The 56,257-nt window shown below is 59.4% G+C and carries 56 protein-coding genes, 1 tRNA gene and 1 pseudogene (2 of these 58 cut by a window edge); 22 read left to right on the top strand and 36 right to left on the bottom strand.

What is annotated here, in order from left to right; translation table 11 throughout:
* A protein-coding gene (locus ACIGHL_RS00795; protein WP_128118967.1) for an ABC transporter ATP-binding protein crosses the window boundary here: on the top strand, nt 1-923 show its 3' portion. Its footprint begins 187 nt before the window's first position; only the last 923 of its 1,110 coding nucleotides appear in the window; its start codon lies beyond the left edge, outside the window; it ends in the stop codon at nt 921-923.
* A 13-nt stretch (nt 924-936) separates the two neighbouring features.
* Here ACIGHL_RS00795 and tadA read toward each other — a convergent pair whose 3' ends face one another.
* Nucleotides 937-1,455: a tRNA adenosine(34) deaminase TadA gene (gene tadA / locus ACIGHL_RS00790; protein WP_216706752.1), complete on the bottom strand. Its 519-nt coding sequence runs from the start codon at nt 1,453-1,455 to the stop codon at nt 937-939.
* A 25-nt stretch (nt 1,456-1,480) separates the two neighbouring features.
* The gene (locus ACIGHL_RS00785; protein WP_128118965.1) at nt 1,481-2,851 is read right to left on the bottom strand and encodes a multicopper oxidase family protein; all 1,371 of its coding nucleotides are present in this window, start codon (nt 2,849-2,851) and stop codon (nt 1,481-1,483) included.
* A gap of 201 nt (nt 2,852-3,052) precedes the next feature.
* Here ACIGHL_RS00785 and ACIGHL_RS00780 point away from each other — a divergent pair, with 201 nt between their 5' ends.
* Together ACIGHL_RS00780 and ACIGHL_RS00775 are read left to right on the top strand one after the other, a co-directional pair.
* Nucleotides 3,053-3,883 carry a DUF1206 domain-containing protein gene (locus ACIGHL_RS00780; RefSeq protein ID WP_128118964.1) on the top strand — a complete coding sequence of 277 codons (831 nt, stop codon included), beginning with the start codon at nt 3,053-3,055 and terminating at the stop codon, nt 3,881-3,883.
* Nucleotides 3,884-4,518: 635 nt separating this feature from the next.
* Complete coding sequence (locus ACIGHL_RS00775) at nt 4,519-5,571, top strand: GGDEF domain-containing protein (RefSeq protein WP_128118963.1); 1,053 nt, start codon at nt 4,519-4,521, stop codon at nt 5,569-5,571.
* Nucleotides 5,572-5,651: 80 nt separating this feature from the next.
* Here ACIGHL_RS00775 and guaA read toward each other — a convergent pair whose 3' ends face one another.
* From guaA to ACIGHL_RS00760, 3 genes are all read right to left on the bottom strand, one after another.
* Nucleotides 5,652-7,232 carry a glutamine-hydrolyzing GMP synthase gene (gene guaA, locus ACIGHL_RS00770; RefSeq protein ID WP_045431660.1) on the bottom strand — a complete coding sequence of 527 codons (1,581 nt, stop codon included), beginning with the start codon at nt 7,230-7,232 and terminating at the stop codon, nt 5,652-5,654.
* A 100-nt stretch (nt 7,233-7,332) separates the two neighbouring features.
* Complete coding sequence (guaB, locus tag ACIGHL_RS00765) at nt 7,333-8,802, bottom strand: IMP dehydrogenase (RefSeq protein WP_045425305.1); 1,470 nt, start codon at nt 8,800-8,802, stop codon at nt 7,333-7,335.
* Between the two features lie 132 nt (nt 8,803-8,934).
* Nucleotides 8,935-9,480 (bottom strand): sugar ABC transporter ATPase, encoded by a 546-nt coding sequence (locus ACIGHL_RS00760; protein WP_128118869.1) that lies wholly within the window; start codon nt 9,478-9,480, stop codon nt 8,935-8,937.
* Nucleotides 9,481-9,616: 136 nt separating this feature from the next.
* On the opposite strand from ACIGHL_RS00760, the gene xseA reads away from it, so the two are divergent.
* Genes xseA through ACIGHL_RS00740 form a run of 4 tightly spaced genes read left to right on the top strand, consistent with a single transcriptional unit; the run spans nt 9,617 to nt 13,778 of the window.
* Entirely contained in the window at nt 9,617-10,996 is a 1,380-nt protein-coding gene (gene xseA, locus ACIGHL_RS00755) for an exodeoxyribonuclease VII large subunit (RefSeq protein ID WP_128118868.1), read from the top strand.
* Nucleotides 10,997-11,019: 23 nt separating this feature from the next.
* Entirely contained in the window at nt 11,020-11,838 is an 819-nt protein-coding gene (locus tag ACIGHL_RS00750; RefSeq protein WP_216706751.1) for a peptidoglycan DD-metalloendopeptidase family protein, read from the top strand.
* Between the two features lie 19 nt (nt 11,839-11,857).
* On the top strand, nt 11,858-12,400 hold the full coding sequence (locus tag ACIGHL_RS00745; RefSeq protein WP_128118867.1) for a hydrolase: 543 nt from the start codon (nt 11,858-11,860) through the stop codon (nt 12,398-12,400).
* A 55-nt stretch (nt 12,401-12,455) separates the two neighbouring features.
* On the top strand, nt 12,456-13,778 hold the full coding sequence (locus ACIGHL_RS00740; RefSeq protein WP_128118866.1) for a mechanosensitive ion channel family protein: 1,323 nt from the start codon (nt 12,456-12,458) through the stop codon (nt 13,776-13,778).
* Between the two features lie 41 nt (nt 13,779-13,819).
* Here ACIGHL_RS00740 and ACIGHL_RS00735 read toward each other — a convergent pair whose 3' ends face one another.
* A complete protein-coding gene (locus tag ACIGHL_RS00735; RefSeq protein ID WP_216706750.1) occupies nt 13,820-16,009 on the bottom strand; it encodes a TonB-dependent copper receptor in 2,190 nt (729 codons plus the stop codon).
* Nucleotides 16,010-16,063: 54 nt separating this feature from the next.
* Complete coding sequence (locus tag ACIGHL_RS00730) at nt 16,064-16,465, bottom strand: DUF2946 domain-containing protein (RefSeq protein WP_128118865.1); 402 nt, start codon at nt 16,463-16,465, stop codon at nt 16,064-16,066.
* A 297-nt stretch (nt 16,466-16,762) separates the two neighbouring features.
* Here ACIGHL_RS00730 and leuA point away from each other — a divergent pair, with 297 nt between their 5' ends.
* The 6 genes from leuA to ACIGHL_RS00700 all read left to right on the top strand — a co-directional run bounded on the left by leuA (nt 16,763) and on the right by ACIGHL_RS00700 (nt 22,731).
* Nucleotides 16,763-18,433 (top strand): 2-isopropylmalate synthase, encoded by a 1,671-nt coding sequence (leuA, locus tag ACIGHL_RS00725; RefSeq protein ID WP_128118864.1) that lies wholly within the window; start codon nt 16,763-16,765, stop codon nt 18,431-18,433.
* 318 nt (nt 18,434-18,751) lie between these two features.
* Nucleotides 18,752-19,810 carry an NAD(P)-dependent alcohol dehydrogenase gene (locus ACIGHL_RS00720; RefSeq protein ID WP_216706749.1) on the top strand — a complete coding sequence of 353 codons (1,059 nt, stop codon included), beginning with the start codon at nt 18,752-18,754 and terminating at the stop codon, nt 19,808-19,810.
* 120 nt (nt 19,811-19,930) lie between these two features.
* Complete coding sequence (locus tag ACIGHL_RS00715; RefSeq protein WP_128118863.1) at nt 19,931-20,788, top strand: carboxylate/amino acid/amine transporter; 858 nt, start codon at nt 19,931-19,933, stop codon at nt 20,786-20,788.
* Nucleotides 20,789-20,886: 98 nt separating this feature from the next.
* Nucleotides 20,887-21,618, top strand: coding sequence for an endonuclease (locus ACIGHL_RS00710; protein WP_128118862.1), 732 nt, complete (start codon nt 20,887-20,889; stop codon nt 21,616-21,618).
* Nucleotides 21,619-21,720: 102 nt separating this feature from the next.
* Nucleotides 21,721-22,347, top strand: coding sequence for a DUF2238 domain-containing protein (locus tag ACIGHL_RS00705; RefSeq protein ID WP_241508952.1), 627 nt, complete (start codon nt 21,721-21,723; stop codon nt 22,345-22,347).
* A 3-nt stretch (nt 22,348-22,350) separates the two neighbouring features.
* The gene (locus tag ACIGHL_RS00700; RefSeq protein WP_128118860.1) at nt 22,351-22,731 is read left to right on the top strand and encodes a DUF2784 domain-containing protein; all 381 of its coding nucleotides are present in this window, start codon (nt 22,351-22,353) and stop codon (nt 22,729-22,731) included.
* A gap of 50 nt (nt 22,732-22,781) precedes the next feature.
* Here the strand turns inward: ACIGHL_RS00700 and ACIGHL_RS00695 are convergent, their stop codons facing one another.
* A complete protein-coding gene (locus tag ACIGHL_RS00695) occupies nt 22,782-23,576 on the bottom strand; it encodes an amidohydrolase (RefSeq protein WP_128118859.1) in 795 nt (264 codons plus the stop codon).
* Nucleotides 23,564-24,712, bottom strand: a complete 1,149-nt coding sequence (locus tag ACIGHL_RS00690) for a pyridoxal phosphate-dependent aminotransferase (protein WP_128118858.1) — start codon at nt 24,710-24,712, stop codon at nt 23,564-23,566. Before ACIGHL_RS00690 ends, ACIGHL_RS00695 begins: the two co-directional genes overlap by 13 nt.
* Before the next feature lie 111 nt (nt 24,713-24,823).
* Between ACIGHL_RS00690 and ACIGHL_RS00685 the strand changes: the two are divergent.
* A pseudogene (locus ACIGHL_RS00685) lies at nt 24,824-25,067 on the top strand (serine O-acetyltransferase); the annotation flags it as partial.
* A 4-nt stretch (nt 25,068-25,071) separates the two neighbouring features.
* On the opposite strand, the gene der reads toward ACIGHL_RS00685, so the two are convergent.
* From der to trmJ, 19 genes are all read right to left on the bottom strand, one after another.
* The gene (der, locus tag ACIGHL_RS00680) at nt 25,072-26,550 is read right to left on the bottom strand and encodes a ribosome biogenesis GTPase Der (protein WP_128118857.1); all 1,479 of its coding nucleotides are present in this window, start codon (nt 26,548-26,550) and stop codon (nt 25,072-25,074) included.
* A gap of 106 nt (nt 26,551-26,656) precedes the next feature.
* Nucleotides 26,657-27,805 (bottom strand): outer membrane protein assembly factor BamB, encoded by a 1,149-nt coding sequence (bamB, locus tag ACIGHL_RS00675; RefSeq protein WP_128118856.1) that lies wholly within the window; start codon nt 27,803-27,805, stop codon nt 26,657-26,659.
* 4 nt (nt 27,806-27,809) lie between these two features.
* A complete protein-coding gene (locus ACIGHL_RS00670) occupies nt 27,810-28,451 on the bottom strand; it encodes a YfgM family protein (RefSeq protein ID WP_128118855.1) in 642 nt (213 codons plus the stop codon).
* Nucleotides 28,452-28,491: 40 nt separating this feature from the next.
* Nucleotides 28,492-29,775, bottom strand: coding sequence for a histidine--tRNA ligase (gene hisS / locus ACIGHL_RS00665; protein ID WP_128118854.1), 1,284 nt, complete (start codon nt 29,773-29,775; stop codon nt 28,492-28,494).
* A 14-nt stretch (nt 29,776-29,789) separates the two neighbouring features.
* Nucleotides 29,790-30,902, bottom strand: coding sequence for a flavodoxin-dependent (E)-4-hydroxy-3-methylbut-2-enyl-diphosphate synthase (gene ispG / locus ACIGHL_RS00660; RefSeq protein WP_128118853.1), 1,113 nt, complete (start codon nt 30,900-30,902; stop codon nt 29,790-29,792).
* A gap of 2 nt (nt 30,903-30,904) precedes the next feature.
* The gene (locus ACIGHL_RS00655; RefSeq protein ID WP_128118852.1) at nt 30,905-31,894 is read right to left on the bottom strand and encodes a RodZ domain-containing protein; all 990 of its coding nucleotides are present in this window, start codon (nt 31,892-31,894) and stop codon (nt 30,905-30,907) included.
* A complete protein-coding gene (pilW, locus tag ACIGHL_RS00650) occupies nt 31,891-32,649 on the bottom strand; it encodes a type IV pilus biogenesis/stability protein PilW (protein WP_128118851.1) in 759 nt (252 codons plus the stop codon). The genes ACIGHL_RS00655 and pilW overlap by 4 nt, the downstream gene beginning before the upstream one ends.
* 11 nt (nt 32,650-32,660) lie before the next feature.
* Complete coding sequence (gene rlmN, locus ACIGHL_RS00645; protein ID WP_128118850.1) at nt 32,661-33,809, bottom strand: dual-specificity RNA methyltransferase RlmN; 1,149 nt, start codon at nt 33,807-33,809, stop codon at nt 32,661-32,663.
* A gap of 20 nt (nt 33,810-33,829) precedes the next feature.
* Nucleotides 33,830-34,261: a nucleoside-diphosphate kinase gene (ndk, locus tag ACIGHL_RS00640; protein WP_021209485.1), complete on the bottom strand. Its 432-nt coding sequence runs from the start codon at nt 34,259-34,261 to the stop codon at nt 33,830-33,832.
* 162 nt (nt 34,262-34,423) lie between these two features.
* Nucleotides 34,424-34,621, bottom strand: a complete 198-nt coding sequence (iscX, locus tag ACIGHL_RS00635; RefSeq protein WP_045425251.1) for a Fe-S cluster assembly protein IscX — start codon at nt 34,619-34,621, stop codon at nt 34,424-34,426.
* Nucleotides 34,622-34,624: 3 nt separating this feature from the next.
* Entirely contained in the window at nt 34,625-34,963 is a 339-nt protein-coding gene (gene fdx, locus ACIGHL_RS00630; RefSeq protein WP_128118849.1) for an ISC system 2Fe-2S type ferredoxin, read from the bottom strand.
* Between the two features lie 5 nt (nt 34,964-34,968).
* The gene (gene hscA / locus ACIGHL_RS00625; RefSeq protein ID WP_128118848.1) at nt 34,969-36,831 is read right to left on the bottom strand and encodes a Fe-S protein assembly chaperone HscA; all 1,863 of its coding nucleotides are present in this window, start codon (nt 36,829-36,831) and stop codon (nt 34,969-34,971) included.
* A gap of 41 nt (nt 36,832-36,872) precedes the next feature.
* Entirely contained in the window at nt 36,873-37,394 is a 522-nt protein-coding gene (gene hscB / locus ACIGHL_RS00620; RefSeq protein WP_128118847.1) for a co-chaperone HscB, read from the bottom strand.
* Between the two features lie 7 nt (nt 37,395-37,401).
* Complete coding sequence (iscA, locus tag ACIGHL_RS00615) at nt 37,402-37,725, bottom strand: iron-sulfur cluster assembly protein IscA (protein ID WP_045425245.1); 324 nt, start codon at nt 37,723-37,725, stop codon at nt 37,402-37,404.
* A 10-nt stretch (nt 37,726-37,735) separates the two neighbouring features.
* On the bottom strand, nt 37,736-38,128 hold the full coding sequence (iscU, locus tag ACIGHL_RS00610; protein ID WP_045425243.1) for a Fe-S cluster assembly scaffold IscU: 393 nt from the start codon (nt 38,126-38,128) through the stop codon (nt 37,736-37,738).
* A 47-nt stretch (nt 38,129-38,175) separates the two neighbouring features.
* Complete coding sequence (locus ACIGHL_RS00605; protein WP_128118846.1) at nt 38,176-39,390, bottom strand: IscS subfamily cysteine desulfurase; 1,215 nt, start codon at nt 39,388-39,390, stop codon at nt 38,176-38,178.
* Nucleotides 39,391-39,420: 30 nt separating this feature from the next.
* Nucleotides 39,421-39,912 (bottom strand): Fe-S cluster assembly transcriptional regulator IscR, encoded by a 492-nt coding sequence (gene iscR, locus ACIGHL_RS00600; RefSeq protein ID WP_019341070.1) that lies wholly within the window; start codon nt 39,910-39,912, stop codon nt 39,421-39,423.
* A gap of 183 nt (nt 39,913-40,095) precedes the next feature.
* On the bottom strand, nt 40,096-40,872 hold the full coding sequence (cysE, locus tag ACIGHL_RS00595) for a serine O-acetyltransferase (RefSeq protein WP_128118845.1): 777 nt from the start codon (nt 40,870-40,872) through the stop codon (nt 40,096-40,098).
* Nucleotides 40,872-41,648 carry a tRNA (cytosine(32)/uridine(32)-2'-O)-methyltransferase TrmJ gene (trmJ, locus tag ACIGHL_RS00590; RefSeq protein WP_216706748.1) on the bottom strand — a complete coding sequence of 259 codons (777 nt, stop codon included), beginning with the start codon at nt 41,646-41,648 and terminating at the stop codon, nt 40,872-40,874. Before trmJ ends, cysE begins: the two co-directional genes overlap by 1 nt.
* 152 nt (nt 41,649-41,800) lie before the next feature.
* Between trmJ and suhB the strand changes: the two genes are divergently transcribed.
* A complete protein-coding gene (gene suhB, locus ACIGHL_RS00585) occupies nt 41,801-42,616 on the top strand; it encodes a type III secretion system regulator SuhB (protein ID WP_045425233.1) in 816 nt (271 codons plus the stop codon).
* A gap of 50 nt (nt 42,617-42,666) precedes the next feature.
* Here suhB and ACIGHL_RS00580 read toward each other — a convergent pair whose 3' ends face one another.
* From ACIGHL_RS00580 to queA, 6 genes are all read right to left on the bottom strand, one after another.
* Nucleotides 42,667-43,200: a glycine zipper 2TM domain-containing protein gene (locus tag ACIGHL_RS00580; protein WP_216706747.1), complete on the bottom strand. Its 534-nt coding sequence runs from the start codon at nt 43,198-43,200 to the stop codon at nt 42,667-42,669.
* A gap of 72 nt (nt 43,201-43,272) precedes the next feature.
* Nucleotides 43,273-44,181, bottom strand: coding sequence for a protein translocase subunit SecF (gene secF / locus ACIGHL_RS00575; RefSeq protein WP_216707239.1), 909 nt, complete (start codon nt 44,179-44,181; stop codon nt 43,273-43,275).
* A gap of 12 nt (nt 44,182-44,193) precedes the next feature.
* The gene (gene secD, locus ACIGHL_RS00570; RefSeq protein WP_216707238.1) at nt 44,194-46,062 is read right to left on the bottom strand and encodes a protein translocase subunit SecD; all 1,869 of its coding nucleotides are present in this window, start codon (nt 46,060-46,062) and stop codon (nt 44,194-44,196) included.
* Nucleotides 46,063-46,129: 67 nt separating this feature from the next.
* The gene (gene yajC, locus ACIGHL_RS00565) at nt 46,130-46,459 is read right to left on the bottom strand and encodes a preprotein translocase subunit YajC (RefSeq protein ID WP_021209500.1); all 330 of its coding nucleotides are present in this window, start codon (nt 46,457-46,459) and stop codon (nt 46,130-46,132) included.
* A 41-nt stretch (nt 46,460-46,500) separates the two neighbouring features.
* The gene (gene tgt / locus ACIGHL_RS00560; RefSeq protein WP_177327078.1) at nt 46,501-47,616 is read right to left on the bottom strand and encodes a tRNA guanosine(34) transglycosylase Tgt; all 1,116 of its coding nucleotides are present in this window, start codon (nt 47,614-47,616) and stop codon (nt 46,501-46,503) included.
* 14 nt (nt 47,617-47,630) lie between these two features.
* Nucleotides 47,631-48,680, bottom strand: coding sequence for a tRNA preQ1(34) S-adenosylmethionine ribosyltransferase-isomerase QueA (queA, locus tag ACIGHL_RS00555; RefSeq protein ID WP_128118840.1), 1,050 nt, complete (start codon nt 48,678-48,680; stop codon nt 47,631-47,633).
* A 114-nt stretch (nt 48,681-48,794) separates the two neighbouring features.
* Between queA and ACIGHL_RS00550 the strand changes: the two genes are divergently transcribed.
* The 3 genes from ACIGHL_RS00550 to ACIGHL_RS00540 all read left to right on the top strand — a co-directional run bounded on the left by ACIGHL_RS00550 (nt 48,795) and on the right by ACIGHL_RS00540 (nt 50,127).
* Nucleotides 48,795-48,881, top strand: a tRNA-Leu gene (locus tag ACIGHL_RS00550).
* Nucleotides 48,882-49,318: 437 nt separating this feature from the next.
* A complete protein-coding gene (locus ACIGHL_RS00545; protein ID WP_003284681.1) occupies nt 49,319-49,531 on the top strand; it encodes a cold-shock protein in 213 nt (70 codons plus the stop codon).
* A 98-nt stretch (nt 49,532-49,629) separates the two neighbouring features.
* On the top strand, nt 49,630-50,127 hold the full coding sequence (locus ACIGHL_RS00540; protein ID WP_128118839.1) for an RDD family protein: 498 nt from the start codon (nt 49,630-49,632) through the stop codon (nt 50,125-50,127).
* A gap of 76 nt (nt 50,128-50,203) precedes the next feature.
* Here ACIGHL_RS00540 and lptG read toward each other — a convergent pair whose 3' ends face one another.
* Both lptG and lptF read right to left on the bottom strand, forming a co-directional pair.
* A complete protein-coding gene (gene lptG, locus ACIGHL_RS00535) occupies nt 50,204-51,265 on the bottom strand; it encodes an LPS export ABC transporter permease LptG (protein WP_128118838.1) in 1,062 nt (353 codons plus the stop codon).
* A complete protein-coding gene (lptF, locus tag ACIGHL_RS00530) occupies nt 51,258-52,379 on the bottom strand; it encodes an LPS export ABC transporter permease LptF (RefSeq protein ID WP_128118837.1) in 1,122 nt (373 codons plus the stop codon). The genes lptG and lptF overlap by 8 nt, the downstream gene beginning before the upstream one ends.
* A 185-nt stretch (nt 52,380-52,564) precedes the next feature.
* Between lptF and ACIGHL_RS00525 the strand changes: the two genes are divergently transcribed.
* From ACIGHL_RS00525 to ACIGHL_RS00510, 4 genes are all read left to right on the top strand, one after another.
* Complete coding sequence (locus ACIGHL_RS00525; RefSeq protein ID WP_128118836.1) at nt 52,565-54,058, top strand: leucyl aminopeptidase; 1,494 nt, start codon at nt 52,565-52,567, stop codon at nt 54,056-54,058.
* Between the two features lie 22 nt (nt 54,059-54,080).
* Nucleotides 54,081-54,500, top strand: coding sequence for a DNA polymerase III subunit chi (locus ACIGHL_RS00520; RefSeq protein ID WP_128118835.1), 420 nt, complete (start codon nt 54,081-54,083; stop codon nt 54,498-54,500).
* Between the two features lie 125 nt (nt 54,501-54,625).
* On the top strand, nt 54,626-54,991 hold the full coding sequence (locus ACIGHL_RS00515) for a hypothetical protein (RefSeq protein ID WP_045425204.1): 366 nt from the start codon (nt 54,626-54,628) through the stop codon (nt 54,989-54,991).
* Between the two features lie 158 nt (nt 54,992-55,149).
* On the top strand, nt 55,150-56,257 hold the 5' end (the start) of the coding sequence (locus ACIGHL_RS00510) for a valine--tRNA ligase (RefSeq protein ID WP_128118834.1). Its footprint extends 1,727 nt past the window's final position; the window shows 1,108 of its 2,835 coding nt (coding positions 1-1,108); its start codon is at nt 55,150-55,152; its stop codon lies beyond the right edge, outside the window.

Raw genomic sequence — 56,257 nt, 5'->3', positions numbered from 1 at the left:
TCCAGCTCGGCGACGCTGTGCTTTCGCGCCGTGGTTTCACCCTGGCGCCCGAGAAGCGCAGGGTCGGCATGGTGTTTCAGGACTATGCTCTGTTCCCGCATCTGACCGTGACGGAAAACATTGGCTTCGGCATCCGCAAGCATCCGCAATCGCAACGCATCGTGCGAGAAATGCTTGACCTGGTGCACCTGTCGCCGCTCGGCAAGCGCTATCCGCACGAGCTTTCCGGCGGCCAGCAACAACGTGTTGCGCTCGCCCGAGCCCTTGCGCCCGAGCCGGAACTGCTATTACTAGACGAGCCCTTCTCCAACCTCGATGGCGATCTGCGCCGACGTCTGAGCCACGAGGTTCGCGAAATTCTCAAGGCGCGTGGCACCAGCGCCATTCTCGTCACCCACGATCAGGAAGAAGCCTTCGCTGTCAGCGATCAGGTCGGTGTGTTCAAGGATGGTCGGCTGGAACAGTGGGACACGCCGTTCAACCTCTACCATGAGCCGCTTACACCCTTCGTGGCGAGTTTCATAGGCCAGGGGTATTTCATCCGCGGCCAGCTGATTGACCCGGAGACAGTCCAGACCGAACTGGGCGTCATTCGCGGCAACCGCGCCTACACCATGCCGGCTGGCAGCTCGGTGGACGTCCTGCTGCGTCCGGATGACATCGTCTATTCGCCGGAAAGCAGACTCAAGGCGCTCATTGTCGGCAAGACATTTCTTGGCGCCTCGACGCTGTATCGCCTGCAGCTGCCTACCGGTAATCAGCTGGAGGGGATATTTCCCAGCCACGCGGACTACCCGACAGGCCAGGAAGTCGGTATTGCCATTGCTGCCGACCATTTGGTGGTGTTTCCCGCGCAGGGCAGCGTTGCCGCCCACGAAAAGCTGCCAGACGCGGGCGTGCGCCGCTACAGCAGCAACGTCTGATTGCTGCTACGCCTTAGCCCTCCAACGATCCTTGCGCCGCCTCGCCACCTCGTGTCTTGAGGCGGCGCCCCTTGAAGAATTCACTCAGCACTTGGCTGCACGCCTCCGCGCTCACCCCGCCTTCGATCAGCACGCGGTGGTTGAGGAACTGCTGCGAAAAGAATTCTCCGCGACTGACCGCAACGCCAGCCTTGGGCTCCGTGGCGCCATACACCACCCGCTGAATACGCGAGTGGACGATCAATCCTGCGCACATGCTGCAAGGCTCAAGCGTCACGTACAGCGTGCTGCCCGGCAACCGATAGTTTTCCAGGCTCACCGCTGCATCGCGAATAGCGACCATCTCAGCGTGAGCACTGGGGTCGTGAGTGGAGATCGGACAATTGAAACCGCGGCCGATAACCTTGCCATCCTGTACGACCACCGCACCGACCGGCACCTCTCCTAGTCTTGCGCCTTCGGCCGCAAGCAACAACGCCTCGCGCATGAACTCATCATCGCGGGAACGATCAATGATCATCGGCTTCCTCATCTATTCCACCCGATTGTCGCTTCCATCAAACCACTTCAATCGCAGCCATCAGCCCGGTTTCCATGTGATCGATCACATGACAGTGGAACATCCAGACGCCTGGATTATCCGCCACCAGCGCGATTCGGGCCGTCTCGTTCTTGCCGAGCAAGTAGGTGTCGGTATACCAGGGATCGATTCGTTTGCGGTTGGACGAGATGACCTTGAAGGTCATGCCGTGTAGATGAATCGGGTGCTGATATTGGCTGAGGTTGCGCAGCTCGAATATGTAATGACCGTTTTTCTTCAAGGTGGCAATGGGCCGATCCGCACAGGTCTTGTCATTGATGTCCCAAGCCTGACCATTGATCTGCCAGAACGTGAACGCGTCGCCCTGCCCCGCATCGCTGGACAACGTGCCGGCCCACTCGAAGTTGAAGCGCAGCGTTTCGGCCCGCTGCAGGTCCGGTTCAGCGATTGGGTTGGCTGGCAGCGGTGCCGGCCAGTTACCCTCGTCTTCTGTCGTGGCGATCGAAGAGAGGGTCGCCAGCCGCAATGGACCATTGCGCAAAGATAGCTGCTCGCCAGCAGGCGGCACTTTCAAGGCCAGGTCGATGCGCATGCCCGGCCCCAGCCAATAGGTTTTGCCTAGCGGCCGCGGCGCGATCGGGTTGCCATCGATCGCATAGATACGCGCATTACCGCCCGGCAGATTCACACGATAAGTGACAGTGTTGGTGAGATTGATGATGCGCAAACGCACCACTTGGCCCGCCGGCAGTTCAAGGGTCGGCGCGTGCTCGCCATTGATGGTCGACAACACGCCAGGTGTTCCTCCTCGGGCAGCTTCTCGCGGTACGCTGAAATCGGTGAAGTGTCCCTGCTTGTCGACATGCCAGTTCTTAAGGCTAAGCGTTCGCTCATGGCGAAACCCGCTCGGCTCGCGCTCTTCGACAATCAACGGCCCTACCAGGCCGCGCCCCAGCTGCTCGGCGCTCGACGTGTGTGGGTGATACCAGAAACTACCCGCGTCCGGCACTTGAAACAAATAATCGAACGACTCGCCGGGCAAGACAGGCAGCTGGGAAACATAAGGAACCCCATCCATATTCAGCGGCAGGCGGATGCCATGCCAATGGATAGTGGTGGGCTCCGGCAGGTGATTGGTGAAGCGCACCCGCAACCACTCCCCCTGTCTGGCGCGCAGTTCGACGCCCGGCGCCTGCCCACCGTAGCACCATGCTGGGGTCTTGGTGCCGGCGATCAACTCGATATCAGCTGGAGCTGCGATCAGCTCGTAATCATGTGTCACGGGATCAGCGGGACGCCCAAGCCAATAGCGTGCTCCGCCACCGGCAACGCCCAGCGCCGCTAGCCCAGCTAACCCGGACAGCACTTTCCTTCGGGTAAAAGTCATTTCATTCTCATCAAAACTGCACGAGCAGTGGCACAAACAACTAGATTGGAATCGCTCGCATTTGCATCATGCTACAGCTTCGTGCGCTCTGTCGCAGCATGCAAGCAATGCCCTTGCAAGCCCCTCAACTAATAACAGCGAACCCTAGCGCCTAATCCCGCGTCTACTTAAGGAGACATTCATCCATATCGAGGAGGCGCCATGCACCCCACTGCAGCCCAGGCCAAAGGCGAAGTCAGCCGAGGCATCACCTGGCTCGCTCGAAGCGGCTACGCCGCACGAGGCGTTGTCTATCTGATTGTCGGCATATTCGCCTTTATGGCCGGCATCGGCAGCGGAAACACCGTCGGTACCAAAGGCGCCATTCAACAATTGTTAGGGCAGCCTTTCGGGGAGACCTTGCTCTGGATCATGGTTGTCGGCCTCGTGGCTTACGTGGCGTGGCGCTTAACTCAGGCGATTACCGATCCGGAAGGTCATGGCACCGATGCCAAGGGCCTAGCGATCCGTGCAGGTCTCGTAGGTAGTGCCGTGGCCTATACCCTGCTTGCCCTATTCACCCTTGGGCTGCTTGGTAGCTCCATCGGCGGGTCAGGCGGCAGCGGCGGGTCAGGCGGCGATTTCCTGTCGGGCCTGCTTGGTTGGAAATACTCGAACTACCTGATCTATCTGGTTGCGCTAGTACCGCTGGGCGTTGGTATTGCCCACATCATCAAGGGCTGGAAAGCCAAGTTCGAAAAGTACTTCTACGCATCCGAACACGTCATGAAATGGGTTCGCCCGATTTCCCGCGCAGGTCTCATCGCACGCGGCGTCGCCTTTCTCGTAGTTGCCGGCATGCTCTTCACAGGTGGCCGCCACTACGAGCCAACCAACCCGCCGGGCCTGGAAGATGCTCTGAACGCTCTGCAAAACTTGCCCTTCGGCACGTTCTGGCTATCGCTGGTTGGCCTTGGTTTGGTGGCCTTCGCCATTTACAGCTTCTCCGAAGCGATCTGGCGCCGTATCGATACGCCGGCCGTCATGCACTGACTGAACGCGAGTAGAAGCCCCGGCACGTCGGGGCTTCTACTCGCCAAGGCGGTCCGGGAATGGTACGGCTAGGTTACCTTCGACGCGGACGGCAATTTTCGACCAGAGCGGTTCGCAGAACTCGGCCGCGAGCGGTGCCGAAAACGTAGACGCGACCGCCCTAACGTCCTCGCTGGAACACGACCGAACCAAGAAAGTCTTGTTCGCACGCGAGTGAATACAGGATCGCCAGCGGTTACTAAGGCTCTCGAAGCTCGCAGCGCAACGTTTCGAAAAGCTACCGCTGTTTAGTGATATAAGTGGTTTCCCTGCGCGCTTGAGCTTTGCGGCCAATCGAGTACGAAAACAAGCATGGACGAACGTCCCGCGTTGATTCACTCCCCTCTGAACTGCTGAAAAAAAGCAGGTACGACATTGGCATCTTGTCGGCGCCAGCTGCGACTGGATCGTAAGCCTGTTGGAACATATGGCTATCAAGCACAGGGCCAGTGGCCACTAGACAGCCGCCCTCCAGGCTCGTACCGTGCTTCAGATGCGCTGCGAACGGCTCTCTTCCCTTTCTCTTTTACTGTGTTTCCTAGGCAGTCAACTCAAACAGCCGACGCGATAGAACCGGACTTCAAGGAACAGCATTGATGCAAGGAACACAACCGGAACACCTTCGCCAGCGCGACGCCCGCCCGGAGTTCTGGCAGCTTTCAATGCGTTGCTGTCAGTTGGCGGGTAGCGTCGATGTAGCCTTTTTATTCATCTTCCTCATTCTTGGCTCACCGATTCTGGCCTGGATAAACGTGGTCAGCGTGGCGATGTATATCTATGCCTATCGCGCATTCCAACAGCGAAGAAATCAGCTCGCGGTCATGCTGATACGCATTGAAGTGCTTGTTCATGCCGGACTGGGAACGGTGCTGATTGGTTGGGAAAGCGGCTTCCACTATTTTCTGCTGATGTTTATTCCTGCCCTGTTCGTCAGCATGCCCACGCGCACCGCCTGGATATACGCGGGGTGGCTATGGGCCTACTACGTCGGACTGGACGTATTGATGTGGTTCATTGAACCGCTGCAACCCATCTCCTCCAGTGCGCTGCTGGGCGTGCACGTGTTCAACCTTACCGTGGTCTTCTGCATGTTCAGCTATCTCGCGCTGTTCTATGTGGCCACGGTGACCCGGGCACACAGGAAGCTGGCGTCAATGGCAACCACCGACTCACTGACCGGTCTATTCAATCGTCGACACATGATTGAACTCGCTGAAAAGGTCCTGGCGCGACACCAGCGCCACCCCACCAACCTCACCTTGATGCTGATGGACATTGACCACTTCAAGCAGGTCAATGACCAGTATGGTCACGACATGGGCGATCGCGTTCTCCAAGCGGTGAGCGATCTACTCAAACAATCAATGCGTGACCAGGACTTCATCGGCCGTTGGGGCGGCGAAGAGTTTCTGTCGATTCTGCCGGATACGGATTTCAGCCATGCGGGCGACAGCGCCGAGCGTATACGCAAGAGTGTCGAGGAACTGGAACTCTACAGCGATGACATACGAGTCTGCATTACGCTGTCGATCGGCATCACCCAGTATCGTGCAGACGAGTTGCTCAGTGATGCGATCGCACGCGCCGACGTTGCGCTCTACGAAAGCAAATCCGCTGGGCGTAACAGGGTTGAGGTCGCTGTGGTTTAGCGACAAACAATCAGAAGCCCGCAGTTACGCGGGCTTCAGGCTTTTCTGCTAATCAGTGTCGGCCAGCGCCAGACACCCGATCATTCCCACTCAATAGTCGCCGGCGGCTTGCTCGATACGTCGTACGTCACGCGTGAGATACCGTCGATTTCGTTGATGATGCGGTTGGAGACCTTCTCCAGCAGCTCATACGGCAGATGTGCCCAGCGTGCAGTCATGAAGTCGATGGTTTCTACCGCACGCAGTGCAACGACCCAGGCGTAGCGGCGACCATCGCCCACCACACCTACGGATTTGACCGGCTGGAACACCACGAAGGCCTGGCTGGTCTTGTGGTACCAGTCGAAGTTACGCAGTTCCTGGATGAAGATGTGGTCCGCGCGACGCAGCAGGTCGGCGTACTCCTTCTTCACCTCGCCGAGGATGCGCACGCCCAGGCCCGGGCCTGGGAAGGGATGGCGATAGACCATGTCGTAAGGCAGGCCGAGTTCAAGGCCGATCTTGCGGACCTCGTCCTTGAACAGCTCGCGCAGGGGCTCGACCAACTTGAGGTTCATCTCCTCCGGCAGGCCACCGACGTTGTGGTGCGACTTGATCACGTGGGCCTTGCCGCTCTTGGCACCAGCGGACTCGATGACGTCCGGGTAGATGGTGCCCTGAGCGAGGTACTGGATGTTGTCGAGCTTGCTGGCCTGGGCATCGAACACGTCGATAAAGGTTCGGCCGATGATCTTGCGCTTCTTTTCCGGATCAGCTTCGCCGGCGAGGTTATCGAGGAACTGTGCCTCGGCGTCGGCACGGATCACCTTGACACCCATGTTCTCAGCGAACATCGCCATTACCTGGTCGCCTTCGTGCAGACGCAGCAGGCCGTTGTCGACGAACACGCAGGTCAGTTGATCACCGATGGCTTTGTGCAACAGCGCCGCAACGACCGACGAATCGACACCGCCGGACAGGCCCAGCAGCACATTGGCCGAACCGACCTGATTGCGAACCTGCTCGACCAGATCATCGACGATGTTGGACGGCGTCCACAGCGCTTCGCAGCCGCAGATTTCCAGCAGGAAACGCGACAGAATGCGCCCGCCCTGACGGGTATGGGTCACTTCCGGGTGGAACTGCACGCCATAGTAGCGACGGTCATCATCACCCATGGCAGCAATCGGGCAGCTCGGTGTGCTGGCCAGGATGTGGAAGCCTTCCGGCAGCGTCGTTACCTTGTCGCCGTGACTCATCCAGACGTCGAGGCCGAACACGCCGTCGTCGTCCATGTGGTCTTCGATGCCATCGAACAGCTTGGACTTGCCAACCAGATCGACGCGCGCGTAACCGAACTCGCGCTCATCCGAACCCTGCACCTTGCCGCCCAGCTGCTCCGACATGGTCTGCATGCCGTAACAGATACCGAACAGCGGTACGCCGAGATCGAACACGGCCTGCGGCGCGCGCGGGCTACCTTCGGCGTGCACGGACTCCGGGCCACCAGCCAGGATGATGCCGCGCGGCGCGAAGTCGCGAATGTCCTCATCGCTCATGTCGAACGGATGCAATTCGCAGTAGACGCCGAGCTCGCGCACGCGACGGGCGATCAGCTGGGTGTACTGCGAGCCGAAGTCCAGAATCAGGATGCGGTGAGCGTGAATGTCTTGATGGGCCATTTTTTTCCCCTGGGAAAAACGGCTGAAGGCTGATCGCAAGCGGCTGAACGAGACACTGCCCATCCAGCCGCTCGGCGATCAGCCTCCAGCGACAGAAATATCAACCAACCCGGTAGTTGGGCGCTTCCTTGGTGATCTGCACATCATGCACATGGGACTCGGCCATGCCGGCACCGGTGATGCGCACGAACTGCGGGTGGGTGCGCATGTGATCGATGGTCGCGCTACCGGTATAGCCCATGGAGGCGCGCAGGCCGCCCATCAGCTGGTGAATGATTGCCGCCAGCGAGCCCTTGTACGGCACGCGCCCTTCGATGCCTTCCGGCACCAGCTTTTCGGCGCCAGCGGAAGAGTCCTGGAAGTAACGATCCGACGAACCCTGCGCCTGGGACATGGCGCCCAGCGAGCCCATGCCGCGGTAGGCCTTGTAGGAGCGGCCCTGGAACAACTCGATCTCGCCCGGAGCTTCCTCGGTACCGGCGAACATCGAGCCCATCATCACGGCATTGGCACCGGCGACGATAGCCTTGGACAGGTCACCGGAGAAGCGGATGCCGCCATCGGCGATCATCGGCACGCCGGTGCCTTCAAGGGCAGCCGAGACGTTGGCGATAGCGGAAATCTGCGGCACACCGACACCAGCGACGATGCGCGTGGTGCAGATCGAACCTGGGCCGATGCCGACCTTGACCGCGTCAGCGCCAGCCTTGACCAGATCCAGCGCAGCTTCGGCCGTGGCGATGTTGCCGCCAATGACCTGCACCTGCGGGAAGTTATCCTTCACCCAGCGAACGCGGTCGAGCACGCCGCGGGAATGGCCGTGTGCGGTGTCTACAACGATCACGTCGACGCCGGCAGCAGCCAACGCTTCGACACGTTCAGCCGTATCAGCGCCAGTCCCAACGGCAGCACCGACACGCAGGCGGCCCTGATCATCCTTGGAGGCCAGCGGGTAAGTCTTGGCCTTCTCGATATCACGGAAGGTCACCAGGCCGCGCAGGTGGAAGTTGCCGTCGACCACCAGCATCTTTTCGATGCGGTGCTCGTAGAGTTTGGTTTTGATTTCCTCGAGCCCGGTGCCTTCCTGAACGGTGATCAGCTTTTCCTTCGGCGTCATGATCGCGGCAACCGAATCACCGACGTTCGGTGTGAAGCGCAGGTCGCGCCCGGTGACGATACCCACCAGCTCTTTGCCCGAGACCACAGGGAAGCCAGAGAAACCAAGCTCCCGCGCCTTGCGCAGCAGTTCGCTGATCTTGGTTTCAGGCGTCACGGTCGCCGGATCGTGAACGATGGCCGTTTCGTGGCGCTTGACCTTGCGCACCTCAGCGGCCTGCTGCTCGACATTCATGTTCTTGTGAATGATGCCGATGCCGCCTTCCTGCGCCATGGCGATGGCCAGACGGGCTTCGGTGACGGTGTCCATTGCCGCCGAAACAAGGGGAATGTTCAGCTCGATTTCGCGGGTCAGGCGGGTCTTGAGGCTGACATCCTTCGGCAGGACCTCGGAATATCCCGGGATCAGGAGAACATCATCGAAAGTCAAGGCTTCTTGGCTGATACGCAGCATGGCGGGGGCTCCCAGGCGGGAAAAAGGAAGCGCGGCATTATACCCACGCACACCATTACGCTCAATGCAGTTGTAAGGTCCGCCGCGCGCGTCCCGCTTCGCTACGTCGAACAAATGACTGACCGGTCACCTCTACACAACCACCACCGCCACCTTGAATCCCAGTCGTCCAGCGAACTCGTCAAGAAAGGGCTGGGCAAATACAGCCTCGCCCCAACCGTTGAAGATGAAGCCAAGATTAGAAAAGCCGCAGGCAGGAATGAACAGGAAGCCGTTGATGTCATCCTCGTACCCGCATTCCGGACAGGTGAAGGTGTCGGTCTGTGCAGGCATCCACTCGTCGAGACTCTCGAACAGCGCCTCACCAATCTCTTGCCGACATTCAGGGCATCCGGCCTCCTCGGCAAACGCCCGGGTCGGCGTGTAGATGCAGCGCTTGGTCACGACCTCCAAGCCATTGATCGGCTCAGCGAACGGCAACCGCTCAGGGTGCAGCACAACGTTGCGCGCACCCGATCCAAGCGCATAGGCCATGCCGCCAACACCGCGCCCACAGGTAGTTGGCAGCGCCTCGACGATGCGCCGCTCGGCAAGCCAACGCAGGATCATTCGCGCCTTGGCTTCATGGCCAGGAAAGGATGAGATACGCGGCACGACGATCGCTTGACTATGACTCATGACTGACTCGAAAGGAGGCGAAGAAAGCGGCGCAGCTTAATGACTACTCAGCGCAGGTCAACGACGCGGCGTCGCCTGTTGTCCGTTTGGCCATTCGCCCTCAGCGCCTAACCATACTTTCCCTTATCATCCCGGCATGCTCAAAGATCCTTTCCAACGCCTCAATCTCGACCGTGAAGTGCTGACCGTCAGCCAGCTCAACGGTCGCGCGCGGCTGCTGCTCGAAGATGTCTTCGCCCAGGTGTGGGTAGAAGGCGAAATATCCAACCTGTCCAAGCCGGCATCCGGCCACGTCTACTTCACGCTGAAGGACAAGAGTGCGCAGGTGCGCTGCGCGCTGTTCCGACAGAACGCCTTGCGTGTGCGTCAGGCATTGCGCGACGGCCTCGCGGTGAAAGTGCGCGGACGGGTGTCCTTGTTCGAGGGCCGCGGCGACTATCAGCTGATTCTCGACAACGTCGAGCCAGCGGGCGACGGCTCGCTACGCCTGGCCTTCGAAGCGCTAAAAGACAAGTTAAGCGCCGAAGGCTTGTTCGACGCCTCCGGCAAGCGCGCCCTGCCCGCTCACCCGCAACGTATTGGCATCGTCAGCTCGCCCACCGGTGCGGTGGTCCGCGACATCATTTCGGTGTTCCGTCGACGTGCGCCGCATGTTGCCCTGACGCTGGTACCGACCCCAGTCCAGGGTCGCGAAGCGACGGCACAAATCGTCCGCGCACTAGAACTGGCCGACCGTGGCAGCTTCGATGCGCTGATCCTGGCGCGCGGCGGCGGCTCATTGGAAGACCTGTGGTGCTTCAACGAAGAACTGGTCGCACGCGCCGTGGCAGCCTGCGAGACGCCGATCGTTTGCGCCGTGGGCCATGAAACCGACGTTTCCATTGCCGACTTCGTTGCCGATGTGCGCGCACCGACCCCGTCAGCCGCGGCCGAACTCCTGGCTCCCAGCAGCGCAGACGTGCGCCAGCGACTCGATGGCCTGCGCCAGCGCTTGCTGCTGCGGATGCGGGACCGTTTACACCGCGAGGCATCTCGCCTCGAAGGCCTGACACGCCGGCTGCGACACCCCGGCGAGCGTCTGCAACAACAGGCCCAGCGCATCGACGATCTCGAACAACGCCTGCTGCGCGGCATCGACCGTCGGCTAGGCGCCGGGCAGGAACGCCTCGCCCGCATCGACACACGCCTTGCGGGCCAGCACCCAGGCCGAAATCTGAACCTGTTGCGCCAACGCCTCGATCATCTGTCCAGCCGCCTACCCCGAGCGATGCAGGACACCCTGAAAGGCCATCGCCAACATTTACAGGGACTGGCGCAGACGCTGAATGTCGTCAGCCCGCTCGCCACGTTGTCACGTGGCTACAGCATCCTGCTCGACGAGCGCGGCCAGGCCATTCGGCATGCGGGCCAGACCCAGCCCGGCCAACGACTCAGGGCGCGTCTGGGCGAAGGCGAGCTGGACGTCAGGGTCGAAGACAACCATCAAACGCCCGTCACCTTGTCACTGCTGGACTAACCCACTTTCTGCCCAGGACTCTTATGCGTTTTGCTCTTGCCCTGCTGCTCTGCCTCTCACTTCCCGTCCACGCCGAAGGTTTTCTCACCCGTCTGCTCAACAAACCCGTACCGGGGGGCGTTGCGGTAATCGACCTGGGTAACGATGCCAGCGCGCCGAAAGCACGGTACGACGGCAAACCCGTGCTGGTGGTACGCGAAGATGACCAGCGCTGGATCGCCATTGTCGGCGTTCCACTGTCGGGCAAAGCCGGTCAGCACTCGCTGGAAGTCGACGGCCAGGCACATAGCTTCCGTGTCGAACCGCGCACCTACCGCGAACAGCGCATCACCTTAAAGAACCAGCGCCAGGTCAACCCCAACCCGACCGACCTCAAACGTATCGAGCGCGAACTGGACGAACAGACACGGGCCTATAGACAGTTCAGCCCACGCCAGCCCAGTAACCTGTTGTTCGACAAGCCGGTCAACGGCCCGCTGTCCTCGCCGTTTGGGCTGCGCCGCTTCTTCAATGGTGAAGAGCGCAACCCGCATTCCGGGCTGGATTTCGCTGCGAAGACCGGTACACCGATCAAGACACCGGCTGCCGGCAAGGTCATTCTCACCGGCAATTATTTCTTCAATGGCAAAACCGTGTTCGTCGACCACGGCCAAGGCCTGATCAGCATGTTCTGTCATTTGTCGCAGATTGATGTGAAGGTCGGCGACGAGCTTTCCCGTGGTGCCATGCTCGGCAAGGTCGGCTCCACCGGCCGAGCCACCGGCCCGCATCTACACTGGAACGTCAGCCTAAACGATGCACGGGTCGACCCGTCGATCTTCATCGGTGCGTTCAAACCCTGACCCGCCCCAAGGACCCCATATGCTCATCAATGCGCAGAATTCGACGCTTGTCATCATCGACATTCAGGAAAGGCTATTTCCCGCCATCGAAGACCACACCACGTTGGCCGAGCACAGCGCCTGGCTGATCCAGGTCGCCCAACGCGTCGGTGTGCCGGTGCTGGTCACCGAGCAGTACAGCAAGGGCCTCGGGCCTACGATCGCAGCCCTGCGCGATGGCATGGCTGACGAGGCGATCATCGAGAAGCTGCATTTTTCCGCAGCGCGCGATGGCGAACTGTTCAGGCGCCCCGGCGGCGAGCGCAAGCAATTCATCATTAGCGGCATCGAAACCCATATCTGCGTACTGCAGACCGTGCTCGATCTGCTGGCTCGCGGCAATCAGGTGTTCGTGGTCGAAGAGGCTGTCGGATCGCGCCGCGCCAGCGATAAAGCGCTTGGTCTGGCACGTATGCAACAAGCCGGTGCCAGCATCGTTTCGCGCGAAATGGTTGCGTTCGAATGGATGGAACAGGCAGGGACCGACCTCTTCCGCTCGATCAGCCGCGAGTTCATCCGCTAATAGGACAGCCCCTGGCATGTGGTTGCGGTCTGACGCCAACTGACGGAGCGGTACGATGCAGGAAGAATTGAAGGTCTGGCTGGAATGGCTGGGCGAGCATGCCGAACTGGAAACGCTGGTCGCCAGCGCGGCGCTGGTGTTCGCGGCCTGGCTGGCCAACTGGGTGGTCAAGCGCATCTTGGTGCGCGGTCTGTACAAAATACTGCGCAGCACTCGCGAAACTCAGCTGCAGGACTTCGGCATCATTCGCCGGTTGTCCAACATCGTGCCGGCGTTGGTGCTGTCGATTGGCGTGAATGCCGTACCGGGCTTACCGGAAGCGGCCGTCACAGTCGTGCGCAATGTCTGCGGCGGCTTCATCGTGCTGACCATCGCCCTCGCCCTGGGTGCGTTACTGGACATCATCAACATGATGTACCAGCGCCGCGCCGATGCGCATGTGCACCCCATCAAGGGCTATCTGCAGGTGGTCAAGATCGTGCTGTACGCGGTCGCCACCATCCTCATCATCGCCACCCTGATCGACCGTTCGCCGCTGATCCTGCTGTCCGGCCTTGGCGCCATGGCGGCGGTATTGATGCTGATATTTCAGGACACCATTCTTTCACTGGTGGCCAGCGTGCAGATCACCTCCAACGACCTGATCCGTGTTGGCGACTGGGTGGAAATGCCGCAGCTAAACGCCGACGGCGATGTCATCGACATTGCTCTGCATACGGTAAAAGTGCAGAACTGGGACAAGACCATCAGCAACATCCCGACCAAGCGCTTTATCAGCGACTCGTTCAAGAACTGGCGAGGCATGCAGGAAAGCGGAGGCCGCAGGATCAAGCGCAGCCTATTTCTGGATCAGCAAAGCGTGCATTTTCTCAGCAACGACGAATGCGAGCGCCTGCATCGTTTCAACCTGCTCGATGAATACCTCACCGAAAAACGCCGAGAGATTGACGAGTGGAATGCCAAGCTTGAAGAGCGCGGCAAGGAGCCGGTGAATACTCGACGCATCACCAACATTGGCAGCTTCCGCGCCTACGTGGAGCGCTACCTGCGCAGCCATGGAGGCATTCACCAAGGCATGGCCCTGATGGTGCGCCAGCTCAGCCCTACCGCTGACGGCTTGCCGCTCGAGATTTACTGCTTCACCAACACCGTCGCCTGGACCCAGTACGAGGCGATCCAGTCAGACATTTTCGATCACCTACTGGCGATCCTGCCCGAGTTCGGTCTGCGCGTGTTCCAGCACCCGAGCGGTGCGGACATGCGCGAGGGCTATGGCTCGGTCAGCCAGCTGCTTAGCCGACCGATGCCGCAGTTGCCCCAACCGAGCGACCGGCGCGACGACGACAAAACCGGGACGGCTGATTGCAACCAGCAGTGAAAGATCACCGCTGGCTGCTTCATGTCTGCTGACAATGTGCGTCAGAAGCTCATGTCGATCCGCGCCCAATAGGTGCGGCCCGGCTCGTTGACACGACGGGTTGCGTCGAGCCCGTAGTCGGCGAAGCCAGCGCTGCCGGCCAGGTTGAGGTGCTCGCTGTAGGCTTTGTCCAAAAGATTGTCCACACCGGCGCTTACCTTGAAGTGCTGATCCAAACGATAGGCACCGTTGACCGCCAGCACGCCAAAGCCGGCACTCTCGTCGAAGTCCTTGCCGACGACGGTACCCTGGTTTTTTGCAACCCGGCCCTGCGACGCGACCACTCGCCAGAGGCCACTGGTGCTCCAGTCGTCACGCTCGTAGGTCAGGCCAAACCGCCCCTCCAGCGGTGGGATCTGCGGCATGGCACGGTCATCGCTGCGGTTCTTCCCCCATGCGTAGGCAAGGCTCGCATCGCCTTTCCAGTTGCGGGTGAACCGGTAGCTTCCGCCCATCTCGCCACCGGCAATGGCGGCGTCAATGTTGCTTACCTCCGCGCGGAGCATGCTGGGCATCACGCCGGGCACATAGCTGAACAGGATGTAGTCTTCGACCAAACCGGCGTACGCGGAGACCCAGGCTTGCAGCGGGCCATCGGCGTACTGCAGGCCGATATCCAGCTGCGTGGTCTTCTCCGGCCGCACCGAATCGAACGGCTGCACGCTGCCGACCGGACCGGGGTTGGAGACGAACAGCTCCCAGTAATCGGGGAACCGTTCGGCATGACCGAGGCCGGCGTACCCGGTGACCGGCATGCTGGCGAGCTCTTTTTCATAGCGCATGAAGCCGCTGTATAGCGTGTCACGCCGGGTGTCCCCTGCCGTCGGATTGGTCCAATCCTGACTGACCGGCATGCCCATCATGTTCTTCAGCGTCGGGTGATGGCTTTTGAAGAATGCTCGCTCGTCGGTCGCCTCGTGCAGATCCAGCCGCAGACCGCTGATGACTTTCTCACGTTCGCTGAGCTGCCAGGTCAGCTCGCCGAACAGGCCGTAACTGTGCAGGACGGCATCCGGCACCCAGGGCAGCGCGTCGCTACCCGCCGCCGCCACCATCTGATTGACCGCACCGGTCGGGTTCATGGCCTTGCGATGCTCGCTGCGCTGCGCATCAATGCCGGCCTTCAAGTCGACATCTGACCATTGCCAGGTGCCGACCAGTCGGCCACCGAGCGTGCGGCGGTCGACCCGCGACAGGGTCGGCTGGGTCATCATCATTGTCGGAACGAAATCGCGCAGGCTGTAGTTGTCCATGACGTGGTCGGCGTAGTTGTAATAGACCTGCGCCTCCAGCCCGTAGAAGGTCTCACCGATATTGGTCTTCTCGAAGCGCAGCCCGAGACTTTCACGCTGGAACTGGCTGCCATCCATGCCCCGTCCGGCGTAGCGGGCGAAGCCGTCGCCACGGCCTGCGGTCAGCTCGACCAAGGTGTCCGCATCCGGCATCCAGCCGAGCGCGACATCGGTGTTCCACTTGTCATAGCGCGACGGCACGGTATCGCCATTGCCGTCCGCGTAGTCGTCAGCCTGCGAGCTGTTGGCCATTAGCCGCGCGTAACCCTGTGTGCTACCCACGGCGGCGTCCAGGTTGCGGTCGAAACGACGGTTGGAGCCGGTCAGCAGACTGGCGTTGAGGCGGTAGTCAGGTTCGCTGAACTGCTCCGGCTCGCGCTCGAAAAGCACCGTGGCCGCCGAAGCGCCGGGCCCCCAGAGCACGGTTTGCGGCCCTTTGATGACGGTTAGCTTGTCGAAGGTGTCCGGGCTGATATAGGAGCTCGGCGAATCCATGCGATTCGGACATGCACCAAGCATTTCGCCGCCATTGCTGAGCAGTTTCAACCGAGAGCCGAACATACCGCGGAACACCGGATCGCCGTTTACTCCACCGTTGCGCACCGCGGAGAAGCCCGGAATGGCCTTCAGATAATCCGCGCCGTCACTGGCCGGCATTGGCTGGCGCGGAATCTTCGGATCGGTGACCACTTTAAGCGGGGACTGCTGCGCCACGCCGGTAATGATCATGGGCGTGAGCTGGATGGTCGATTCGGGGTTGGCTTCAGCGGCCATGCCTTGGCCCGCCAAGGCGCTTAACAGCGCGAGGTGAGCCAACTGCCAACGCAAGCGCAAAGGCTGCAGGGAAAGGTTGACGGGCAGACGCGAGGCTACCGCCCGCACAGGGGTGATTCTGGACATAAAGTTCTTCCACTTCTGAGATTTAGGAGGAACCGCGCGTTAGCGGCTCGGAAATCAGCAGTGAAATACGGGTGGCGCCCGCGCATGGCCGCCGGTGAGGCGTGGCATGGCCGGCAGGGGCTGTCGAGGAACCAGCCGTGCGTAAACAGGCGGGAAATAAGGCAACGCAGGCGCGAACGCCAGGACCAACGGCGGACTCAGCGTCAACAGCTCACAGTAACCACAGAGGTCGAGCGAAGCGAGCCACGCCGGCTGGCTATCCGAGCGCGAGGGAGAATGCAGCGCTGACGAATGACCCTTTGCATCGTGATAATGATGCTGGTGCGCGACCGGAGCTGCAGCGTCGTGCTGGGCAGCCTTAAGCTGCGATGCTGAATAGAGCGGACCCACATGGATCATCAGCATGGCAAACAGGCCAAGCCAGAGACCCGCTGTGAACTGTCCTTTGCGTCTCACGTAAATCCTGCCGTGGATCGGCTACTGCTCATCGTGGCCGGATGATCGCACGCCCCGAGGTGCAGGGTGAGTGCGACACGGGGCCGCAATCGAGCCGAGCAATCAATCTTCGATTACGGCGACCAATCGACTGTTTATTTTCCTTTATGGATTTTTATTAGTGTTTTTCACCATTTTTTTCGAGACAGTTGCAATACCCGATAGGAGCGCCCTACATTCGAACCATAAATACGCATCGACCTGCTCTGCCCTCCCTGCTCCGCGCTGCGCTTCGGGGAGCCGCTCAAGGAAATCGCCATGACCATGCTCAAAGATCCTTCAAACAAATATCGCGCGTTTCCGGTGATCAATCTGCCTGACCGTACCTGGCCATCGCGGACCATCACCCAGGCTCCGATCTGGCTGAGCTCCGATTTGCGCGACGGCAACCAGTCGCTGATCGAGCCGATGGACGCGGCGAAAAAGATGCGTTTCTTCAAGACGCTGGTGCAGATCGGCCTGAAGGAGATCGAAGTGGGCTTTCCCTCGGCATCGCAGACCGATTTCGATTTCGTTCGGGAGTTGATCCAAGGTGGGCATATTCCGGATGACGTCACCATTCAAGTGCTGACCCAGGCTCGCGAGGACCTGATCACCCGCACCTTCGAATCGCTCAAGGGCGCCAAGCGGGCCATCGTTCATTACTACAACGCGACCGCGCCGAGCTTCCGTCGCATCGTGTTCAACCAGGACAAGGCTGGTGTGGTGAACATCGCTGTCGCCGCTGCGCAGGTGGTCAAGCGTCTCGCCGATGCGGCGCCGGAAACCGATTGGCGCTTCGAATATTCACCCGAGGTGTTCAGCTCCACTGAGACCGACTTCGCCGTCGAGGTCTGCAACGCGGTAATCGAAGTATTCCAACCGACGCCTGTGAAGAAACTAATCCTCAACCTGCCGGCCACCGTCGAGGCTGCCACACCAAATATCTATGCCGACCAGATTGAATATTTCGGCCGCCAGATCAACAAGCGCGACTGCGTGCTGATCAGCCTGCACACCCACAACGACCGCGGCACGGGCGTTGCTGCCACCGAATTGGGCCTGATGGCCGGGGCGGATCGCGTCGAGGGCTGCCTGTTCGGCAACGGCGAGCGCACCGGCAATGTCGATCTGGTGACCGTAGCGCTGAACATGTACAGCCAGGGCGTCGATCCGCAGCTGGATTTCTCTGACATCGATGCCCTGCGCAAGGTGGTTGAGGAATGCAACCAGCTGCCGGTGCACCCACGCCATCCCTACGTCGGCGATCTGGTCCACACAGCCTTCTCCGGCTCACACCAGGACGCGATTCGCAAGGGCTTCAGCCAGCAGGACCCGAACGGCGTCTGGGAAGTCCCCTACCTGCCGATCGACCCGGCCGATATCGGCCGCAGCTACGAAGCGGTGATTCGCGTCAACAGCCAGTCGGGCAAAGGCGGCATCACCTACTTGCTGGAACAGGAGTACGGCATCAGCCTGCCGCGCCGCATGCAGATCGAATTCAGCCAGGTGGTGCAGAAGGAAACCGATCGCCTGGGACTGGAGATGAATGCCAAGCAGATCTATTCCCTGCTGGAGGGTGAATACCTGCAAGCCACGGCGCCGTACGCCCTGAAGAGTCACCGTTTACAGGAAGAAAACGGCACCAGCGCCGTGGAGGTGGAAGTCACCAGCGAGGGTGAAACCATGCACTGGCGTGGGATCGGCAAAGGGCCGTTGGAAGCGCTGGTCGCCGGCTTGCCCGTGAAGCTGGAGATCATGGATTACCACGAGCACTCGATCGGTGCCGGCAGCAATGCGCGGGCCGCAGCCTATATCGAAGTGCGTCTGGATGGCGAGCGCCCGCTGCATGGCATCGGCATTGACGAAAACATCACCACCGCCAGCATTCGCGCCTTGTTCAGCGCCCTCAACCGGGCTCTGCGTGAGGCCGAGCTGAAAGCAGCCTAAACGGAGATGGCGGGTTCTGCGCAGGGCCCGCCACGCTGCAACTAGAGCCGCCTGGGAGGCGGCACGATGGCCTACCGCTCGCCGCTACTCTGACGGCAGCATCTGCTCCCGACCCACCGTTTCGTCGCGGCGTGACAGACAAGCAATCGCTTGCCAAAACCCGGCGCATCACGTACCGAACACCTCCGCCCAGGCCAGGTCTATCTCATTCCAGCAGAAATGCGTGAGTCATCGGCAGGATTGTGCAATCGGACCTGTTCGCTATTGGCATAGGCTTGAGCACTTCCGCCCGCCCGATAAAACGCCACAGGAGCGCTCATGAGTACAACCATTGGTTACGCCGCATTTGACCCAAGCACGCCACTCGCACCCCATACGTTCTCGCGCCGTGCCGTAGGGCCGAACGATGTGCAGATCGAGATTCTCTTCTGCGGCGTCTGCCATTCGGATCTTCACACCGCCCGCAACGAATGGCACAACACCCTCTACCCCTCCGTTCCGGGCCACGAGATCGTTGGCCGGGTCAGTGCCGTTGGCGAGTCGGTCAACCGCTTCAAGGTCGGCGACATCGCTGGCGTCGGCTGCCTGGTCGACAGCTGTCAGAGCTGCCCTTCCTGTGGCGAGGGTCTCGAGCAGTATTGCGAGAATGGTTTTGTCGGCACCTACAATGGTCCCGCGTTTGGCGGTGGCGAGAACACCTTTGGCGGCTATTCCGACAACATCGTGGTGAACGAGAAATTCGTCCTGCGTATCTCGCATACCGAAGACAAGCTTGCCGCTGTCGCGCCCTTGCTATGTGCAGGCATCACCACCTATTCGCCGCTGCGCCAGTGGAAGGTCGGCCCCGGTCAAAAGGTCGGCGTGGTCGGTCTCGGTGGCCTTGGGCACATGGCGGTGAAGATTGCCAATGCCATGGGCGCGCATGTCGTGCTGTTCACCACCTCGCCCGACAAGAAGGAAGACGCCCTGCGTCTGGGGGCCAGCGAAGTCGTGGTATCGAAGAACCAGGACGAGATGAGCGCGCACCTGAACAGCTTCGACTTCATTCTCAATACCGTTGCAGCGCCCCACAATCTTGATGCTTTCTTGTCGCTGCTCAAGCGCGACGCGACCATGACTCTGGTGGGCGCACCGGCTTCGCCGCATCCTTCGCCGAGCGTGTTCGGCTTGATTTTCAAGCGCCGTCGTTTGGCCGGCTCGCTGATTGGCGGCATTGCCGAAACCCAGGAGATGCTCGACTTTTGCGCCGAGCACAACATCGTCTCGGACATCGAGATGATCGATATCCAGACCATCAACGAGGCCTACGAGCGCATGCTCAAGAGTGACGTGAAGTACCGCTTCGTCATCGACATGGCCTCGCTGAAGTCCGCGTAATCCACCCAGCACGGGCGCGCTTGGCCGAAGCGCGCCCGTGATCCAAAACAGCGCGCTCGAACCGGCCCTTCCTTCTTTGCCGCCGAGCCGCTAAGGTCGCCGACCTTCTGAGGAGTCGGCATGCGCTACCTGATTTTCGTCACCCTGCTGTGGGCGTTTTCCTTCAACCTGATTGGTGCCTACCTCGCCGGCCAGGTGGACAGCTATTTCGCTGTGCTGACCCGCGTAGTGCTGGCCGGCCTGGTATTCCTGCCTCTGACTCGCTGGCGCGGCGTTGCACCGGGCTTCATAGCGGGCGTCACGCTGGTCGGCGCGTTGCAGTTCGGCGTCACCTACCTCTGCCTGTACCTGAGCTTCAACGTGCTGACGGTCGCCGAAGTCCTGTTATTCACAGTACTGACGCCGTTGCACGTGACGTTGATAGACGACGCGTTGAACCGCCGTTTCAACCCCTGGGCACTGGTTGCGGCCGCCGTTGCGGTATTCGGTGCCGGGCTGATTCGCTATGACGGTGTTTCTCGCGACTTTCTCGGTGGTTTCCTGTTGATGCAGTTGGCCAACTTCACCTTTGCCGCCGGTCAGGTCGGCTACAAGCATCTGGCACAGCGTTATCCATCCGATATTCCACTCCATCGTCGCTTCGGCTACTTTTTCATGGGTGCGCTGCTGATCGTACTGCCGGCCTGGCTACTGTTCGGAAACCCGGAAAAGCTCCCCACCACAACCGACCAATGGGCAGTGTTGGTATGGATGGGTGTGCTGGCCACCGCGCTCGGGCAGTTCTGCTGGAACAAGGGCGCCACCCTGGTGGATGCCGGCACCCTGGCGGTGATGAACAACATGGCGGTGCCTGTGGGGCTGGTGCTCAATCTGCTGTTCTGGGGTACGCAGACTAATCTTCTACTGCTGACTGTTGGTGGGCTGATCATCCTGGCCTCGCTGCAGATCAACCGGCTGGGCCAACAGCAGGCTCAATGACATTATGTAAGTTATTGTTATATATGGATTTATTAGATCAACAGATAAGATAGCGCGCCCCGCATGGATGCATTTCTCAGTCAGTCGTCGAGATTCCCATGCGCTGTTACAGCCTGCTTCTGCTTGCCCTGCTTTTTCCGGTTCAGCTACACGCCGACGCTCCACGCACCTTTCGCGAAGCCAAGAAAATCGCCTGGCAGTTGTACGCCGAGCGACCCGTGGATTTCTATTGCCGCTGCGCCTTCAAAGGCAAACAGATCGATCTGGCCAGTTGTGGCTACATTCCGCGCAAGCAGCCCAAGCGTGCCGCGAGGGTGGAGTGGGAGCACATCGTTCCCGCATGGGTGATCGGCCATCAGCGCCAATGCTGGCAGGACGGTGGACGCAAACACTGCACGTCGACCGACCCGGTGTTCAGCCAGGCGGAAGCCGATCTGCACAATCTGGTACCGGTGGTCGGTGAAGTGAACGGCGACCGCAGCAATTACGGCTTCGGTATGCTCAGCGAAAAGCCCAGCCAGTACGGCGCCTGCCCCTTCGTGGTGAACTTCAAGCAGCGCACCGCTATGCCACCGGCCTACGCCCGAGGCGCCATTGCCCGCACTTACCTGTACATGAGCGAGCGCTACGGATTGCGGCTATCGAAACAGGACCGTCGACTCTATGACGTCTGGAATCGCCAATTCCCAATCGACGAGTGGGAACGGTGGCGCAACCGCAGCGTTGCCTGCGTGCAGGGCAACGCCAACCCATACATCGGTGCAGTCGATTTGCGGCGCTGCGGCCGTTCGCTTTCGCGTGCAGCTTCAGCGCCTGGCCGAGAAGGCTAGATGTCACGCTTTTGCCAAGCCGAGGCTCGCCGCGCTTACAGTTGCGGCTAACCCGGCAAGCACTGCATGCTGCCAGCTCTACCGTTAATCATGGCGACGCCAATGCAAGACCGTACGCTTTACGCAGCGCTGGGATCGGGTGTACTGCTGGCATTGATCTGCTCCGCTGTTGCACCCTACGAGCGCGCAACCTGGCTGCTTGAGGTAGCGCCAGTGCTGATCGCCGCTCCACTGCTGATCTGGAGTCATCGGCGCTTTCCGTTGACCCACCTGCTTTATTGGGTGATCGCCATCCATGCGCTGGTGTTAATTCTTGGTGGCACCTATACCTATGCCCGCGTGCCGCCGGGGTTCTGGGTGCAGGACTGGTTTGATCTGGCCCGCAACCCTTATGACAAGCTGGGCCATTTCATTCAGGGCGTAACACCTGCCCTGCTGGCGCGTGAAGTTCTGCTGCGCCGTCGCTTCACCGCCGACGGCAAGATGCTGGGCTTTTTAGCGCTTTGCGTCGCGCTGGCATTCAGTGCCTTTTATGAGCTGATCGAATGGTGGGTCGCGCTTATCGCCGGCCAAGGTGCCGAGGACTTCCTGGGAACGCAGGGCGATCCATGGGATACCCAGTCCGACATGCTCATGGCGCTGATCGGCGCAGGGCTCTCTGTCACCCTTCTGGCGCGCATTCAAGACAAACACATCGCTCAGCTGGAGCGTTCGGGCAGGGCTGAGTAAGCCATGCTTTATCGTATTGGGGCCGATGCCGTGCTGATGCTGCACCTCGGCTTTATCCTCTTCGTATTGCTGGGGGGCTTGCTGGTCGCCTGGAAGCGCGGCTTTTTGCTGTTGCATCTGCCCGCGATGGCGTGGGGAATATTTGTTGAGCTGAGCGGGCGCCCCTGCCCACTCACCCATTGGGAAAACCTGCTGAGGCGACTGGCCGGGAACGCGGGCTACGAGGCCGGCTTCGTCGAGCACTATTTGCTGCCGCTGATCTACCCGGCCTGGTTGAGCGTGCCGGTGCAGTACCTGCTGGCCGCCGTGGTAGTCGTCGTCAACCTACTGATCTACGGCGGCCTGCTGTGGCGCAATCGTCACCGACAGGCCGCAGCACGCTGAAGCCGTTTGGCCGCGCTAGCAACCATACCATCGTAAGCATGGCTGAGCGCCTATAGGCTCAGTTCAAACGCGTCGCCATCGTGGTAGGCAGGAAATTTACTGCGGAACTTGGCCAGATCGGCAGCGCGAAGTGAAGCGCGAAACACCCCATCGGCATCACCGGCCTCCAGCAGCGGGTCACCGAGATAGTTCAGTACTTGGCTGTCACCACTGTAGGGGTAGCCTTTACCATCTTCCCCGACCCGGTTCACCGCCGCGACATAGCAGAGGTTCTCAATCGCGCGCGCGGGCAACAGGCGATTCCAGGCATTACGCCGGGCTGCCGGCCAATTCGCCGTATAAAGGAGCAGGTCGGTGTCATGGGGATCGCGGCTCCACACCGGAAAGCGCAGGTCATAGCAGATCAGCGGGCGCACATGCCAGCCGTTGAGTTCGAACAGGGCCTGTTGTTCGCCCGCCGTGTAGTGTTTATGCTCCCCCGCCATGCGAAACAGGTGACGCTTGTCATAGTGCAGAATTTCGCCGTTCGGCCGGGCCCAGAGCAGACGGTTGCGATGGCTGCCATCGGCGGCCTCGATGATTACGCTGCCGGTGATCACCGCCTCCATACGGGCCGCCTGCTCGCGCAACCAGGCGTAGGTCGGGCCTTCTTCAGGCTCGGCGAGCTCGGCGGAGTTCATCGAAAAGGCTGTGGTAAACATCTCCGGCAACACGATCAAGTCCGCGCCGCGGGCATCATCCAGCAGCCCGATAAAGCGCTCACGATTGGCAGCGGCATCCTGCCAGACGAGCGTCGTCTGGATCAGGGCCAGTTCAAGGTCGGGTAAATTATTCAGATCGCGCATAGTCGTTCTGCTGCTTGGCGCAGCGTCTCCTCTCGTTTGGCGAAGCAGAAGCGGACCAGCCGCGACTCTGCAGGAGGCGTTTGGTAGAACACCGAAATCGGAATACTGGCCACACCGTGTTCACGGGTCAGCCACTTCGCCATGGCCACGTCGTCGAGATCCGGGCGAATCGCGGAATAATCGGTCAATTGGAAATAGGTACCCGCAGCGCGAGTGAAGCGGAAGCGCGAGTTGGCCAGCAGATCGCAGAACAGATCACGCTTGGCCTGGTAGAACGCAGGCAGTTCCGCCAGATGCTCGGGATGCGCCGCCATGAAATCGGCAAGCGCCCACTGCAACGGGGTTACGCTGGTGAAGCTGACATACTGATGCACCTTGCGCAGCTCGCTGCTGAGCGCCGCCGGCGCCACTACGTAGCCAGTTTTCCACCCGGTCACATGGTAGGTCTTGCCGAAGGAGCTGATGACGAAGGCGCGCTGATACAGCTCATCATGACGCAACACACTGGCATGCTCCCGACCATCAAAGACCAAGTGCTCGTAGACTTCGTCGCTGAGCAGATAGATGTCGCGGTCGCGGATCAGCACCGCCAGGCGATCCAGATCAGCCATTTCGATCAAGGCGCCACTGGGATTGTGCGGCGTGTTCAACACGATCATTCGGGTGCGCGGGGTAATCGCATCGGCGAGCATCTGCCAGTCGATGGCAAAGTCCGGCAGACTCAGCGCCTGATGCACACAGACGCCGCCGGCGAGTTCCACGGCAGGCTCGTAGCTGTCATAGCACGGGTCGAAAACGATGACCTCATCGCCTGGGCGGATGACCGCGTGAATCGCACAGAAAATCGCTTGCGTCGCCCCGGGCGTAATTGTGACCTCGGCCTCGGCGCTGACTTGGAGGCCATATAGCGAGCTGACCTTGAGTGCCACCTGCTCACGCAGTGCCGGTAAGCCGGTCATTGGCGCGTATTGGTTGTGCCCTTCCATCACATGACGGGCAACCGCTTCGCGCAGCGCATCAGGCCCATCGAAATCGGGGAATCCCTGCGACAGGTTTAACGCGCCGGTTTCAGCCGCCAGCTGCGACATGGTGGTGAAAATAGTGGTGCCGACATTGGGCAACTTACTGATGAGCATGACAGCCTTCCGACAGGCCTGCCGTACGGGGCTTCGGCAGGGGAAAACAGAATAGCCGATCATGACGGGCGGATACGAGGGTGTCCGGGCGTGCGGCATTGGCTTCTAGAGTTGGGCAGGACCGGCAAGGTGTGCGGCGACCGGCACCCAAAGGTACGCAGCGGCGTGATGATCGGCGCAGGAGCGAAGATTTTCGGCAATATCGAAAATCGGCGAGGGCGCCAAGGTCGACGCCAGCAGGGTGGTGCAGCAAGCCGTTTCACCACACACGACCGTGGTCGGCAACCCGGCCCGCCAGGGCGTCAAGCCGAGGCATGCACGACCGGCCTTGGACCAGTCGTTCGACGAGACCTGAGAAACTAGCGCTTGTCGCGGCGCTTCTTCTCGGCCTTCTTGTGGTGCGACATGAGACGGCGCTTCTTGTTGACCTGGCGGTCGGTAAGCGTGTTTTTCTTGCCCTCGTAAGGGTTTTCCCCGCCCTTGTACTCGATACGGATGGGCGTACCGACCAGCTTCAGAACGCGTCGGTAAGTGTTCTCCAAATAACGAGTGTAGGACTTGGGGATCGAGTCGACCTGGTTGCCATGGATAATGATGAGCGGCGGGTTGGCGCCGCCCAGGTGTGCGTAGCGAAGCTTGATTCGACGACTGGCGACCATTGGCGGCGCATGCTCGCGAACCGCGTCTTCAAGGATCTGCGTCAAACGGCTAGTGGGCCATCGAGTCACGGCTGAAGCGAAGGAGGCCTGCACCGACTTGTACAAATTGCCAACGCCGGTGCCGTGTTTAGCGGAGATGAAGTGGATGTCGGCGAACTCGACGAAGAACAACCGACGCTCCAGTTCGGTCTTCACATAGTCTCGCTCACTCGGCTCCATGCCGTCCCACTTGTTCAGTGCGATGACCAACGCGCGGCCGCTTTCCAGCACGAAACCAAGCAGGTTCAAGTCGTGTTCGACCACGCCCTCGCGGGCATCCATGACGAAAATCACGACGTTGGAGTCCTGGATCGCCTGCAGCGTCTTGACCACCGAGAACTTTTCCACGGCCTCGAAGATCTTGCCCCGGCGGCGCACACCGGCCGTGTCGATCAGTGTGTACTTCGCGTCGTCACGTTCGAAGGGAATGTAGATGCTGTCGCGGGTTGTACCGGCCTGGTCATAAACGATGACCCGTTCCTCGCCGAGCATGCGATTGACCAGCGTCGACTTGCCCACATTGGGTCGGCCGATGATCGCGATCTTGATGCCATCCTTTTCGCTCGGTCCAGGGATGCGCTTGAGCTCTTCTCCTTCGGCAACCGTCTCGCCCTCTTCACCCTCGGCTTCGGCAACTTCGGCGTTGTCCTTGGGGAACATGCCGAGCGCCTGCTCGAGCATATGGGTGATACCACGGCCATGGGCGGCGGCGATCGGCAGGGCGTCGCCCAGGCCCAACGGGCTGAATTCCGCTCGGGCGATATCCGGATCGATGCTGTCGACCTTGTTCGCCACCAGGAAGTGGCGCTTGTTCATCTTGCGCAGGTGCTCGGCAATCATCTGATCGCCAGGCGTCATGCCGGCACGCGCGTCAACCATGAACATCACCGCATCGGCCTCTTGCATGGCTTGCAGGGACTGCTCGGCCATCTTGGCGTCGATGCCCTCCTCATCGCCGGTCAGACCACCAGTGTCGATGACGATGTAGGTGCGGCCCTGCCATTTGGCCTCGCCATACTGGCGATCACGGGTCAGACCGGCATATTCCGCGACAATGGCGTCACGGCTTTTGGTCAGACGATTAAACAGGGTGGACTTGCCAACGTTCGGGCGACCCACCAGGGCGATTACGGGAACCATACGGCTCTCCACTGCGATATTTCAGAAAACACGAAGGCCGCTGCAAGGCAGCGGCCGAATATTTGTTGTTCCGTCTGGACGGAACAAGGTACATGGCGCGAGGCTGTCAATCCGCCTGGCGAATGGTCATTGCGACAAGCTTGCCGTCGTTGCCATAGGCATAAAGCCAGTCACCTTCGACCACGGGTCGAGCTCGCACCCCGGCGCTGTCGACGCGAGTTCGCGCGACGAAACGCCCATCAACCTGGCTGAGGAAGTGCAGATAGCCCTCCTTGTCTCCCACCACGACGTAGCTAGAAAAAACCGCCGGGGCGGAAAGCTGCCGACGTAGCAGCGAATCGTTGCTCCATAGCACGGTCGTCGATCGCTCATCGATGCCTAGCACCGTGCCGTCGGCTTGGCTCACGTAGATACTGCCATACCCCATCGCAAGGCCGGTCGCGGTGGACGCATCGCGTTGCCAGAGAATCCGACCGCTTTCGAGATCCAACGCTGCGGCGCGGCCCTGGAAGGAAGCGACATACAAGGTTCCGCCTGAAAGAAGCAACCCGCCGTCGATATCGACTACGCGTTCAAGTTCGGAACGACCTTGTGGAATGGCGACCCGCTGCTCCCAGATCGGTAATCCGCGACGGGTGTCCAGCGCCACCACCTTTCCACTGGAAAGGCCGGCGATCGCCAGTTCATTGGTCAGCAGTGGCGCTCCAGTACCCCGTAGCGTCAGCACCGCCGGCGAGCTTTCGTAACTCCAACGTTGCGCTCCGGTGTCGATTTCGAGCGCAATGACCCGATCATCCTGAGTCTGAACCACCACGACATCGCCGTTCACGGCAGGCGCAGCAAGTACCTCGCTACTGACCTGGCTGCGCCAACGTTCTTCGCCGGTCGAAACATCCAGCGCCAACACTTCACCCCGTAGCGTACCGACCAGAACCAGACCATAGCCAGCGCCCACTGCACCCGAGATCGGGACCTCCAGGTCGTTCTTCCAGTTGACCTTGCCGGTCGTACGGTCCATTGCCACGACCAACCCTTCAACGTCGGCAGCAAATATCTCGTTACCGTAGACAACGGGAGTCAGCAGATTATAGGTCTCGCCCTGGCCATCGCCGATGGAGCGGCTCCACTGTTCTTTCAGCTGGATTTCAGCGTCAAACTTGACCAGTTCGGCGGGCTCGGGTTCTTTCTTGTCATTGCTGCTGCAACCCGCCGTCAGGACGGCCAGGGTCAGCAATGCTGCAGTTTTCCAACGCATCAATTCACGCCTCTCCACGAGCCAGATCGTCAAGTTTCAGCTGCAGGCCACCAATTGCAGCATCCTGCGACAGCAATTCTTTCGCCTTGGAATAGGCGGCATGGGCCTCGTCAGGACGCTCAAGCTTGACCAGCAGATCACCCCGCAACTCTTCGCGGCCGGCGGCAAATGCTTCAACCGCGTCACCTTCCAAGAGCGCGAGCCCTTCTTCGGCCTTGTCCTGAGCCGCCAGGATACGGGCCAAACGTTGGCGAGCCAGCTCTTCCAGAGCTTTGTCGGCAGGCTTGTCCAGCACCGCCTGTAACTCTGTTGCGGCCTCGTCGAGACGTCCGGACTCCACCGCCACCTTGGCGACGAAGAGGCTGCCGTACTGAGCGTAGTGAGAACCTGCAAATTCTTTCTGCAGCAAATTGCCCAATCGCGAGACCTCGGCGGTATCTGCTTTACCTTCTTCCAACGCGGCATTCAGCAACTGCTGGTAGATCGTCGAGGCGCTCTGGGCCTGGTTGAGCTGGTGCTTCTGCCAGAACTGCCAGCCAAATACCAGCACCAGAGCAAGCGCGCCCCCCATCAGCAATGGTTTGCCGTTCCGCTGCCACCATTCCTTGATTTGCGCCAGTTGTTCTTCTTCGGTACCCGAGGTCACACTGTCACTCCTTACATTCGCTGAAATCGGACCTGTTTGCTTACGCCAAACAGGCAGCCAGACACTCGGGCAGAGCATCCCAGGCAATGCTTTGTTGCTCGCTATCGTCGCGCAGCGGCTTGCAACCTACCACGCGACCGGCCAGTTCGTCGTCACCCAGAATCAGTGCGAACCGGGCGCCACTCTTGTCAGCTTTCTTGAACTGACTCTTGAAACTTCCGCCGCCCGCGTTGACCAGCAAGCGCAGGCCGGGCAGCGCATCGCGCAATCGCTCCGCCAAGCCGAGTGCAGCCAATTCGGACGCCTCACCAAAGGCACAGATGTAGGCATGGGCCGGCTGATTAAGCTCCGCAGGCACCAATTCGAGCGTCTCGAGTAGCAACACCAGACGCTCGATGCCCATGGCGAAACCTACGCCCGGCGTCGGCTTGCCGCCAAATTGAGTGACAAGCCCGTCATAGCGACCACCCGCACAAACGGTACCTTGCGAGCCCAGTTTATCGGTCACCCACTCGAACACGGTCCTGCCGTAGTAATCCAGGCCCCGCACCAGCTTGGGATTGATCTGGTAGTCGATTCCTGCCACTTCGAGACGGGCCTTGAGGCCTTCGAAGTGTGTACGTGACTCTTCGTCGAGATAATCATGCAAGGTCGGCGCATCGGCGAGCAGTGCTTGGGTCTGCGCATTCTTGCTATCGAGAATACGCAGCGGGTTGCTCGTCAGACGGCGCTGGCTATCTTCGTCGAGTTGCTCGAAATGCTGTTGCAGGTACGCCACCAGCGCGTCCCGATAGGTCGCCCTAGCCTCACTGGAACCTAAGCTGTTCAGCTGCAGGGTGACTGCACCGGATAGGCCAAGCTTCTTCCAAAGTCGAGCCGTAAGCACGATCAGCTCGGCATCGATATCCGGACCCGGCTGATTGAACACCTCAACACCGATCTGGTGAAACTGACGATAGCGGCCTTTCTGCGGCTTTTCATAGCGGAACATGGGCCCCGCGTACCAGAGTTTCTGTACCTGCCCGCCCCCAGTCATGCCATGCTCGAGCACCGCGCGCACGCAACCGGCAGTGCCCTCTGGACGCAGCGTCAGTGATTCCTCGTTACGGTCTAGGAAGGTATACATTTCCTTGTCGACCACGTCGGTCCCCTCACCGATCCCACGGGCGAACAGATCGGTGAACTCAAGAATCGGCAGACGAATCTCGCTGTAACCGTAGCTATCGAGCAGCTGTGCGAAGGTGATCTCGAGGTAGCGCCAGACCGGCGTTTGGGCCGGCAGAATATCGTTCATGCCACGAATGGCTTGCAGGGACTTGCTCAATTCGTTTCCTTAGTTCAGCTGCGCAGAATCAGCGCAGCGTCTGTCTCGACTTTTTCCGCAGCCTTGCGACGAATCAGCTGCTCCAGTTCATCGACCAGATTGTCGTTGCTCAATTTCTGTGCCGGCTTGCCATCGATATAGATGAGGTTGTTCGGCGATCCGCCGGTAAGGCCGATGTGCGCCTCTTTCGCTTCCCCAGGACCGTTAACGACGCAGCCGATCACCGCGACGTCCATCGGCACAAGCAAATCATCAAGCCGGCCCTCAAGCTCGTTCATGGTCTTGACCACGTCGAAGTTCTGGCGCGAGCAACTCGGGCAGGCGATGAAATTGATCCCGCGTGAACGTAGACGAAGCGACTTGAGAATGTCGAAACCAACCTTGATTTCTTCTACCGGGTCGGCTGCCAGCGAAATACGGATGGTGTCGCCGATGCCTTCGGCGAGCAACATGCCCAAACCCACCGACGACTTCACCGTACCCGAACGCAAGCCACCGGCTTCGGTAATGCCCAAGTGCAAAGGCTGCTCGATTTTGTCAGCCAAGAGACGATAGGCAGCCACAGCCATGAACACGTCAGAGGCCTTAACGCTGACTTTGAAATCAGGGAAGTTCAGCCGGTCGAGATGCTCGACATGGCGCAACGCAGATTCCACGAGCGCTTCGGGTGTTGGTTCGCCGTACTTTTTCTGCAGATCCTTTTCCAACGAACCGGCATTGACGCCAATGCGGATCGGGATGCCGCGGTCCCGCGCAGCTTCGACGACGGCGCGGACACGGTCTTCGCGCCCGATGTTACCTGGGTTGATGCGCAGGCAATCGACACCAAGCTCGGCGACGCGTAGAGCAATCTGATAGTCGAAATGAATGTCTGCCACCAACGGCAAACTGACACGCTGCTTGATCTTGCCAAACGCCTCAGCCGCTTCCATCGAAGGCACCGACACACGCACGATGTCAGCTCCGGCATTCTTCAACCGCTCGATCTGCGCAACCGTGGCATCCACATCGCAGGTTTCGGTATTGGTCATGCTCTGCACGGCGATAGGCGCATCGCCGCCGACCGGTACGTTGCCTACCCAGATTTTTCGAGTAGGCCGACGCTTGATAGGAGACTCACTATGCATGATTACTGTCCGAGCTTGAGACGCGCAGTCTCGCCGCGCGTTTTGCCAGAAAGACTGACGGCTTCACCGTTGAAGCTGACCTGTACACCAGACGCAAAGCCCAGATGCAAATCTAGCGGTGTTTCACCTACCAGGGTGCGACTGCTGCCAGCCTTGGCTAGGCCGCTGTAGAGCACCTCCCCGTTCGCATCGGTAACCCGCGTCCAACAATCCGCCGTGTAATCCAAAGTCAGACGACCCTCCCCCGGTGCGACCGCCTCAACTTCGGCGACCTGGGCTGGCGTCGCGTCGACCTCAGCAATGGCCGGCGTCTCACTGGACGGTGCAGTCTCGTCCTGCTGCATTGGCATTCCAGCTGCCGTTTCGACTGCCGGCTGCGCATCTGATTGCAACGTTTCGGTGCTGGCTACCTGGGCCTCGTCGCTGGTTTCCGATGGAATCGGGTTAACCAGTTCCTCGATCACGGGCTCAACAGCCTCCTCAGCTCGGTCGAGCAGATGAATCTCGGTGGTACCGTCTGCAGCCTCGACCTCAATTCGCTCAAGCGCGGAGACCGACGGGCCCGACTCGGTACGAGCCGAGCGATCCTGCCACCACAAGAATGCACCTACGCCGATTACCAGCGTCAGGATGAAGGTAAAGAAGCGCACCATGCTGCGCGATAGGCGCACGGGCTGATCGATGTGACCGAGGCTATTGACGCTGCTGCCGGTTGCATCCGTACCGGTATGTTGGTCGAACTGCTGTACCAGACGATTCTGGTCCAGGTCTAGAAGCTTGGCGTAAGCACGAACGTAACCGCGGGCAAATGTGTGACCAGGCAGCTGACTGAAGTCACCCGCCTCGATCTGGGTGAGCGATCGTTCCGACAGATTAAGCTGCTTGGCTACCGAAGAGAGAGACCAGTTTTTGCCTTCGCGCGCGGCGCGTAACGTTTCGCCAGGGTTGGCCAGGGCCGTCGGGGCAGCGGCTTCAGAATGGGGCGCTATCATCGTTGCTCCGAAAGAAACTGTTGATACTCAGGCGTCCCCGGATACAGGCGCTTGAGCTGCAAACCCAGGCTTGCCGCCTGATCGCGGTCCTGATGGATTTTCGCCAAACGGATGCCCAGCAACAGACTGCGGGCATTCTGCTCAGAAAGACTGCTGAAACCGTCGTAGTAGCGTTTTGCAGGAACGTACTGCTTGTCTTCATACGCCATCATGGCCAGTTCGAGCAGTGCGCGTGGTTGCCGGCTATCGAGGCGCAGGGCGCGAGTGAAATAGGTTTCGGCCTGCTCTCGCTGACCCAGCATCAATGCGGTCATGCCCATGTTCTGAAAGACATGGGAGCGCCCAGAATAGAGATTATCTTCGGCGGCCTTTGCGAAACGTTCCATCGCTTCGGGGTAGCGCTTCTGCTCGAAAAGAAAGCTGCCGTAGTTATTGAGGATACGGGCGTCGCTGTTGCCAGACAGGGCCTTGCGGTAGTGCTCGTCTGCCAACTGAGTTTCCATCTCGTTTTGGAATACCAAGGCCAATGCCGCGTGGGCATCTGCACTGTTTGGATCCAGCTCGAGCGCTTTGCGTAGCGGAGATTTGGCACGAGAAGCCTCGCCTTGCTGCAAATAACCGATGCCAAGCTGAATATAGGCATCTCGCGCTTCGTCGCGACCTTCAGAGGTACGCATCGGATTTACCGACCCGGAAGATACGCAGCCAACCATTAGGCTGGCGAGCACAAACAGCAGCGCGACGCGCAAGGTCATCAAAATCCCCCTCAGGAACGGTTCGTAGCAATGGGCGCCGTCACTGGCTCGGATTGCAGCTGGCGCACTGCGATGTAGCGCTCGCTTCGGCGTGTTCTATCCAATACCTGCCCGACTAGCTGGCCGCAGGCGGCATCGATATCCTCACCGCGAGTGGTACGCACCGTTACATTGTGCCCGGCTTTGTGCAGGATGTCCTGAAAACGACGGATCGCATTGTTGCTCGGCCGCTCATATCCCGAATGCGGGAAGGGGTTGAAGGGAATCAGGTTAATCTTGCAGGGGATTTTCGCCAATAAGGCGATCATCTGCTCCGCATGTTCAGGCTGATCGTTGACGCCCTGCAGCAATGTGTATTCGATCGTTAGAACACGCTTTTCGCCCAAATTGGAAATATAGCGCTGACAAGCAGCGAGCAGCATCTCCAATGGGTATTTCTTGTTGATCGGCACCAACTGATCACGCAATTCATCGTTCGGTGCGTGCAGTGACAGCGCCAGCGACACATCGATGACTTTGGACAGCTCCTCGATCATCGGCACCACGCCTGATGTCGAAAGTGTCACCTTGCGCTTGGATATACCGTATCCGAGGTCGTCCATCATGATTTGCATGGCGGCGACGACATTATCGAAGTTCAGCAAGGGCTCGCCCATGCCCATCATGACGACATTGGTAATGGCGCGATCAACCTTCGCCGGTATCGTGCCGAACGACTTGTTGGCAATCCACACCTGACCGATCACCTCGGCAGCGGTGAGGTTGCTGTTGAAACCTTGCTTGCCCGTCGAGCAGAAACTGCAATCCAACGCGCAGCCAGCCTGGGAGGAAACGCAGAGCGTGCCACGCCCACCCTGGGGAATATAGACGGTCTCCACACAGCTACCCGAAGCCACCCGCACCACCCATTTTCGAGTGCCGTCGGTGGAAATGTCTTCGCTTACAATTTCGGGGCCGCGGATCTCGGCAGAGGCCTTGAGCTTTTCGCGCAAGGCCTTGCCAATATTGCTCATGGCATCGAAGTCATCGACGCCAAAGTGGTGAATCCATTTCATGACCTGACCGGCACGAAAGCGCTTCTCCCCTATTGAATCGAAGAAGCTTTCTAACTGAGGCTGGGTCAGCCCCAGCAGATTTACTTTACCGGTAATCGGAGTCATCTGGATTCACCTTCGCCTGATCAGCGAATGCGGGCACACACTTCGGTGGCAGAGAAGAAGTAGGCGATTTCGCGAGCGGCGGACGCCTCGGAGTCGGAACCATGAACAGCGTTCTCATCGATGGAGACCGCGAAATCGGCGCGGATAGTGCCAGGAGCTGCTTCCTTCGGGTTGGTAGCACCCATCAGCTCACGGTTTTTGGCGATCGCGTCTTCACCTTCTAGAACCTGAACGATGACCGGACCAGAAACCATGAAAGCGACCAGATCTTTAAAGAAACCGCGCTCGCTGTGCTCGGCATAGAAACCGCCCGCTTCACGCTCGGACAATTGGACCATCTTCGAAGCGACGACGCGCAGACCAGCCTTCTCGAAACGAGAGGTGATTTCACCGATAACATTCTTGGCGACGGCGTCAGGCTTGATGATGGAGAAAGTGCGTTGCAGGGCCATTTGAAACTCCATAAGACGATAGGTTAAAGCGAACAAGTAAACCCGCGAATTATACGCGGGTCAGGACGAAAAATATAAGGGTAGCCTCAAGCCTGAAGTTGACCACCATAAGCAGTCAGCACCGGTTGATTCTGTAACAGTGTCCAGCGGGCGGCGTGTGATTTAGGCTTCTTCGATCCAGGCCGCTTGTATGGCTTCCAGAACCTTTTCGCCGCCGCGCGTCGGATCGTCAGAAAAACCCGGTAGCTCGACAACCCAACGATGCAGTTCGACGAAATTCACGTAGCGGGGATCCACGTCAGGCTTGCGCTCAGCCAGCTCAATCGCGATATCCAATACGTCAGACCATTTAAGCGCCATGACTTAATGACCTTCGGACACTTGGTTGATGGTGTATTTCGGAATCTCGACCACCAGATCGATATCCGCGACCGCAGCCTGACAGGACAGCCTGGAGGTAGGCTCGAGCCCCCACGCTTTGTCCAACATGTCATCTTCTAGCTCGTCGGAGGCCTTCAGAGAAGCAAAGCCCTCACGGATCACTACGTGGCAGGTCGTGCAGGCACAGGACTTTTCACAAGCATGCTCGATATCGATGCCATTTCGCAGCGCAGCGTCGAGCACCGTTTCACCGGGCTGAGCATCTACTACCGCCCCTTCCGGACAATGGTCGGCATGAGGCAGGAAAACAATCTGCGGCATCTGGTTCAATCCTCGATATCGTTAAGCCGCCGCCCGGCCAACGCGGCCTTGACGGTGGAATCTAGTCGGCGTGCTGCAAAAGCATCGGTAATCTGGCTAAGACGCTTGACCTGGCGTTCGATGGCGAGACCATCCTGACTATCAAGAAGCCCACGCAATTCGTGCACCTGCGACTTGATCGCCGCGCGCTCGTCATCATCCAGCAAACGCTCGCCATCAACCGCCAATGCCGCCTCAACCGCCTCGAGCAAACGCTGCGCATCAACCAACTGCTCACGAAGCGCTCTGGCCGTTTTGTCTTCACTGGCCTTATGAAACGAATCTTCCAACATGCGAGCAATCTCGCCATCGGTCAGCCCATAAGACGGCCTCACCTGGATACTCGACTCGACGCCGGACGCCAGCTCACGCGCCGAAACGCTGAGCAGGCCGTCCGCATCGACCTGGAAGGTGACACGGATCTTCGCCGCCCCGGCCACCATTGGTGGGATGCCCCGCAGCTCGAAGCGAGCCAAAGACCTGCAATCGGCAATGAGCTCACGCTCGCCCTGCAGCACATGAATCATCATGGCCGTTTGGCCGTCTTTGTACGTGGTGAACTCCTGGGCTCGGGCGACCGGAATGGTGGTGTTGCGCGGAATGATCTTTTCCATCAGACCGCCCATTGTTTCCAGCCCGAGCGACAGAGGGATCACATCCAGCAGCAACAGCTCCTCTCCATCGCGATTGTTGCCGGCCAGCGTCTCAGCCTGGATTGCTGCACCGATCGCGACCACCTGATCGGGATCGATATCGGTCAGCGGATCCTGGCCAAACATTTCTCCAACCCGCTCACGAACCCGCGGCACACGAGTGGAGCCGCCAACCATGACCACCGCATGGACCTCTTCCAGCTCTACAGACGAATCACGCAGCGCGCGCCTGCACGACTTGAGACTGCGAGCGATCATCGGATCGATGAGTTCGTTGAACATGGCACGTGTCAGAACGCCCTGCCAACCGGCGTAGCGCACTTCGACAGCTTCGGTTTCGCTGAGCTGCTCCTTGGCATCACAGGCAATTTTCAGCACTTCACGCTGGGTGCCCGGATCGAGATCCTGTGAGGCACCAGCCTTAGCCAGAATCCAGCCGGCAACTGCATGATCGAAGTCATCCCCACCTAGCGCGGTATCGCCACCAGTAGCAAGCACCTCGAACACACCCTTGGTCAGACGTAGGATGGAAATATCGAAGGTGCCGCCGCCCAGGTCGTAGATCGCCACGACCCCTTCAGCTTCGCGGTCTAAACCATAGGCAACGGCGGCGGCGGTAGGCTCGTTAAGCAGGCGCAGCACGTTGAGATTAGCGAGACGCGCAGCATCCTTGGTCGCTTGACGTTGCGCATCATCGAAATATGCCGGCACCGTGATCACCGCACCGACCAGCTCGCCCCCCAACACTGCCTCCGCACGCTCACGCAACGCGCGAAGAATCTCCGCAGAAACCTCTACCGGGCTTTTGGCGCCCTGCACCGTCTCGATGAAAGGCATCTGTGATTGCCCCTCACTGAATCGATACGGCAGTTGCCCACCCAGTTGCTTCACATCACCAATACCGCGCCCCATCAAACGCTTGACGGACAGGATGGTATTCAACGGATCGCTGGCCGCAGCAGCTTTCGCCGTCCGCCCCACCTCAACCTGAGCGCTGTGATAACGTACCGCGGACGGCAAAATCACCTCTCCATCAGCATCAGCCAACGGTGCCGTAACGCCACTACGCAGAGCTGCAACGAGTGAATTGGTAGTGCCCAGGTCTATGCCAACCGCCAGGCGACGCTGATGAGGTTGCGGGCTTTGTCCGGGTTCAGCTATCTGAAGTAAGGCCATGTCTGTCTGATATCGGGCGCAGCGCCAGGCGCTACGCGGGGTTAATCGTCGAGGCGCTCTTCTAACTGGCGCACTTCCTGGGACAGCTTGTCGAGGAACTGCATCCGGCGCACCAGCCGTTCCGCCTCCTCGCGCTGCGACTCATCCCGCCAGATGCCGGCGAAAGAATCATTGAGATTTTGCTGAGCCGCTTTGAGGCGAGCCTTGAAGGAAGCTATGCCTGCGATATCCGCATCGTCTTGCAACTCCTCGAGCTCTTCGCGCCACTGCATCTGCTGCATAAGGAAAGCGGGATCCTGAACGGTTGCCTCCAACGGCATCTCGCGACCCTCGAGCGTCAGCAGGTAGCGAGCCCGACGCGACGGGCTCTTCAGGGTCTGATAGGCCTCGTTCAGATTCGTCGAGCGCTCGATTGCGTAACGCTGCTCGGCCTCACCGCCGTCAGCAAACCGGTCGGGATGAACCTTACGCGCCAGCTCGCGATAACGAGACGACAGCATCCCCGGATCGATATCGAATGTCGGCTGCAGCTCGAACAGCGCGTAGTGACAGGGAGTTCCCACAGCGTCCTCAGATGTTGAAGCTTTCGCCGCAGCCGCATTCGCCACGCACGTTAGGGTTGTTGAACTTAAAGCCCTCGTTCAGCCCCTCGCGGACAAAGTCGAGCTCCGTCCCGTTGAGGTACACGAGGCTCTTCGGATCGATGATCACCTTCACGCCGTGGCTGTCGAAGACCGAGTCCTCTGCAGCTGCTTCGTCGACGAACTCAAGCACGTAAGCCAAGCCGGAACAGCCCGTGGTACGTACGCCCAACCGGACCCCAAGCCCCTTGCCGCGCCCTTCCAGAGAACGGCGCACGTGATCGGCAGCAGCGGTTGTCATACTGATAGCCATCGATACCTCCTTAGGCCTGCGGCAACCCTTTTTTCTCACGATAATCGCGAACGGCCGCCTTGATGGCGTCTTCTGCCAGTACCGAGCAGTGTATTTTAACCGGCGGCAGCGCCAGCTCTTCAGCAAGCTGGGTGTTCTTGATTGTTTCGGCCTCCTCCAGTGTCTTGCCCTTCATCCACTCAGTGGCGAGAGAGCTGGAAGCGATGGCCGAACCACAACCATAGGTCTTGAACTTGGCATCTTCGATCACGCCCTGCTCGTTAACCTTGATCTGCAGGCGCATCACATCGCCACACGCCGGAGCACCGACCATGCCGGTGCCGATTGAAGGATCCTCAGCGTCGAACTTGCCGACGTTGCGGGGATTTTCGTAATGGTCAATGACCTTGTCACTGTATGCCATGGTGCAATCCTCATTGAATCAGGCTATGCGGAACTCGACGGTTCGAATCAGTGGGCTGCCCACTCGACCTGCGAAATATCGACGCCATCCTTGAACATGTCCCACAAGGGTGAAAGCTCACGCAGTTTCGTTACCGCCTCGCTGACTTTCTGCGCGGCGTAATCGACTTCCTCTTCGGTGGTGAAGCGGCCGAAAGTGAAACGGATCGAGCTGTGTGCCAGTTCGTCATTGCGACCCAGCGCGCGGAGTACATAAGACGGCTCCAGCGAAGCAGAGGTACAGGCCGAACCAGAGGAAACCGCCAGATCTTTGAGCGCCATGATCAGCGACTCGCCTTCGACGTAGTTAAAACTCAAGTTCAGATTATGCGGCACCCGAGCGGTCATACTGCCATTTACATACAGTTCTTCCAGGTGCTCGACCTGCTTGAAAAAGCGGTCGCGCAGCCGAGTGATACGCTCGTTTTCTGCGGTCATTTCTTCTTTGGCAATGCGGAACGCCTCACCCATGCCGACCGACTGATGCGCCGCCAACGTGCCCGAGCGCATACCGCGCTCATGCCCGCCGCCATGCATCTGCGCTTCCAGACGTACACGCGGCTTGCGCCGCACATACAGAGCACCGACGCCTTTGGGACCGTAGGACTTGTGAGCAGAGAAGGACATTAGATCGACCTTCATCTTCTCCAGATCGATCTCCACCTTCCCAGTCGACTGAGCGGCATCCACGTGGAACAGAACACCACGCGAGCGGGTGAGCTCGCCGATGGCGGCAATATCATTGATCGTCCCGATCTCGTTGTTCACGTGCATGATGGACACCAGCACGGTGTCATCGCGTAGCGCTGCTTCGACCATTGCTGGCGTGATCACGCCGTCTTCGCCTGGCTCAATGTAGGTTACTTCGAACCCTTCACGTTCGAGCTGGCGAGTCGTATCCAGAACGGCCTTGTGCTCGATCTTGCTGGTTACGATGTGCTTGCCCTTGGACGCATAGAAGTGCGCTGCACCTTTGATTGCCAGGTTATCCGACTCAGTCGCGCCAGAGGTCCAGACGATTTCGCGAGGATCAGCATTGACCAACTCGGCGACCTGACGGCGCGCATTCTCGACGGCTTCCTCGGCTTTCCAGCCAAAGGCGTGAGAGCGCGACGCCGGATTACCAAAGTTGCCTTCGGCAGTCAGACATTCGACCATCTTCTCGGCGACGCGAGGATCGACCGGTGTAGTAGCGGAGTAATCCAGGTAAATCGGCAACTTCATCAGGTATCTCCTATCAGGCTGTCGTCCTGCTCATTCGATGGCGGACGCTTCAATCTTATCCAGTTGCGGAGTCTGGCCATTGGCGCGGCGCATATCCTGGCGCAGAGCCACTTCCTGAACCTCCCGGCGCATCACCAGATCCGCCAGACTGATGCCACTCAAAAATTCATGGATCTGCTGACTCAAGTCGCACCAGAGATGATGGGTCAGACAGGTATCTCCCGAATGACAATCACCCAGCCCCTGGCAGCGTGTTGCATCTACCGACTCGTTGACCGCGTCGATAACTTGCGCGACCTGGATGCCCGCCATCTCGCGCGAGAGCTGATAGCCACCACCTGGTCCACGAACACTGGTCACCAGGCTGCCACGACGCAGCTTGGCAAACAGCTGTTCAAGATAGGAAAGCGAAATGCCTTGCCGCTCGGAAATATCCGCAAGGGACACCGGCCCGTGTTGCGCATGCAGCGCAAGGTCGAGCATCGCAGTAACGGCGTAACGGCCTTTGGTAGTCAATCGCATCGGTTCGCACCAAGCATCATGGTTTGAGGCAAGTATGCAATACCCGACTATTTAGATCAACTATAAGCCCCATTAAATCACTCGGACTTTAGCCGCATGATGCTGATCTCTACGGGGCGAGACTCCACTGACTTGCCCGCAGACAGGGATTCATCATAACAGCACGCCCGCCCTACCGCACTGTCAGGAGCGGGGCTCTTCGCCAGCCCGCTTGACCTCAGCAAAATCCTCCTCGCGCAGCTCGGGCATCTGCTTTGCGCAATAATCGCTACCAAGTGCGGTCAACGCCTTACACATACCATCCATGCGCTCCTCGACTGCCTGAACATGATCGAGCAACTGGCCGATAGCACGCGCTACCGGATCCGGCATGTCCTCGGTCACACCGTATGCATCGAAACCGATCTTCTCTGCGATGGCCTTGCGCTTGGCCTCTTGCTCGTCATTGGACTTGGCAATAACCCGGCCCGGAATACCGACCGCGGTAGCGCCGGCCGGAACCGCACGAGTCACTACTGCATTGGACCCGATCTTGGCGCCTGCACCCACCGTGAACGGGCCAAGAATTTTCGCCCCTGCCCCAACGATTACCCCATCCTCAAGTGTTGGATGACGTTTGCCCTTGCTCCAACTTGTACCGCCCAAAGTCACCCCATGGTAGAGCGTCACATCATCGCCGATCTGCGCCGTCTCACCGATGACGATGCCCATCCCGTGATCGATAAAGAAACGCCGCCCTATCTGCGCGCCCGGATGGATTTCGATGCCCGTCAGCCAACGCGCCAAATTTGAATTCATCCGTGCCAGCCACTTGCAGTCGTTCACCCAAAGCCAGTGAGACACCCGATGAAACCAGACAGCGTGCAGGCCCGGATAACAGGTGATGACCTCGAATGCGTTACGCGCTGCCGGATCGCGATGGAAAACGCTCTGGATATCTTCGCGCATGCCTTCGAACATCAATCACTTCTCCGCTTGTGGGGTTCGCCGCGGACGGCCTTCTGGGTTTCGGTAAGGATTCCGCGCAGAATATTCATCTCCAGTTTGCTTATACCGCTACGGCCGTAAAGCCTGCGCAGGCGAGGCATGAGATGCCGGGGTTTCTGGGGATCGAGGAAGCCGATTTCGACCAAGGTCTGCTCTAGATGACCGTAATAGAGCTCAAGCTCATCGGCCGTAACCGGCTGAGTGTCAAGCATCGAGGTTGTTTCGAGCTTCTCCTGCTTGGTCGGCTGATTGTTCGCCGCCAGCCAGGCCATGCGCACTTCATAAGCGATCACCTGCACCGCAGCAGCCAGGTTTAACGAACTGAAGTCAGGATCTGATGGGATATGCACATGGTACTGGCAACGCTGAAGCTCTTCGTTTGTAAGCCCGGCGTATTCCCGCCCAAACACCAACGCAACCTCACCGCCCCGCTCGACCTGCTCAAGACAGACCTTGCCTGTTTCGCGCGGATCCAGCAGCGGCCAAGGTATGCGCCGATCACGCGCACTGGTGCCCAGCACGAGACTGCATCCCACCAACGCCTCCTCTAGAGTCGTAACGATCTCCGCGGAGTCAAGAATATCGGTTGCACCCGAGGCCCGAGCGACGGCGTTCGGACTCGGAAAATCCTCCGGATCCACCAGCACCAAGCGGGACAAGCCCATATTCTTCATGGCACGGGCCGCACCCCCGATATTCCCGGCGTGACTGGTATTGACTAACACCACGCGAATGCTCTGTAGCGACACGGTTTTTTCTCTATCAGGAAGCAGACCGAAAGCTTACAGGAAGGATCTGCAGCTTCGCCATTAACCGTCTGAACGAGCCCTTGCCGAGCAACATGCCGCATAGGTTTCTGATAGAATTGCCGGCTTTCTTTAAACGACCAGGTATTTGATCGATGCAGCCCATGCTGAATATCGCGCTGCGCGCCGCCCGTAGCGCTGGCGAAATGATTGTTCGTTCCACCGAGCGCCTGGACGTGATCTCGGTTAGCGAAAAGGACGCGCGCGATTACGTCTCGGAAATCGACCGCACAGCCGAACAACTGATCGTTGCTGCGCTGCGCAAAGCCTATCCAAACCACGGAATCCTTGGCGAGGAAGGCGGACAGCTGGAAGGCAGCGGGGACGGCAAAGATTACCTCTGGGTGATCGACCCGCTGGACGGCACCACCAACTTCCTACGCGGCGTACCTCACTACGCAGTCAGCATCGCTTGCAAATACCGTGGTCGCCTCGAACACGCCGTGGTGATCGACCCGGTTCGCCAGGAAGAATTCACTGCCAGCCGGGGCCGTGGTGCTGCACTCAACGGGCGTCGCCTGCGTGTCAGCGCGCGGAAAAGTCTGGAGGGCGCACTCCTCGGCACGGGATTCCCGTTCCGCGACAGCCAGCTGGATAACCTCGATAGCTATCTCAATATGTTCCGAAGCCTGGTAGGCCAAACTGCAGGGCTTCGCCGCGCCGGGGCGGCCAGTCTTGATCTGGCCTACGTCGCAGCCGGTCGCTATGACGCGTTCTGGGAGTTCGGCCTGTCCGAATGGGACATGGCCGCCGGCGCGCTATTGATTCAAGAAGCTGGCGGCTTGGTCAGTGATTTCAGCGGCAGCCATGAATATCTGGAGAAAGGCCAGATCGTCGCGGGTAATACCAAGTGCTTCAAGGCGGTACTAACCGCCATTCAGCCTCATCTGACTCCAGCATTGAAGCGGTAACCACAATCCCCCCCAAAAAAAACGCCCTTCTGGGCGTTTTTTATGTCCTCTCACTGCCGCGTCAGCACCAGCTGGCCATCATGGACCGGAATTCTCTGACCAGGGTCGCGATCCATCCGAACCTGCCCAGACTTGCCCTCGAGATCGTACTTCACGTCGTATCCGACGATTTTCTCATGGCTATCGGTGACCGTACTGCACCGAGTTTCCGTTGTGCTATAGGTGTCATTCGCCTGCATGCGGCCTTGCACCTGATTGCCAGCGTAGCCACCGCCTACGGCTCCAGCTACCGTGGCAATCTTCTTGCCATTGCCGCCGCCAACCTGGTTACCGAGCAGCCCACCAACGACCGCACCGACGGCCGTGCCAGCAATACGATTGCTGTCCTGCACGGGCCTCTGGCGCGTGACCGTCACGTCCTTGCACACCTCACGAGGCGTCTGGATGGTCTCCTTGACTGGCCGCACGGCCAGCACACTGGCAAACTCAGACCCTCGATCGACCAAGGTGTAGGTTGCGAAGGCACCACCTGCGCTCACCACGACCGCCCCCAGAACAGCACCCACCAGCATCGACTTGTTCACTGCGTCTTCCTTCTTCTACGGGCGAGGCCCGCGGCGGCGCGTTGGACCTGCTGCGCCGCGAGAAGTTCGGAATCAGGGGAGCTCGTCCACCTCTTCGACAACAGGGGGGATGAGATCTTCACGCGTCAAATTCAGCCACACCAGCAACATGCCAGCCACGTAGACGGATGAGTAGGTACCAGCACCGACCCCAATCAGCAGGGCCAGCGAGAACCCCCACAGATTCTCGCCACCGAAAAACATCAGCGATCCTACTGCAAGCAGTGTGGACACGGAGGTAGCAAGGGTGCGCAGCAATGTTTGGGTGGTGGATATATTGATGTTCTCGAGCAACTCCGTCTTACGCAGCATGCGGAAGTTTTCCCGGATTCGGTCGAAGATGACGATGGTGTCGTTCAACGAATAACCGATCACTGCCAACACCGCCGCCAGCACCGTCAAATCAAAGGAGATCTGGAACAGGGAAAACACTCCCAGCACCAGAATCACGTCATGGAACAACGACAGCACGGCGCCAAGGCCAAACTTCCACTGAAAGCGGAATGCGACATAAACCAGAATGCCGCCGAGGGCAAGCAACATGCCCAGACCACCCTGATCCCGCAGCTCTTCACCCACCGCTGGCCCAACGAACTCGACTCGCTTAACTGTTACAGCACTGCCCGCCTCGCCACCTCTCAACGCTTCGGCAATGCGCTCGCCCAGCAGCGGATCATCGCCAGGCATGCGCACCAGGACGTCAGTGGTGGCACCAAAGCTCTGAACTACCGCCTCATTGAAACCGGAACCAGCTAGCTGAGAGCGCACCTGATCAAGAGCGATCGGCTGCTCGTACGACAGCTCAATCAGCGTGCCGCCAGTGAAATCCAGACCAAAATTGAGTCCTTTCACCGCCAGACTAGCTAGGGACACAAGCGTGAGCACTACGGTCAGGGCAAACGCCACGTGACGTACGCCCATGAAATTAATTACGCGTTTCATCGTGCTAGCCCCTTAAATCCACAACTTCTTGAGATCACGGCCACCGTAGATCAGGTTGACCATGGCGCGAGTCACGATGACGGCGGTGAACATGGAAGTCATGATCCCTAGCGAGAGCGTAACGGCGAACCCCTTGATCGGGCCGGTACCCATTGCGAACAGGATGCCCCCGACCAGGAGGGTCGTCAGGTTCCCGTCAACGATCGCCGAAAATGCCCGATCGAAGCCCTCATGAATGGCACGCTGCACCGACATGCCGTTGGCAATTTCCTCCCGGATACGCGAGAAAATCAGCACGTTGGCGTCAACCGCCATGCCCATCGTCAACACGATACCGGCGATACCCGGAAGCGTCAGCGTGGCACCCAGCATCGACATCAAAGCCGTCAACACGATCATATTGAACAGCAGCGCGACCGTGGCCAGCACCCCGAAAAACTTGTAGATCAGCACCATGAACACCGCGACGAAAAGGAAGCCCCACATCGCCGCCTCAACACCGAGCTGGATGTTTTCGGCGCCGAGGCTCGGACCGATGGTACGCTCTTCGGCAAAGTACATTGGCGCGGCCAGGCCACCGGCACGAAGCAGCAGTGCCAGCTCGGACGACTCGCCTTGGCCGTCCAGACCCGTGATACGGAACTGACTACCCAGCGGCGACTGGATGGTCGCCAAGCTGATGACCTTCTTCTCTTCTTGGAAAGTCTCGACGCGAACTTCCTGCTCAACACCGTCAACCATCTGCTTGACGTAGCGAGTAGTAGGCCGCTGCTCGATGAACACCACTGCCATGCTGCGCCCGACATTATTGCGAGTGGCACGATTCATCAGATCGCCACCATGGCCATCCAGGCGGATGTTGACCTGGGGCCGGCCATTCTCGTCGTAGCTGGCCTGAGCGTCGGTAACCTGGTCGCCGGTAATAATCAGGTTGCGCTCAAGCTGGACAGGCGGACGCCCCTCCTCACGAAACTCAAAGCTCTCCGTTGTTGCACGGGCAGCATCGGCCTCGGCGGCCAGCCGGAACTCGAGGTTGGCGGTCTTGCCCAGAATACGCTTGGCTTCGGCGGTATCCTGTACACCTGGAAGCTCAACGACGATGCGGTTGGCACCCTGACGCTGAACCAGCGGCTCGGAAACGCCCAGTTCATTGACCCGGTTACGGACCGTGGTCAGATTCTGCTTGATCGAATATTCACGAATTTCTGCCAGCTTGGCCTCGGTAATCGCCAAGCGCAGTACCTGCTGGCCATTACGCTCAGTGGAGATCAGCTCGAAATCGTTGAAGCTCTTGCGAATCAGAGACTGGGCAGCAGAAAGCGTGGCCTCGTCAGCAAAACCGAGCTGCACAGCATTTTCCAGCTGAGGGAGGCTGCGATAGCGCACGCGCTCCTTGCGCAACAGACTCTTGACCTCGCCCTCGTACACGTTGAGGCGGGTCTCGATGGCTTTTTCCATGTCGACTTCGAGCAGAAAATGCACACCTCCAGACAAATCCAAGCCTAGCTTCATCGGGCTTGCACCCAGATCGCGTAGCCACTCAGGGGTCGTGGGTGCGAGATTGAGCGCAACCACATAAGCATCGCCCAGCGCCCGACGCACTACGTCCTTGGCAGGCAGCTGATCGTCCTGATCGGTCAAGCGCAACAGGCCGCCCCGCCCCTGCTCGTCCAGGTTCGCCGACTTGACCTCGATACCGGCTTCGGCAAGTGCCTTGCTGGCACGATCTAGATCGGCTTCAGTGACATTGAGCGAAGTCGCAGCGCCAGTGATCTGCACCGCAGGATCATCTGGATAAAGGTTGGGTGCCGAATAAATGAAGGCAATGCCAAGCACTACCACTATCAGCAGGTATTTCCAGAGGGGGAATCTATTGAGCATGACGCAGCCCGTCTAATGACGCGGGGCGCCTTGCGCGCCCCGTCGTTGGTGTTGAGTAGAAGTCAGCTCAGATGGCCTTCAGAGTGCCCTTGGGCAGCGTTGCGGCGATCGCCACCTTCTGGAACTTCAGCTCCACCGAGTCGGAGACCTCGATCACGACGAAGTCATCGGAAACTTTGGTGACCTTGCCAGCGATACCACCGGAAGTTACCACTTCGTCGCCCTTCTGCAGGCCGCCGATCAGGTTCTTATGCTCTTTGGCGCGCTTGGCCTGCGGGCGCCAGATCATCAGATAGAAAATGACCAGAAAGCCGACCAGGAACAGCCACTCGAAACCGCTACCAGCGGGACCAGCGGCAGCCTCTTGAGCATAGGCGGCGGGAATCAGAAAGCTCATGTAGCACTCCTGTTGCAGAGATCAGTTTAGTTATGGATTCGTCACGCAAGCGGCGGCGTTGGCAGGCCACGCTTGGCATAGAAGGCGTCGACAAAGGCCGCCAATGTACCCTGTTGGATAGCGTCGCGTAAACCAGCCATCAGGCGCTGGTAGTGCCGCAAGTTGTGGATGGTATTGAGCATACTGCCCAGCATTTCGCCGCATTTATCAAGATGGTGCAGATAGGCCCGAGAGAAGTGTTTGCAGGTGTAACAGTCACAACCGGCATCCAGTGGAGAATCGTCGTAGCGGTGCGAGGCATTGCGGATCTTGACCACCCCAACATCGGTAAACAAGTGTCCGTTTCGCGCATTGCGGGTCGGCATCACGCAATCGAACATGTCCACACCGCGGCGCACACCCTCAACGAGGTCTTCTGGCTTGCCGACGCCCATCAGATAACGCGGCTTGTCCGCCGGCATCAGTGGCGGCAAAAAGTCGAGCACGCGGATCATCTCCTCTTTCGGCTCCCCGACGGAGAGCCCACCAATTGCCAGACCGTCAAAGCCGATCTCGCACAGCCCTTCTAGTGACCGCTTGCGCAGCGACTCGTGCATACCGCCTTGCACGATACCGAAGAGGGCAGCTGGACTGTCGCCGTGAGCGTCCTTGGAGCGCTTGGCCCAGCGCAGCGACAACTCCATCGAACGCCGCGCGACGTCTTCGTCGGCCGGATAGGGGGTGCACTCATCAAAGATCATCACGATGTCGGAGCCAAGATCACGCTGCACCTGCATCGACTCTTCCGGCCCCATGAAAACCTTGGCCCCATCCACCGGCGAAGCGAAATAAACCCCCTCTTCCTTGATCTTGCGCATCGCACCCAAGCTGAACACCTGGAAGCCACCGGAGTCAGTAAGGATCGGGCCCTGCCACTGCATGAAATCATGCAGATCTCCGTGCGCCTTGATCACTTCGGTACCAGGTCGCAGCCACAGATGGAAGGTATTGCCGAGGATGATCTGCGCCCCGATCCCTTCAATATCGCGCGGCAGCATGCCTTTCACCGTGCCGTAGGTACCCACCGGCATGAACGCCGGGGTTTCCACGCTGCCACGCGGGAAGGTCAGGCGCCCGCGGCGCGCCCGCCCCTCGGTCGCGAGCAGTTCGAAAGACATGTGGCAGGTACGACTCATTGGGAATCCTCGGGGCCGCGCGGGGCCGGATTGCGAGTGATGAACATGGCATCACCGTAGCTGAAAAAGCGATAACCCTTGGCAATAGCCTCGGCATAGGCGGCCATCGTTTCCGGATAGCCAGCGAACGCGGACACCAGCATCAAGAGGGTTGATTCAGGCAAATGGAAGTTAGTGACGAGCGCATCGACAACATGAAACGGCTTGCCTGGGTAGAGAAAGATGTCGGTATCGCCACTGAATGGCTTGAGCACACCGTCGCGCGCAGCACTCTCAAGCGATCGGACACTGGTGGTACCGACGGCCACCACCCGCCCACCGCGAGCATGGCAAGCCGCCACGGCATCGACAACACCCTGGTCGACCTCGAGCCATTCGCGATGCATATGGTGCTCTTCGATACGATCAACACGCACCGGCTGAAAGGTGCCGGCACCTACGTGCAGCGTGACAAACGCACTCTCAACACCTTTGTCACGTAGAGCCGCCAGCAACTCCGTATCGAAATGCAATCCCGCCGTTGGCGCAGCAACTGCGCCTGCCCGTTGCGCATACACCGTTTGGTAGCGTTCCCGGTCTGCCACGTCGTCCGGCCTATCGATGTAGGGGGGCAATGGCATATGGCCGACGCGCTCGAGCAACGGCAGCACGTCTTCCTCGAATTCCAGCTCAAACAACGTATCTTGCCGCGCCAGCATCAGCGCCTCGCCGCCCCCATCAATATGAATTCTGGCGCCTGCCTTGGGCGACTTACTGGAGCGGATATGCGCCAGCACCCGACGACCGTCGAGTACGCGCTCGATAAGCACCTCGACTTTGCCGCCAGTGTCTTTCTGGCCGAACAGGCGCGCCGGAATGACCCGCGTGTTGTTGAACACCATCAGGTCGCCGGGACGCAAGTAATCGAGCAACTGGACGAAACCATGGTGACCCAAAGAACCGGTCGGACCATCGAGCGTTAGCAACCGACTGGCACGACGCTCGGCCAAAGGATATCGGGCAATTAGCGAATCGGGGAGATCGAAGGAAAAAGCAGAGACTTGCATTGAAAAGATCAGCACGGGGCATCAGGGGCGCAAAGCTTAGCGGAAACACCTCATTCTGACCACGACAGACGATTGACCGCTTCGCAATGCATCCCTATACTGCGCCGCCACTGTGCCTCGATGGCGGAATCGGTAGACGCAGCGGATTCAAAATCCGCCGTTGGTAACAACGTGAGAGTTCGAGTCTCTCTCGAGGCACCATTATCAGTGACCAGAGGCAGCTAGTACTTCTGGTGAAGGGGAACCGCAGCTGAACAGCGGCTTCATCCCTAGGACAGGCCAACAGCAGCCTGCCGAAGCAAGCCTTACGCATCATTGAAATGCAGATTCGCACTGGCGAAAGCGCTAGCTGCATCGGCTGAATCAAACTGCGATAACACGAATTTCGGCAACACCAACAGCACTGAAAGCACCGCTTGCAGTGGGCTAATTCTATGGCTCCAAAGGGCTTGGCATCGCCCAGCGAGTTATCGTAGAGTGTACCCACTGTGTTTGCATGGGTCGCTGTTGAATCGTGGCCTGATGCAGTAGATCTTCAGATCCGCTACATCCGTTCGACTCTTTACTCCTTGCAACCAGTTTCCGCTTTCTGCACATGCAGGGGCGCTTCTACTATTGAGTTTCAAGGATACAAAGCTATGTCGAATCGTCAGAACGGTACCGTCAAGTGGTTTAACGACGAGAAAGGTTTTGGTTTCATCACTCCCGAAAGCGGTCCGGATCTGTTCGTGCACTTCCGCGCGATCGAAGGCAACGGCTTCAAGAGCCTGAAAGAAGGCCAGAAGGTCAGCTTCGTAGCTGTACAAGGTCAAAAGGGCATGCAGGCTGACCAGGTTCAAATCCAGGAATAAGCCCCGCCCCGAAAAGCCCCTGATGGCGACATCAGGGGCTTTTTTATGCGCGCGTTTCCGTAGAATGCGCCACTGCCTTTCCTCGAGAGACAACATTCATGCGCAACCATCCGCTCAGCCCGCAGGGCCCGTTTCCTGCCGCCGGCCTGATTCGTAGACTCGCGGCTCTGTTCTACGATGCTTTCCTGTCGATTGCCCTGATGATGGTGGTCACGCTGCTCTATCAGCAGGTGATCTTGCGCTTTTTTTACGGTAGCGAAGCACTCAAGGCCGTGGCGGAATCAGGCGGTCTGGATAGAGACCCGATCCTCGCGACACTAGTGTTTTTCACACTATTCGCATTCTTTGCCAAATTCTGGACGCATAACGGTCAGACGCTCGGCATGCAGGTCTGGGGGGTGCGCATCCAGAACTCCGATGGCAGCGCCATCGACCTGTGGCAGGCCCTGTTGCGCTTCCTGATTGCGATCATGTCCTGGCTTGCCCTGGGATTGGGCTATTGGTGGATGCTCTGGGACAGGCAACACCGGACTTGGCACGACATTTACTCGGAGAGCCAAGTCGTGCAGCTACCGAAAAACATCCATAAGAAATAGCCTTAAGCCCGGAATCAATCGCGCTCCCCTGCGCGACTGAGACAGCTAGAGGCGTGGAGCTTGCTGCGGATTCTAATCATCCCGCCCGCCGCAACAACCAGACACCTCCCAGCGCGCAGATGCCCGCCGGCACCGCCACCGCCAGCAGCGGCGAGAAGCCGAACACCTGGCTCGCCGGACCCAGCAGGTCCTGCAAAATGCGGAATACGAAACCAACAATGACACCGGTAAAGATGCGCTGGCCGAGCGTTACCGAGCGCAACGGCCCAAAGATAAACGAGATCGCCAGCAATACCAGCGCCACCGTTACCGCCGGCTGCAGCACCTTGCTCCAGAACGCCAACCAATAGCGGCCGTTGTTCAACCCTTGCTCACCCAAGTAGTGGATATAGCGCCACAAACCCGTGATGGACAATGCATCTGGCTCCATCACAACAGTGCTGACCAGCTGGGGTGTCAACTGCACATCCCAGCTCTCCTGAGCGGTCTTTGTGACCTCGGTATGATCATCTCGAAAGTGCGTCGTCGCGACATCACTGAGTAGCCACTGATCACCGTCGTAACGGGCTCGGCGGGCGAAGCTTGCCGACAGCAGCTGCCGTTGCTCATCGAAACGGTAGCGCGTAACTCCGAGCAGCAAACCACTCGGCTGCACTGCATTGATATGCACAAATTCATCACCCTGACGATGCCAGAGCCCGCGTTTACTGCTTTGCGCCTCACCAGCGCCCTGTGCCGAGGAACGGCTGGCTTGTGCAATATTCTCGCTCCACGGCGATACATATTCACCGATCAGCACCCCTATCAGCAGCAGCAGCAGCATTGGCTTCATTACGGCCAGCACGATTCGCCCCAAGGACACGCCTGCAGCACGCATGATGGTCAGCTCGCTACTGCTCGCAAGCGTACCAAGGCCAATAAGGCAGCCAATCAACGCCGCCATAGGCAGCATCTCGTAGATCCGCGACGGCGTGGTCAGTAATACGTAAACGGCGGCGTTCAAGGTGCCGTAACCACCCTTCACATCACCCAACTCGTCAATGAAGGCGAACAACAAGGCCAGACCGACAATGATGCCGAGCACCGTCAGAATCGCCAGCAGAACATGGATGCCAATGTAGCGATCAAGCTTACGCATGGGCGGCCCTCGACAGGCTGCGGCGCTTGCTAATGGCAAGCCTCAGCGGTTCCCAGTACAACATCAACATCCCTATGGCAAAGAAGATTCCATGGACCCACCAGAGCCCCAAGGCCGGGGGTATTCGACCCTTGTCCAAAGCGCCACGTGCAGCGATGAGCAACGCGAGGTAAGCCATATACAGAAGGATTGCAGGTAGCAGCTTCAGAAAGCGCCCCTGGCGTGGATTGACCTTCGACAGCGGGACCGCGAGCAGTGTGACAATGAACACCAGTAGCGGCAAAGAAAGGCGCCACTGCAGTTCGGACTGCAAACGAATATCGTCGCTCCCAAGCAGATCGAGCGTCGGCATTGACTCACGCTCGCTCAGCTCGACACTGACCTCCGGCCTGGGCAACAGCACGCCATAGGTGTCGTACTGGATCGCCCGGTAGTTTGCCTGACCCGGATTGCCGTCGTAGCGATAGCCGTTTTCAAGAATGAGATAGCGGCTTCCGTCAGGTTGAATTTCCTGGCGTCCACGTTCGGCTACCAGCACGGAGAGCCCGCGCTTATCGCCAGTGGAGCTGGAAAGGTTGGTTTCGGAGATGAATACACCAGCCAACTCGGTGCGATCAGCAGTCAGCTCGCGGGTATAGGTCACGCGGGTACCGTCGCGCAGGGTCTGGAAGCGTCCCGGCACCAGCGTGTCGAACTCGGTCAGCGAGTCCTGCTCATTGAGGATGCGATCCACCTCAGCCACACCCTGTGGCGCCAGTCCGAGGCTCAACCAACCGACGAGGCCGGCAACCAGTGCAGCCGGTGCCAGGCTATAGCTCAGCAGGCGGCGCTGACTCATGCCGGTAGCCGAGAGAACAGTCATCTCACTGTCCAGGTAGAGCCTGCCGTAGGCCAGCAGAATGCCGAGAAACAGGCCCAGCGGCAGAATCAGCTGCAGGAACCCCGGCAGACGGAACCCCATGATCATTAGCAGCACACCCGGATCGAGCAGCCCCTGTGCGGCCTGCGCCAGATATTTGATGAAACGGCCGCTCATGATGATCACCAGCAGCACGGCGCTTACAGCGCTCAGGGTAACCAGCAGCTCACGGGACAGGTAACGAAAGACGATCAAACCGGACACTCCAGGGTTGTCAGGCTCCGGCGGCTACGCTCAAACTAGCCACCAAGCAGCCGGCCCGCCCGTAACAGGACGTTGGATTCACTCAGCATTTTCCAACGCCCCGGTAGACGAACCACCGGAAAACAAGCCCGGCATTATCATGCAAACCCGACTCTTTGTCTTGGGGACTCGACGCCATGGAATTCGTTGTAAAGAACACCAAAGCCGCTGCAGCCAAAACAGCCACCCTTGTTCTGCCTGTTGGCGAAGAGGGTCTGCTCGGCGCGACAGCCCAGACTGTGGACCAGGCCAGTGGAGGCGCCATAAGCGCGGTGCTCAAGCGCGGCGACCTGAAAGGGAAACCGGGACAGACCCTGCTGCTGCATAACTTGCCAAACCTCAAGGCGGATCGCGTCCTGTTGGTTGGCACCGGCAAGGATGACGAGCGCGACGGGCGCCAGTGGCGCAAGATCGCCGGCGCAGCACTCGGCGTACTCAAAGGTCTTGCTGGCAGCGATGCGACGTTCGCCCTGCAAGATGTCCAGGTCAAGGATCGTGACACCTATGCACGCGCTCGCATGCTAGTCGAAGTATTGGCCGATGGTCAGTACGTTTTTGACCAGTTCAAGAGCAAGAAGAACGACGAACCCAAGCTCGGCAAGATTATTCTGCTGGCTGACAAAGCGGATCAGGCACGCGTCGAGCAGGCTGCTCGCCATGCCGCAGCGATTACCGCCGGCATGAGCTTCGCCCGGGATTTGGGCAACCTGCCGCCAAACGTCTGCCACCCAAGCTATATGGCCGAGCAGGCCAAGCAGCTCGGAAAGACCTTCAAAGGCCTTAAAGTCGAGGTTCTGGACGAAAAGAAGCTGCGTGAACTTGGCGCTGGTTCGTTTCTCGCCGTATCCCAGGGCAGCGATCAGCCCGGTTGCATCGTGGTCATGCAATACAACGGCGGGAAAAAGGGCGAGCAGCCCTACGCACTGGTCGGCAAAGGCATCACGTTCGACACCGGCGGCATCAGCCTCAAGCCCGGCCAGGGCATGGACGAAATGAAGTACGACATGTGCGGTGCTGCCAGCGTGCTCGGCACCTTCCGCGCCGCGTTGGAACTTCAGTTGCCGATCAATTTGGTTGGCTTGCTCGCCTGCGCAGAAAACATGCCGAGCGGCAACGCTACCCGCCCCGGCGACATCGTCACCACCATGAGCGGGCAGACCGTTGAGATCCTCAACACCGACGCCGAAGGTCGATTGGTGCTCTGCGATACCCTGACCTATGCCGAGCGTTTCAAGCCACGCGCAGTGATCGACGTCGCCACCCTGACCGGTGCCTGCATCGTAGCGCTGGGCAGCAACACGTCCGGCCTGCTGGGCAATAATGACGAACTGCTGCAGCAAGTACTGGGCGCTGGCCAGAAAGCCGACGACCGCGCCTGGCAACTGCCATTGTTCGATGAGTATCAGGAACAACTCGACAGCCCCTTCGCCGACATTGCCAATATCGGTGGCCCCAAGGCCGGCACCATCACCGCGGCCTGCTTTCTATCACGCTTCACCAAGGCCTATCCCTGGGCGCATCTGGACGTCGCTGGTACCGCCTGGATCAGTGGCGGCAAGGAAAAAGGCGCGACGGGACGCCCGGTCCCCTTGCTGACCCAGTACCTGCTGGACCGAGCCGAGCAGGCATGAGCAAAGCGAGCGAATACCGGGCATGACTCGAATCGAGTTCTACGTGCTGCCGGACAGCCAGCCGGTGGGCCGTGCGAAAGCGGCTTGCCAGTTGGCGAGCAAAGGCTGGCAGCACGGCCTGTCAGTATTTATTCGTTGTCAGGATAACCAGCAGTGCAGCGAACTGGACGAGCTGCTCTGGACGTTTCGTGCAGAGCGCTTCATTCCGCATGAGTTTCATGATGACGATCCACACGCACCCGTGGTGATTGGCACGGAACAGCCACCCGCTGCGGAACAAGGCCTGCTGATCAACCTCTCCCCTACGCTATCGCCGTACACTGACCAGTTCAGCCGGGTGATCGAAATCGTCAATCAGCAGGCTGAGCTACTGACCGTCTGCCGGGAGAATTTTCGTCTCTATCGGCAGCGTGGCTATGATCCAAAGAGAGTCGAGCTGTAAGGCGTACTGGCCGAACGCGATGGAGCCGCCACGTCAGCGCCGATCAGCAACGATAGTTGCTGGGCCAATGCCCGATCAGGACCACCCCTAACAAGCCTGGACGCTCAATTCCGGATGCCCCGTACATGACGCAATCGCGCCCCCCAAAAGCCCATCTTCTTGATGATCTGGAATCCATTCGTGCGCTGCTGGGTGACCAAGACCCGCCACTGCTGAGCGATACGCTGGACCCGGACAGCTTTCCCTTGCTTTCGGAAATCGTCGAACACCCACCCGCACCGGCCGCCGAACCTGAGGTCGAGCCGCGCGAGCCTGCCGTGCGTACAGCTTTTCGGACGCTCGCCGAGCGTCATCTCGACCATGAATTGCGCAATGCTGCGCAACTCATTCTGCAGGAGGTCATCGACGACTATGTCCCGCAGATCGAAGCCGAGTTGCGCGTCCGCCTGGAAGCGCGCGCCGAGCAGCTGATCAAGTCCCATCGTTCCTGAGTTGCAGCCAACCGAGGCAAACGCCACGCCGGAATAGACACTTACGCGCGGCTCAGCTGTGCCGGCGGGACAAAAGCGGCATCGCAATCCTGCCGATCATCCACTTTGCCTTTATACTTGCCCGCTTTTCCGATCAGCCGTTCTAAGGGTCCCGCCGCATGGACAAGACCTACCAGCCGCACGCCATCGAAACCTCCTGGTACCAGACTTGGGAAACGAATAACTATTTCGCACCCCAAGGTTCAGGCGAGCCCTACACCATCATGATCCCGCCGCCGAACGTCACCGGCAGCCTGCATATGGGCCATGGGTTCAACAACGCCATCATGGATGCACTGATTCGCTTCCGGCGGATGCAGGGTCGCAACACCTTGTGGCAGCCGGGTACAGATCACGCCGGCATCGCCACTCAGATGGTAGTCGAGCGTCAGCTGAGCGCGCAGGGCGTCAACCGCCACGACCTGGGCCGCGAGAAGTTTCTCGACAAGGTCTGGGAGTGGAAGGAAGAGTCCGGCGGCAACATCACCCGTCAGATCCGCCGTCTGGGTTCCTCGGTGGACTGGTCGCGCGAACGCTTCACCATGGATGCGGGCCTGTCTAACGCCGTAAAGGAAGCCTTCGTGCGGCTGCATGAGGATGGCCTGATCTACCGTGGCAAGCGCCTGGTTAACTGGGACACCAAGCTGCACACCGCAATCTCCGATCTGGAAGTGGAAAACCACGACGAGAAAGGTCACCTCTGGCACCTGCGCTACCCGTTGGCCGATGGCTGCAAGACCGTCGACGGTCTGGATTACCTGGTGGTCGCCACGACTCGTCCGGAAACCATGCTGGGCGACGCCGCTATCGCCGTGCACCCCGAGGACGAGCGCTACAAGAGCCTGATCGGCCGCCACGTCATGCTGCCGCTGGTCAATCGTATGATCCCGATCGTTGCCGACGATTACGTGGACCTCGAGTTCGGCACTGGCTGCGTGAAGATCACCCCGGCCCATGACTTCAATGACTACGAGGTCGGCAAGCGCCATCACCTGCCGCTGATCAATATCTTCGACCAGAACGCCTGCATCCTGGCTCGCGCCCAGGTGTTCAACATTGACGGTTCAGTGAACGACAAGGTCGACGCCAGCCTTCCGGACGGCTACTCGCACATGGACCGTTTCGATGCACGCAAGGCTATCGTCGCCGAATTCGACGCCATGAGCCTGCTGGAAAAGATCGACGACCACGCGCTGAAAGTGCCGCGCGGCGACCGCTCGGGCACCA

The sequence above is a fragment of the Pseudomonas sp. NPDC077451 genome, assembly GCF_044543345.1.
Classification (GTDB): domain Bacteria; phylum Pseudomonadota; class Gammaproteobacteria; order Pseudomonadales; family Pseudomonadaceae; genus Stutzerimonas.
The sequence above is the reverse complement of the archived record's forward strand: the minus strand, read 5'-3'. Positions and strand labels throughout refer to the sequence as shown.

Bases quoted from the DNA above. Each gene is read 5' to 3' on its own strand.
- tadA (WP_216706752.1), bottom strand. From the start codon at position 1,455: ATGAGGAAGCCGATGATCATTGATCGTTCCCGCGATGATGAGTTCATG.
- ACIGHL_RS00785 (WP_128118965.1), bottom strand. From the start codon at position 2,851: ATGACTTTTACCCGAAGGAAAGTGCTGTCCGGGTTAGCTGGGCTAGCG.
- ACIGHL_RS00780 (WP_128118964.1), top strand. From the start codon at position 3,053: ATGCACCCCACTGCAGCCCAGGCCAAAGGCGAAGTCAGCCGAGGCATC.
- ACIGHL_RS00775 (WP_128118963.1), top strand. From the start codon at position 4,519: ATGCAAGGAACACAACCGGAACACCTTCGCCAGCGCGACGCCCGCCCG.
- guaA (WP_045431660.1), bottom strand. From the start codon at position 7,232: ATGGCCCATCAAGACATTCACGCTCACCGCATCCTGATTCTGGACTTC.
- guaB (WP_045425305.1), bottom strand. From the start codon at position 8,802: ATGCTGCGTATCAGCCAAGAAGCCTTGACTTTCGATGATGTTCTCCTG.
- ACIGHL_RS00760 (WP_128118869.1), bottom strand. From the start codon at position 9,480: ATGAGTCATAGTCAAGCGATCGTCGTGCCGCGTATCTCATCCTTTCCT.
- xseA (WP_128118868.1), top strand. From the start codon at position 9,617: ATGCTCAAAGATCCTTTCCAACGCCTCAATCTCGACCGTGAAGTGCTG.
- ACIGHL_RS00750 (WP_216706751.1), top strand. From the start codon at position 11,020: ATGCGTTTTGCTCTTGCCCTGCTGCTCTGCCTCTCACTTCCCGTCCAC.
- ACIGHL_RS00745 (WP_128118867.1), top strand. From the start codon at position 11,858: ATGCTCATCAATGCGCAGAATTCGACGCTTGTCATCATCGACATTCAG.
- ACIGHL_RS00740 (WP_128118866.1), top strand. From the start codon at position 12,456: ATGCAGGAAGAATTGAAGGTCTGGCTGGAATGGCTGGGCGAGCATGCC.
- ACIGHL_RS00735 (WP_216706750.1), bottom strand. From the start codon at position 16,009: ATGTCCAGAATCACCCCTGTGCGGGCGGTAGCCTCGCGTCTGCCCGTC.
- leuA (WP_128118864.1), top strand. From the start codon at position 16,763: ATGACCATGCTCAAAGATCCTTCAAACAAATATCGCGCGTTTCCGGTG.
- ACIGHL_RS00720 (WP_216706749.1), top strand. From the start codon at position 18,752: ATGAGTACAACCATTGGTTACGCCGCATTTGACCCAAGCACGCCACTC.
- ACIGHL_RS00715 (WP_128118863.1), top strand. From the start codon at position 19,931: ATGCGCTACCTGATTTTCGTCACCCTGCTGTGGGCGTTTTCCTTCAAC.
- ACIGHL_RS00710 (WP_128118862.1), top strand. From the start codon at position 20,887: ATGCGCTGTTACAGCCTGCTTCTGCTTGCCCTGCTTTTTCCGGTTCAG.
- ACIGHL_RS00705 (WP_241508952.1), top strand. From the start codon at position 21,721: ATGCAAGACCGTACGCTTTACGCAGCGCTGGGATCGGGTGTACTGCTG.
- ACIGHL_RS00700 (WP_128118860.1), top strand. From the start codon at position 22,351: ATGCTTTATCGTATTGGGGCCGATGCCGTGCTGATGCTGCACCTCGGC.
- ACIGHL_RS00695 (WP_128118859.1), bottom strand. From the start codon at position 23,576: ATGCGCGATCTGAATAATTTACCCGACCTTGAACTGGCCCTGATCCAG.
- ACIGHL_RS00690 (WP_128118858.1), bottom strand. From the start codon at position 24,712: ATGCTCATCAGTAAGTTGCCCAATGTCGGCACCACTATTTTCACCACC.
- der (WP_128118857.1), bottom strand. From the start codon at position 26,550: ATGGTTCCCGTAATCGCCCTGGTGGGTCGCCCGAACGTTGGCAAGTCC.
- bamB (WP_128118856.1), bottom strand. From the start codon at position 27,805: ATGCGTTGGAAAACTGCAGCATTGCTGACCCTGGCCGTCCTGACGGCG.
- ispG (WP_128118853.1), bottom strand. From the start codon at position 30,902: ATGCATAGTGAGTCTCCTATCAAGCGTCGGCCTACTCGAAAAATCTGG.
- ACIGHL_RS00655 (WP_128118852.1), bottom strand. From the start codon at position 31,894: ATGATAGCGCCCCATTCTGAAGCCGCTGCCCCGACGGCCCTGGCCAAC.
- pilW (WP_128118851.1), bottom strand. From the start codon at position 32,649: ATGACCTTGCGCGTCGCGCTGCTGTTTGTGCTCGCCAGCCTAATGGTT.
- rlmN (WP_128118850.1), bottom strand. From the start codon at position 33,809: ATGACTCCGATTACCGGTAAAGTAAATCTGCTGGGGCTGACCCAGCCT.
- ndk (WP_021209485.1), bottom strand. From the start codon at position 34,261: ATGGCCCTGCAACGCACTTTCTCCATCATCAAGCCTGACGCCGTCGCC.
- iscX (WP_045425251.1), bottom strand. From the start codon at position 34,621: ATGGCGCTTAAATGGTCTGACGTATTGGATATCGCGATTGAGCTGGCT.
- fdx (WP_128118849.1), bottom strand. From the start codon at position 34,963: ATGCCGCAGATTGTTTTCCTGCCTCATGCCGACCATTGTCCGGAAGGG.
- hscA (WP_128118848.1), bottom strand. From the start codon at position 36,831: ATGGCCTTACTTCAGATAGCTGAACCCGGACAAAGCCCGCAACCTCAT.
- iscA (WP_045425245.1), bottom strand. From the start codon at position 37,725: ATGGCTATCAGTATGACAACCGCTGCTGCCGATCACGTGCGCCGTTCT.
- iscU (WP_045425243.1), bottom strand. From the start codon at position 38,128: ATGGCATACAGTGACAAGGTCATTGACCATTACGAAAATCCCCGCAAC.
- ACIGHL_RS00605 (WP_128118846.1), bottom strand. From the start codon at position 39,390: ATGAAGTTGCCGATTTACCTGGATTACTCCGCTACTACACCGGTCGAT.
- iscR (WP_019341070.1), bottom strand. From the start codon at position 39,912: ATGCGATTGACTACCAAAGGCCGTTACGCCGTTACTGCGATGCTCGAC.
- cysE (WP_128118845.1), bottom strand. From the start codon at position 40,872: ATGTTCGAAGGCATGCGCGAAGATATCCAGAGCGTTTTCCATCGCGAT.
- suhB (WP_045425233.1), top strand. From the start codon at position 41,801: ATGCAGCCCATGCTGAATATCGCGCTGCGCGCCGCCCGTAGCGCTGGC.
- secF (WP_216707239.1), bottom strand. From the start codon at position 44,181: ATGAAACGCGTAATTAATTTCATGGGCGTACGTCACGTGGCGTTTGCC.
- secD (WP_216707238.1), bottom strand. From the start codon at position 46,062: ATGCTCAATAGATTCCCCCTCTGGAAATACCTGCTGATAGTGGTAGTG.
- yajC (WP_021209500.1), bottom strand. From the start codon at position 46,459: ATGAGCTTTCTGATTCCCGCCGCCTATGCTCAAGAGGCTGCCGCTGGT.
- tgt (WP_177327078.1), bottom strand. From the start codon at position 47,616: ATGTCTTTCGAACTGCTCGCGACCGAGGGGCGGGCGCGCCGCGGGCGC.
- queA (WP_128118840.1), bottom strand. From the start codon at position 48,680: ATGCAAGTCTCTGCTTTTTCCTTCGATCTCCCCGATTCGCTAATTGCC.
- ACIGHL_RS00545 (WP_003284681.1), top strand. From the start codon at position 49,319: ATGTCGAATCGTCAGAACGGTACCGTCAAGTGGTTTAACGACGAGAAA.
- ACIGHL_RS00540 (WP_128118839.1), top strand. From the start codon at position 49,630: ATGCGCAACCATCCGCTCAGCCCGCAGGGCCCGTTTCCTGCCGCCGGC.
- lptG (WP_128118838.1), bottom strand. From the start codon at position 51,265: ATGCGTAAGCTTGATCGCTACATTGGCATCCATGTTCTGCTGGCGATT.
- ACIGHL_RS00525 (WP_128118836.1), top strand. From the start codon at position 52,565: ATGGAATTCGTTGTAAAGAACACCAAAGCCGCTGCAGCCAAAACAGCC.
- ACIGHL_RS00520 (WP_128118835.1), top strand. From the start codon at position 54,081: ATGACTCGAATCGAGTTCTACGTGCTGCCGGACAGCCAGCCGGTGGGC.
- ACIGHL_RS00515 (WP_045425204.1), top strand. From the start codon at position 54,626: ATGACGCAATCGCGCCCCCCAAAAGCCCATCTTCTTGATGATCTGGAA.